The 56,974-nt window shown below is 47.0% G+C and carries 54 protein-coding genes (2 of these 54 only partly in view); 31 read left to right on the top strand and 23 right to left on the bottom strand.

From position 1 onward, the window contains the following. A protein-coding gene (locus TPRIMZ1_RS0114910) for a VWA domain-containing protein (protein WP_010261904.1) crosses the window boundary here: on the bottom strand, positions 1–173 show its 5' portion. 1,696 nt of this gene lie to the left of the window's left edge; the window shows 173 of its 1,869 coding nt (coding positions 1–173); the start codon lies at positions 171–173; its stop codon lies off the left edge, out of view. A gap of 11 nt (positions 174–184) precedes the next feature. Next, positions 185–1,003, bottom strand: a complete 819-nt coding sequence (locus tag TPRIMZ1_RS0114915; RefSeq protein ID WP_010261907.1) for a formylglycine-generating enzyme family protein — start codon at positions 1,001–1,003, stop codon at positions 185–187. A gap of 321 nt (positions 1,004–1,324) precedes the next feature. Here TPRIMZ1_RS0114915 and TPRIMZ1_RS0114920 point away from each other — a divergent pair, with 321 nt between their 5' ends. Beyond that, a complete protein-coding gene (locus tag TPRIMZ1_RS0114920; RefSeq protein WP_010261909.1) occupies positions 1,325–2,482 on the top strand; it encodes an RNA-binding domain-containing protein in 1,158 nt (385 codons plus the stop codon). A 32-nt stretch (positions 2,483–2,514) separates the two neighbouring features. Here TPRIMZ1_RS0114920 and TPRIMZ1_RS0114925 read toward each other — a convergent pair whose 3' ends face one another. After that, complete coding sequence (locus tag TPRIMZ1_RS0114925) at positions 2,515–3,951, bottom strand: monomeric [FeFe] hydrogenase (protein WP_010261912.1); 1,437 nt, start codon at positions 3,949–3,951, stop codon at positions 2,515–2,517. Positions 3,952–4,148: 197 nt separating this feature from the next. Between TPRIMZ1_RS0114925 and adhE the strand changes: the two genes are divergently transcribed. Further along, complete coding sequence (gene adhE / locus TPRIMZ1_RS0114930) at positions 4,149–6,788, top strand: bifunctional acetaldehyde-CoA/alcohol dehydrogenase (RefSeq protein ID WP_051004332.1); 2,640 nt, start codon at positions 4,149–4,151, stop codon at positions 6,786–6,788. A 188-nt stretch (positions 6,789–6,976) separates the two neighbouring features. After that, on the top strand, positions 6,977–8,149 hold the full coding sequence (locus TPRIMZ1_RS0114935; RefSeq protein ID WP_010261917.1) for a Gfo/Idh/MocA family protein: 1,173 nt from the start codon (positions 6,977–6,979) through the stop codon (positions 8,147–8,149). 40 nt (positions 8,150–8,189) lie between these two features. Here the strand turns inward: TPRIMZ1_RS0114935 and TPRIMZ1_RS0114940 are convergent, their stop codons facing one another. The 6 genes from TPRIMZ1_RS0114940 to TPRIMZ1_RS0114965 form a co-directional block, all read right to left on the bottom strand. After that, positions 8,190–9,650, bottom strand: a complete 1,461-nt coding sequence (locus TPRIMZ1_RS0114940) for an FGGY-family carbohydrate kinase (RefSeq protein WP_010261919.1) — start codon at positions 9,648–9,650, stop codon at positions 8,190–8,192. Next, positions 9,651–11,048, bottom strand: a complete 1,398-nt coding sequence (locus tag TPRIMZ1_RS0114945) for an L-fucose/L-arabinose isomerase family protein (RefSeq protein ID WP_010261921.1) — start codon at positions 11,046–11,048, stop codon at positions 9,651–9,653. 23 nt (positions 11,049–11,071) lie between these two features. Continuing rightward, a complete protein-coding gene (locus TPRIMZ1_RS0114950) occupies positions 11,072–12,604 on the bottom strand; it encodes a DUF5605 domain-containing protein (RefSeq protein ID WP_010261923.1) in 1,533 nt (510 codons plus the stop codon). Between the two features lie 12 nt (positions 12,605–12,616). Then, positions 12,617–13,453 (bottom strand): carbohydrate ABC transporter permease, encoded by an 837-nt coding sequence (locus TPRIMZ1_RS0114955; RefSeq protein ID WP_010261925.1) that lies wholly within the window; start codon positions 13,451–13,453, stop codon positions 12,617–12,619. A gap of 12 nt (positions 13,454–13,465) precedes the next feature. Beyond that, positions 13,466–14,332 (bottom strand): carbohydrate ABC transporter permease, encoded by an 867-nt coding sequence (locus TPRIMZ1_RS0114960; RefSeq protein WP_010261927.1) that lies wholly within the window; start codon positions 14,330–14,332, stop codon positions 13,466–13,468. A gap of 63 nt (positions 14,333–14,395) precedes the next feature. Further along, entirely contained in the window at positions 14,396–15,667 is a 1,272-nt protein-coding gene (locus TPRIMZ1_RS0114965) for an ABC transporter substrate-binding protein (protein WP_010261929.1), read from the bottom strand. Between the two features lie 181 nt (positions 15,668–15,848). On the opposite strand from TPRIMZ1_RS0114965, the gene TPRIMZ1_RS0114970 reads away from it, so the two are divergent. The 7 genes from TPRIMZ1_RS0114970 to TPRIMZ1_RS0115000 all read left to right on the top strand — a co-directional run bounded on the left by TPRIMZ1_RS0114970 (position 15,849) and on the right by TPRIMZ1_RS0115000 (position 22,877). Next, positions 15,849–16,658 (top strand): transketolase, encoded by an 810-nt coding sequence (locus TPRIMZ1_RS0114970; RefSeq protein ID WP_026043744.1) that lies wholly within the window; start codon positions 15,849–15,851, stop codon positions 16,656–16,658. Beyond that, positions 16,655–17,599 (top strand): transketolase family protein, encoded by a 945-nt coding sequence (locus tag TPRIMZ1_RS0114975; protein WP_010261935.1) that lies wholly within the window; start codon positions 16,655–16,657, stop codon positions 17,597–17,599. The genes TPRIMZ1_RS0114970 and TPRIMZ1_RS0114975 overlap by 4 nt, the downstream gene beginning before the upstream one ends. Before the next feature lie 25 nt (positions 17,600–17,624). Beyond that, a complete protein-coding gene (locus TPRIMZ1_RS0114980) occupies positions 17,625–18,404 on the top strand; it encodes a DeoR/GlpR family DNA-binding transcription regulator (RefSeq protein ID WP_010261939.1) in 780 nt (259 codons plus the stop codon). A 134-nt stretch (positions 18,405–18,538) separates the two neighbouring features. Then, the gene (locus tag TPRIMZ1_RS19245) at positions 18,539–19,051 is read left to right on the top strand and encodes a complex I 24 kDa subunit family protein (RefSeq protein WP_010261941.1); all 513 of its coding nucleotides are present in this window, start codon (positions 18,539–18,541) and stop codon (positions 19,049–19,051) included. Continuing rightward, on the top strand, positions 19,048–20,925 hold the full coding sequence (locus TPRIMZ1_RS0114990; RefSeq protein WP_010261943.1) for an NADH-quinone oxidoreductase subunit NuoF: 1,878 nt from the start codon (positions 19,048–19,050) through the stop codon (positions 20,923–20,925). The genes TPRIMZ1_RS19245 and TPRIMZ1_RS0114990 overlap by 4 nt, the downstream gene beginning before the upstream one ends. 1 nt (position 20,926) lies before the next feature. Next, the gene (locus tag TPRIMZ1_RS0114995; protein WP_010261946.1) at positions 20,927–22,639 is read left to right on the top strand and encodes a [FeFe] hydrogenase, group A; all 1,713 of its coding nucleotides are present in this window, start codon (positions 20,927–20,929) and stop codon (positions 22,637–22,639) included. Beyond that, positions 22,632–22,877 carry a (2Fe-2S) ferredoxin domain-containing protein gene (locus TPRIMZ1_RS0115000; protein ID WP_010261948.1) on the top strand — a complete coding sequence of 82 codons (246 nt, stop codon included), beginning with the start codon at positions 22,632–22,634 and terminating at the stop codon, positions 22,875–22,877. Before TPRIMZ1_RS0114995 ends, TPRIMZ1_RS0115000 begins: the two co-directional genes overlap by 8 nt. A 12-nt stretch (positions 22,878–22,889) precedes the next feature. On the opposite strand, the gene TPRIMZ1_RS0115005 is transcribed toward TPRIMZ1_RS0115000, so the two are convergent. From TPRIMZ1_RS0115005 to TPRIMZ1_RS0115020, 4 genes are read right to left on the bottom strand one after another with little or no spacing between them, the layout of a single operon-like run. Then, positions 22,890–23,915 carry an ABC transporter substrate-binding protein gene (locus TPRIMZ1_RS0115005; RefSeq protein WP_010261949.1) on the bottom strand — a complete coding sequence of 342 codons (1,026 nt, stop codon included), beginning with the start codon at positions 23,913–23,915 and terminating at the stop codon, positions 22,890–22,892. Next, positions 23,912–24,772, bottom strand: coding sequence for an ATP-binding cassette domain-containing protein (locus TPRIMZ1_RS0115010; protein WP_010261950.1), 861 nt, complete (start codon positions 24,770–24,772; stop codon positions 23,912–23,914). Before TPRIMZ1_RS0115010 ends, TPRIMZ1_RS0115005 begins: the two co-directional genes overlap by 4 nt. Then, positions 24,765–25,478, bottom strand: coding sequence for a GTP-binding protein (locus TPRIMZ1_RS0115015; RefSeq protein WP_010261952.1), 714 nt, complete (start codon positions 25,476–25,478; stop codon positions 24,765–24,767). Before TPRIMZ1_RS0115015 ends, TPRIMZ1_RS0115010 begins: the two co-directional genes overlap by 8 nt. After that, positions 25,475–26,014 carry a class I SAM-dependent methyltransferase gene (locus tag TPRIMZ1_RS0115020; protein ID WP_010261953.1) on the bottom strand — a complete coding sequence of 180 codons (540 nt, stop codon included), beginning with the start codon at positions 26,012–26,014 and terminating at the stop codon, positions 25,475–25,477. Before TPRIMZ1_RS0115020 ends, TPRIMZ1_RS0115015 begins: the two co-directional genes overlap by 4 nt. A 509-nt stretch (positions 26,015–26,523) precedes the next feature. Here TPRIMZ1_RS0115020 and TPRIMZ1_RS0115030 point away from each other — a divergent pair. The 5 genes from TPRIMZ1_RS0115030 to TPRIMZ1_RS19255 are packed head-to-tail and all read left to right on the top strand — an operon-like array spanning position 26,524 to position 33,377. Further along, the gene (locus tag TPRIMZ1_RS0115030; protein WP_010261955.1) at positions 26,524–28,356 is read left to right on the top strand and encodes a fibronectin type III domain-containing protein; all 1,833 of its coding nucleotides are present in this window, start codon (positions 26,524–26,526) and stop codon (positions 28,354–28,356) included. Beyond that, on the top strand, positions 28,356–30,467 hold the full coding sequence (locus TPRIMZ1_RS0115035; RefSeq protein ID WP_010261957.1) for a TonB-dependent receptor: 2,112 nt from the start codon (positions 28,356–28,358) through the stop codon (positions 30,465–30,467). The genes TPRIMZ1_RS0115030 and TPRIMZ1_RS0115035 overlap by 1 nt, the downstream gene beginning before the upstream one ends. 37 nt (positions 30,468–30,504) lie before the next feature. Beyond that, positions 30,505–31,578 carry an ABC transporter substrate-binding protein gene (locus tag TPRIMZ1_RS19880; RefSeq protein WP_010261959.1) on the top strand — a complete coding sequence of 358 codons (1,074 nt, stop codon included), beginning with the start codon at positions 30,505–30,507 and terminating at the stop codon, positions 31,576–31,578. A 9-nt stretch (positions 31,579–31,587) separates the two neighbouring features. After that, positions 31,588–32,634, top strand: a complete 1,047-nt coding sequence (locus TPRIMZ1_RS0115045; RefSeq protein ID WP_010261961.1) for a FecCD family ABC transporter permease — start codon at positions 31,588–31,590, stop codon at positions 32,632–32,634. Beyond that, positions 32,634–33,377, top strand: coding sequence for an ABC transporter ATP-binding protein (locus TPRIMZ1_RS19255; RefSeq protein WP_010261962.1), 744 nt, complete (start codon positions 32,634–32,636; stop codon positions 33,375–33,377). The genes TPRIMZ1_RS0115045 and TPRIMZ1_RS19255 overlap by 1 nt, the downstream gene beginning before the upstream one ends. On the opposite strand, the gene TPRIMZ1_RS0115055 is transcribed toward TPRIMZ1_RS19255, so the two are convergent. Beyond that, the gene (locus tag TPRIMZ1_RS0115055) at positions 33,354–34,127 is read right to left on the bottom strand and encodes a Rossmann-like domain-containing protein (RefSeq protein WP_010261964.1); all 774 of its coding nucleotides are present in this window, start codon (positions 34,125–34,127) and stop codon (positions 33,354–33,356) included. The two genes, TPRIMZ1_RS19255 and TPRIMZ1_RS0115055, sit on opposite strands and share 24 nt — an antisense overlap. 123 nt (positions 34,128–34,250) lie before the next feature. Continuing rightward, positions 34,251–34,931 carry an energy transducer TonB gene (locus tag TPRIMZ1_RS0115060; protein ID WP_010261965.1) on the bottom strand — a complete coding sequence of 227 codons (681 nt, stop codon included), beginning with the start codon at positions 34,929–34,931 and terminating at the stop codon, positions 34,251–34,253. 155 nt (positions 34,932–35,086) lie between these two features. On the opposite strand from TPRIMZ1_RS0115060, the gene TPRIMZ1_RS0115065 reads away from it, so the two are divergent. Genes TPRIMZ1_RS0115065 through TPRIMZ1_RS0115075 form a run of 3 tightly spaced genes read left to right on the top strand, consistent with a single transcriptional unit; the run spans position 35,087 to position 37,937 of the window. Then, complete coding sequence (locus TPRIMZ1_RS0115065; RefSeq protein WP_010261967.1) at positions 35,087–36,148, top strand: ABC transporter substrate-binding protein; 1,062 nt, start codon at positions 35,087–35,089, stop codon at positions 36,146–36,148. Between the two features lie 8 nt (positions 36,149–36,156). After that, entirely contained in the window at positions 36,157–37,152 is a 996-nt protein-coding gene (locus tag TPRIMZ1_RS0115070) for a FecCD family ABC transporter permease (RefSeq protein WP_010261971.1), read from the top strand. After that, positions 37,146–37,937 carry an ABC transporter ATP-binding protein gene (locus TPRIMZ1_RS0115075; RefSeq protein WP_010261972.1) on the top strand — a complete coding sequence of 264 codons (792 nt, stop codon included), beginning with the start codon at positions 37,146–37,148 and terminating at the stop codon, positions 37,935–37,937. The genes TPRIMZ1_RS0115070 and TPRIMZ1_RS0115075 overlap by 7 nt, the downstream gene beginning before the upstream one ends. On the opposite strand, the gene TPRIMZ1_RS0115080 is transcribed toward TPRIMZ1_RS0115075, so the two are convergent. Then, on the bottom strand, positions 37,926–38,828 hold the full coding sequence (locus TPRIMZ1_RS0115080; protein ID WP_010261975.1) for a LysR family transcriptional regulator: 903 nt from the start codon (positions 38,826–38,828) through the stop codon (positions 37,926–37,928). The two genes, TPRIMZ1_RS0115075 and TPRIMZ1_RS0115080, sit on opposite strands and share 12 nt — an antisense overlap. A gap of 158 nt (positions 38,829–38,986) precedes the next feature. On the opposite strand from TPRIMZ1_RS0115080, the gene TPRIMZ1_RS0115085 reads away from it, so the two are divergent. From TPRIMZ1_RS0115085 to TPRIMZ1_RS0115095, 3 genes are all read left to right on the top strand, one after another. Then, positions 38,987–39,982, top strand: coding sequence for a uroporphyrinogen decarboxylase family protein (locus TPRIMZ1_RS0115085; protein ID WP_010261978.1), 996 nt, complete (start codon positions 38,987–38,989; stop codon positions 39,980–39,982). Between the two features lie 120 nt (positions 39,983–40,102). Beyond that, entirely contained in the window at positions 40,103–40,705 is a 603-nt protein-coding gene (locus TPRIMZ1_RS0115090) for a type IV toxin-antitoxin system AbiEi family antitoxin domain-containing protein (RefSeq protein WP_010261980.1), read from the top strand. Further along, the gene (locus tag TPRIMZ1_RS0115095; protein WP_010261983.1) at positions 40,696–40,965 is read left to right on the top strand and encodes a nucleotidyl transferase AbiEii/AbiGii toxin family protein; all 270 of its coding nucleotides are present in this window, start codon (positions 40,696–40,698) and stop codon (positions 40,963–40,965) included. Before TPRIMZ1_RS0115090 ends, TPRIMZ1_RS0115095 begins: the two co-directional genes overlap by 10 nt. Before the next feature lie 24 nt (positions 40,966–40,989). Here the strand turns inward: TPRIMZ1_RS0115095 and TPRIMZ1_RS0115100 are convergent, their stop codons facing one another. Continuing rightward, positions 40,990–42,795, bottom strand: coding sequence for a KAP NTPase P-loop domain-containing protein (locus tag TPRIMZ1_RS0115100; RefSeq protein WP_010261987.1), 1,806 nt, complete (start codon positions 42,793–42,795; stop codon positions 40,990–40,992). A gap of 324 nt (positions 42,796–43,119) precedes the next feature. On the opposite strand from TPRIMZ1_RS0115100, the gene TPRIMZ1_RS0115105 reads away from it, so the two are divergent. The 4 genes from TPRIMZ1_RS0115105 (at position 43,120) to TPRIMZ1_RS0115120 (ending at position 44,800) form a co-directional block, all read left to right on the top strand. Continuing rightward, on the top strand, positions 43,120–43,443 hold the full coding sequence (locus tag TPRIMZ1_RS0115105) for a BrnT family toxin (RefSeq protein WP_010261990.1): 324 nt from the start codon (positions 43,120–43,122) through the stop codon (positions 43,441–43,443). Further along, positions 43,415–43,690, top strand: a complete 276-nt coding sequence (locus tag TPRIMZ1_RS0115110; protein ID WP_010261991.1) for a BrnA antitoxin family protein — start codon at positions 43,415–43,417, stop codon at positions 43,688–43,690. The genes TPRIMZ1_RS0115105 and TPRIMZ1_RS0115110 overlap by 29 nt, the downstream gene beginning before the upstream one ends. A gap of 356 nt (positions 43,691–44,046) precedes the next feature. After that, a complete protein-coding gene (locus TPRIMZ1_RS0115115; RefSeq protein WP_026043748.1) occupies positions 44,047–44,406 on the top strand; it encodes a hypothetical protein in 360 nt (119 codons plus the stop codon). Then, positions 44,387–44,800, top strand: a complete 414-nt coding sequence (locus TPRIMZ1_RS0115120; protein WP_157784276.1) for an NUDIX hydrolase — start codon at positions 44,387–44,389, stop codon at positions 44,798–44,800. The genes TPRIMZ1_RS0115115 and TPRIMZ1_RS0115120 overlap by 20 nt, the downstream gene beginning before the upstream one ends. Before the next feature lie 445 nt (positions 44,801–45,245). On the opposite strand, the gene TPRIMZ1_RS0115125 is transcribed toward TPRIMZ1_RS0115120, so the two are convergent. Next, entirely contained in the window at positions 45,246–45,833 is a 588-nt protein-coding gene (locus TPRIMZ1_RS0115125; RefSeq protein ID WP_157784278.1) for a helix-turn-helix domain-containing protein, read from the bottom strand. A gap of 362 nt (positions 45,834–46,195) precedes the next feature. Between TPRIMZ1_RS0115125 and TPRIMZ1_RS20905 the strand changes: the two genes are divergently transcribed. The 6 genes from TPRIMZ1_RS20905 (at position 46,196) to TPRIMZ1_RS0115160 (ending at position 53,544) form a co-directional block, all read left to right on the top strand. Further along, entirely contained in the window at positions 46,196–46,381 is a 186-nt protein-coding gene (locus tag TPRIMZ1_RS20905; protein WP_010261997.1) for a hypothetical protein, read from the top strand. A gap of 99 nt (positions 46,382–46,480) precedes the next feature. Beyond that, positions 46,481–46,705 carry a hypothetical protein gene (locus tag TPRIMZ1_RS0115135; protein WP_010261999.1) on the top strand — a complete coding sequence of 75 codons (225 nt, stop codon included), beginning with the start codon at positions 46,481–46,483 and terminating at the stop codon, positions 46,703–46,705. A gap of 116 nt (positions 46,706–46,821) precedes the next feature. Next, on the top strand, positions 46,822–49,848 hold the full coding sequence (locus tag TPRIMZ1_RS0115140) for an Eco57I restriction-modification methylase domain-containing protein (protein ID WP_010262002.1): 3,027 nt from the start codon (positions 46,822–46,824) through the stop codon (positions 49,846–49,848). Beyond that, positions 49,845–51,464, top strand: coding sequence for an N-6 DNA methylase (locus TPRIMZ1_RS0115145; RefSeq protein ID WP_010262005.1), 1,620 nt, complete (start codon positions 49,845–49,847; stop codon positions 51,462–51,464). Before TPRIMZ1_RS0115140 ends, TPRIMZ1_RS0115145 begins: the two co-directional genes overlap by 4 nt. Before the next feature lie 223 nt (positions 51,465–51,687). Next, complete coding sequence (locus TPRIMZ1_RS0115155; RefSeq protein ID WP_010262010.1) at positions 51,688–52,503, top strand: hypothetical protein; 816 nt, start codon at positions 51,688–51,690, stop codon at positions 52,501–52,503. 159 nt (positions 52,504–52,662) lie between these two features. After that, positions 52,663–53,544 (top strand): DUF6602 domain-containing protein, encoded by an 882-nt coding sequence (locus TPRIMZ1_RS0115160; protein ID WP_026043750.1) that lies wholly within the window; start codon positions 52,663–52,665, stop codon positions 53,542–53,544. A 152-nt stretch (positions 53,545–53,696) separates the two neighbouring features. Here TPRIMZ1_RS0115160 and TPRIMZ1_RS0115165 read toward each other — a convergent pair whose 3' ends face one another. The 5 genes from TPRIMZ1_RS0115165 to TPRIMZ1_RS19885 form a co-directional block, all read right to left on the bottom strand. Continuing rightward, positions 53,697–54,176 carry a hypothetical protein gene (locus tag TPRIMZ1_RS0115165; RefSeq protein WP_010262016.1) on the bottom strand — a complete coding sequence of 160 codons (480 nt, stop codon included), beginning with the start codon at positions 54,174–54,176 and terminating at the stop codon, positions 53,697–53,699. Positions 54,177–54,278: 102 nt separating this feature from the next. Continuing rightward, a complete protein-coding gene (locus TPRIMZ1_RS0115170) occupies positions 54,279–55,034 on the bottom strand; it encodes a J domain-containing protein (protein WP_010262019.1) in 756 nt (251 codons plus the stop codon). 43 nt (positions 55,035–55,077) lie between these two features. Then, positions 55,078–55,236 carry a hypothetical protein gene (locus TPRIMZ1_RS20580; protein ID WP_157784280.1) on the bottom strand — a complete coding sequence of 53 codons (159 nt, stop codon included), beginning with the start codon at positions 55,234–55,236 and terminating at the stop codon, positions 55,078–55,080. A gap of 47 nt (positions 55,237–55,283) precedes the next feature. Next, a complete protein-coding gene (locus tag TPRIMZ1_RS0115180; RefSeq protein ID WP_010262023.1) occupies positions 55,284–55,562 on the bottom strand; it encodes a hypothetical protein in 279 nt (92 codons plus the stop codon). A gap of 177 nt (positions 55,563–55,739) precedes the next feature. Beyond that, positions 55,740–56,974: part of a tetratricopeptide repeat protein coding region (locus TPRIMZ1_RS19885; protein WP_157784282.1), annotated on the bottom strand (this coding region is incomplete at its 5' end). 235 nt of the annotated region lie beyond the right edge of the window; the window shows 1,235 of its 1,470 annotated nt.

A 56,974-nucleotide genomic window follows, 5' to 3' on the forward strand; every position in this document is an offset into this window, starting at 1 on the left:
ATATACATATTATCGTTAATTTCTTCCGGCGGAACAATAATACCATTGTTTGCCTGATACCGGTTTCTGGTGTTTAAGGGAACGGCCTCCGTTAATCCTTCTGACAATAAAAAATAGGGGATACAGAAAATAAAAACACCCAGAAGCAGGCTTTTACGGATATTTGTATTCATGTCTGATATTCCTACAGGATGGATCGGACTACCCGGAAACCGATATAACTTGTTATGGTAGAATGCGCCGCGCTGGCGCGGTTGGCCGAACGCAGAAACCGCGCTTCACTGTACCAGCTTCCGCCCCGTATTACCGCATGTGAATATAAGGCGCCGTCAAGGGCGCCGGAACTGTTATTCAGATTATACTGATCCCAGCACCACTCAAATACATTCCCGTGCATATCATATAGACCCCAGGCATTTGCCTTAAAACTCATAACCGGCAGCGTTCTTGCATGGTATTGCCCTTTAGGGTTTCTGTTATAAGGATAATTTCCGTCATAATTGCCTTGGTTCACAGTAATATTATTTCCCGTGTTAAACGCAGTGGAAGTACCCGCTCTGCAGGCATATTCCCATTCAATTTCTGTGGGAAGACGATACCCGTCCGACTCATGATCCCAGATTATTTCAGTATCACGAATTGTATAGGCCGGGGTAAAACCTTCTCTGACACTGCGGGCGTTACAATAAATTATCGCATCAAACCAGCTTACATTTTCTACCGGCAGGTTTGGTCCTTTGAATCTGCTGGGATTTTTTTGTAGTACCGATTCATAATCATCCTGACTAACTTCGTGTTTGGCAATGTAAAAATCACCTACTATTACCTGGTGCTGGACTTCATCCCGCTGTCTTGAGGTTTCAGAAACAGGACTTCCCATAATAAAAGTCCCCGCCTGGATTTTAACAAAATCAATGGGGACATGATCCTGATTTGTCTGGGCCGGTGCAATAAAGGGAATGGAAAAAAGGGCAATTAAAATAATGACGACTGGCTTTTTCATCTATGTTCTCCTCAATGCAATATGCTAAAAAACATAGTAGAATTCATATCATAGCAATGGTATTCCATCAAGGTAGCTTGAAAGAGACTTACCCCGCGCTCTCCTTGGCAATTTTTGTGTTTCTTTGTATAGAAACATATGATTTATCAAGATAGTATACGATATTAACGGTATTGTCTTAATCCTGGTTATTTTTCTATGCGGCGTTGTACCGTTGTATTCATCAAAGGATAATTCGCTTATTCGCTTTATCGTTATGGATAATAGATCCGCTTGAAAGAAAGTTTTATATTATAGTATAATTTCCAAAGGAAGCCGAACATGGAAACTGCGGAACTTATAGAAATCATCGCCCGTGACGAGGACAGCAAACACCAGTTTAAGGCAAATGTCACCAATGAAGTCTCTTTAGCCCAGGAGATGATCGCCTTTTCCAATTCCGGGGGCGGCGAACTATACATTGGAGTAAACAATGACGGGACCTTTGCCGGGCTCACTAGGGAAGACCTTGGCAGGATAAACCAGCTGGTTTCAAATGCCGCCTCCCAGAATATACGGCCGCCTATCAATCCCCAAACTGAAAACATAGCGGTCTTCAGCGGCTTAGTAATGCGCATCGTTGTTGTTGATGGGTTAAGCAAGCCCTATATGGACAAAAATGGGACCATCTGGGTAAAAAGCGGTTCCGATAAACGGAAAGCCACATCCAGGGAAGAAATACAGCGAATATTTCAGGCCGGCTCTTTCGTTCACGCTGATGAAACCCCCGCAAACGGCATGACCATTGCGGATTTAGATACGGAGTATTTCAAGTCCTTCTTTAAAAAGGTTTTCAGTGATACCGCTGAACTTGAGGCCGATTCCCTCCCGGCTATATTAAAAAACATGAATCTGATGAACGGTGATATTCTCAATTTAGCAGGCGCCTTATTGTTTAGCAAAAATCCGTCTTTTAAGCTGCCCGCATTCATCGTTAAGGCCGTGTGTTTTCCCGGTAATGAGATACATGAATCGCAATATCTGGACAGCCGGGACATAGGTGGAAAATTACAGGATGTCTTTCAACAATGCATGGGATTTATGGGGGCGAATATCCGCCATGTTCAAAACGGGCAGGGGGTAAACTCCCTGGGGGTTCTCGAAATTCCGCAAATTGCCCTGGAGGAAATTCTTGTTAATGCCCTTATCCACCGGGATTATTTTATCTCAGCGCCCATACGCATTTTCGTCTTTACGAACCGTATCGAAATTATCAGCCCCGGCCATTTGCCTAATAATCTCACTATCGAGAATATTAAACGGGGGAACTCGAATATACGCAATCCCGTATTAGCATCCTTCGCCACACGAATACTACCCTATCGTGGGTTGGGAAGCGGCATTACCAGGGCCTTAAAGGAATACCCCCATATTGATTTTGAAGACGATCATGACGGAAACAGCTTTAAAGTGATAATAGCAAGAAAAAATGGGGAATGAAGAACCTTCCGCGTAATTACATTGCAAGACCCTTACCCCGCACTCTCCTCGGCAATCTTCTTCAGCTGGTTTGTTGCTATTTTTGGGTTGGCTATCACCATGGGTCCCGCCGCACAGCCTCCGGGGCAGGCCATGACCTCCAGGATATTACCGGTGTTGCGGCCTTCGGACCAGGCCTTCATCATGGCAAGGCCTTCTTTGTTGAGGCCGTTGACACATTCGGGGTGAAAGTTGGAGTCGTCCTTTAGGTTACGGCGTACCGCTTCCGCCACACCGCCGGACCAGGGGAAGCTCCGTCCGCCGGCTTTGGCGGGGTTCGGGATGGCCGCTTCTTCGGCCTGGGTTACATCTATGCCCAGGGCGAGGAAGAGGGCGCCGATTTCTTCGGCGGTGAGGACGTAATCCACCAGGGGATCGTCCAGCCCTTCCTTCCGTTTCGCCAGGCAGGGGCCGATAAAGACCCGGAGCTGATCCGGGTGTTCCCGGGCGGCGATCTCCGCGGTGTAGTGCATGGGGGTCCGGGTTTCGGAGACCCGCTTTTTCAGATCCGGAATGTGCTTACGTACCGTCTCAATGTAGGCGGGGCAGCAGGAGGTGGTCATGAAGGGTTCCCCCTTTTCCATGCGTTCGGTAAATTCCGCGGCTTCGTTCTTAGCGGTAATGTCCGCCCCCAGGGCTACCTCGTAGACATCGTCAAAGCCCGCCTGTTTCAGGGCGCCGATAAGTTTACCGATGGATCCCCGGAACTGTCCGGCCACCGCCGGGGCAAAGAGGGCGGAGATTTTCTTTCCGCGCTTTTTCGCCATGAGTACATCCAGGACCTGGGACTTATCCATCATTGCGCCAAAAGGACATTCCCGCATACAGTTGCCGCAAAAGATACATTTATTGTAATCGATCCGTTCCTTGCCGGCTTCGTTTTTGGCGATGGCCCCCACGGGACAGGCTTCTTCGCAGGGGACGGGTATTCTGATAATCGCATGGTAGGGACAGGCCTGCAGACAGATGCCGCAGTTGACGCACTTTGTCTTATCGATACCCGCATGGCCGCCGCTCATGGAAACCGCTTTTTTGGGGCAGTTGAGGAGGCAGGGCCGGGCCAGGCATCCCTGGCAGGCGTTGGTGATCAGGTACTGGGTTTTGATACAGGCGTTACAGGCTTCGTCCAGAACCGTAAGAACCGGCCCGGAAATGGCGGTCCGTTCCTGGGCTTTCTTTGCGTGAAGGCCCAGGGGCGCGCCGTCATCCTCGTAATCTTCCACGGAGAAGCCCAGCCGGGCCAGGATGCGGATCTTCAGAATGACCCGGTCATGGTATACACAGCAGCGTATGGGCTCGTAATTGGGACCCGATGTCATTTCGTAGGGGATACGATCGATGCCCTCTTCCAGTTTATCGTCTAGAAAAAGCTTAATCAGGGATACCAATAGGTCACGTTTTACCAAAAGGGTGTTATTGTTATAATGCATTTCATTTATAAGGTTATTTCAATGGTATCCTAATGTCAATGAACAATCGCGAATCGTTGACTTGATAAATTATTATAGATATATTAGTATCGAAACCGAGAAAAAGTTTCGAATGAAAAAATATGCTTTTTTTTCGTTCTATCTTGTATTATAATTTTTGTTACAAGGCAAAAAATAGCCAATTTAAGGAAGGTACCATGGCAACAACAAAACCGGAAGTGAAAAAACCCGACGAAAACGCACTGGATGCGGCTGGTCTGGAAAAGAAACTGGAACGGCTGCGGAAAGCCCAAAAGGCTTATTCGACCTTTACCCAGGAACAGGTGGACAAGATCTTCTTTGCCGCCGCCCGAGCCGCCGATAAGGCGCGGATCCCCCTTGCCAAGCAGGCGGTGGAAGAGACCGGTATGGGTATAGTGGAGGATAAGGTTATCAAGAACCACTATGCCGCTGAATATATATACAATGCCTATAAGAACGTAAAGACCTGCGGCGTATTGGAGGATGATCCCGCCTATGGGTACAAGCGGATAGCAGAGCCCGTGGGGATTATCGCTGCGGTTATTCCCACCACCAATCCTACTTCAACGGCCATATTCAAGACCCTCATCTGCCTCAAGACCCGGAACGGGATCATCATAAGCCCCCACCCCCGGGCCAAACAGAGCACCTGCGCGGCGGCTAAGATCGTGCTGGATGCGGCGGTTGCCGCGGGCGCCCCCGAGGGGATCATCGACTGGATCGACGAGCCCAGCATTGAGCTTTCCAACCAGGTGATGAAGGCGGCGGATCTGATCCTCGCCACCGGCGGACCCGGGATGGTTAAGGCGGCCTATTCTTCGGGTAAGCCCGCGGTCGGGGTCGGTTCGGGGAATACCCCGGCGATTATCGACGACAGCGCGGACATACTCCTGGCGGTAAGTTCTATCATCCATTCCAAGACCTTTGATAACGGGATGATCTGCGCCTCCGAGCAGTCCACCATCGTTCTGGACAAGATCTACGATAAGGTGAAGGCGGAATTCGCCGCCCGGGGCTGCTATTTCCTCAACCCTGCGGAAACCGAAAAGGTTCGGAAGACTATTATCGTCAACGGCGCCCTGAACGCGAAGATTGTAGGGCAGAAAGCCGCGACGATTGCTGAAATGGCGGGAGTGAAGGTTCCGGCGGCCGCGAAGATCCTCATCGGGGAAGTGACCAGCGTGGATCTGTCCGAAGAATTTGCCCACGAAAAACTTTCACCCGTATTGGCCATGTACCGGGCAAAGGACTTTACCGACGCCCTGAACAAGGCTGAACAGCTGATCCGCGACGGCGGTTACGGCCATACCTCCTCTCTGTACATAAACACTGTTACGGGTCAGGAAAAACTCAAGGAATACGAACTCCGGATGAAGACCGGCCGTATCCTGGTGAATACCCCCTCGTCCCACGGCGGTATCGGGGACCTCTACAACTTCAAGATTACGCCGTCCCTTACCTTAGGATGCGGTACCTGGGGCGGAAACTCGGTTTCCGAAAACGTTGGGGTTAAGCATCTTATCAACATTAAAACTGTGGCCGAGAGGAGGCATAACATGCTCTGGTTCAGGGCTCCTGATAAAGTATACTTGAAGAAGGGCTGCATTGGGGTTGCCCTGTCTGAATTGAAAGATGTGCTGGGCAAGAAGCGGGCTTTTATCGTAACCGATCAGTTCCTCTATGCCAACGGCTATACCAAACCGGTAACGGACAAGCTGGACGAAATGGGTATAGCCCACGAGACCTTCTTCGATGTGGCGCCGGACCCGACCCTGAGCTGCGCTAAAATAGGGGCTGCCCAGTTGAGCGCCTTCAAGCCCGATGTGATCATCGCCGTGGGCGGCGGCTCCGCCATGGACGCCGGAAAGATCATGTGGGTACTCTACGAACATCCCGATGTAGATTTTCAGGATCTGGCCATGCGCTTTGTGGATATCCGGAAGCGGGTCTATACGTTCCCCAAAATGGGAGAGAAGGCCTACTTTATCGCGGTGCCCACCTCGGCGGGAACCGGTTCGGAAGTAACCCCCTTCGCGGTCATCACCGATGATACGGTTGGCATGAAGTATCCCCTGGCGGATTACGAGCTTATGCCCGATATGGCCATTGTTGATGCGGACTTCCAGATGGACGCCCCCAAGGGGCTTACCAGCGCCTTCGGTATAGACGCGGTGACCCATGCCCTGGAAGCCTACGCTTCCGTGATGGCTACAGACTTTACCGACGGCCTTGCCATCCAGGCCCTGAAGGTGATATTCGAATACCTTCCCCGGGCTTACAATGAGGGCGCCAAGGATCCTGTGGCCCGGGAAAAGATGGCCTTTGCCGCCACCATGGCCGGGATGGCCTTTGCCAACGCCTTCCTCGGGGTCTGCCACTCCATGGCCCACAAGCTCGGCGCCTTCCATCATCTGCCCCACGGTGTCGCCAACGCCCTGATGATCAACCATGTGCTCCGGTATAACTCGGCGGAAGTGCCCCCCAAGATGGGAACCTTCCCCCAGTACGATCACCCCAAGACCCTAGCCCGGTACGCCGAAGTGGCCACCGCCCTGGGCCTCAAGGGAAAGACCGATGAGGAAAAACTGGAAGCCCTCATTGCGGCTATCGCGAAGCTCAAAGTAGATGTGGGTATTAAGAATACCATCAAGGATTACAACATTGATGAAAAGGTCTTCCTTGAAAAGCTGGACGCCATGAGCGAACAGGCCTTCGACGACCAGTGCACCGGCGCCAATCCCCGGTATCCCCTGATTGCCGAAATCAAGCAGATGTACCTCAACGCCTACTACGGTAACGAGGGCAAGGACCTGTAGGAAAAAAATTCGTTAACAGCGGCCGCAGGGTATACGCTCTGCGGCTGTTTTTTTGCTTAGTTGAAACACCCGTACCCATTGAAGCTTTGAAAAAAGGATCAGCTTGTTTTTTCTTTTTATCGGATCTAAAATAGTGTAATTCTAACAAACAAAATTAGCATAATTATCAAAAAGGGGGGTACCAATCTATGATTGAAGGCAGTGCTGATGCGCAGTCAAATGTAAAACTCCGTTATGGTATGGTTGGCGGCGGGCAGGGCGCCTTTATCGGCGATGTTCACCGGAAATCCATTGCCCTGGACGGTCTTGCGGAGATTACGGCGGGTTGTTTTTCCCGTTCCACCGAAAATACCCTTGCGACTGGCTTGGCCCTGGGGATAGCCCGGGATCGGCTCTATAACACCTATGAAGAAATGGCGGAAGAAGAGGCTAAACGGACCGATAGGATCGATTTTGCCGTGATTGTCACCCCAAATTACAGCCATTATCCGGCGGCAAAGGCCTTTTTAAGCCGGGGAATTCCCGTGGTATGCGATAAACCCCTCTGTGTTGAGGAAGCTGAAGCCCGGGAACTGGCAAATCTGGCAAAAAGCAAGAACCTTCTGTTCATGGTTAGCTATACCTATTCGGGGAACCCAACGGTAAAACACGCCCGGGAGCTTATCCGGAGGGGTGATATTGGCAAGGTTCACTTTATTAATGGCGAATATCCCCAGGAATGGCTCCTTACGGATGCGGAAAAACAGGGGAGCAAGCAGGCGGAATGGCGGACTGACCCCAAGTTAGCGGGAAAATCCAACAGCTTGGGAGATCTGGGGACCCATATCGAACATACCGTTTCCTATCTTACGGGTTTGCGGATTAAATCGGTCTGCGCCCGGATGGATAAAATTATGCCCGGCCGGATTCTGGATGATAATGCCACGGTGATGTTGGAATACGAGGGGGGCGCCAAGGGTATATACTGGACCAGCCAAGTGGCTTCCGGATATGACAATGCCCTTCGGGTCCGTATCTTTGGCTCCAAGGGGTCAATTGAATTTTTTGAGGAAGAAAGCAACTACGTGAAGGTTTCTATCTTCGGTAAGCCTACGATGGTGCTTTCCCGGGGCAGGGATCCCTTCTTCCCCCACGCCCAAAGTTTCTCCCGTATCCCCTCCGGTCATCCCGAGGGCTACTTTGAAGCGTTGGGCAATCTCTACAAGACCTATATTAAAGCCCTGATCAAACAGCGGGAAGGGAAGGCCCTTACCGAAGAGGATCTGGATTTCCCCAATGCGGAGGCGGGATTTGACGGGGTTAGATTCATCGGGAAATGTGTAGAAAGTTCCGCGAGTGGGGCGGTTTGGGTTAATTTTTAGGCTGTACTAAAAAGGAAGACAAAGAGTCACCTTAGCAATATTAGACACGGCTGCCGATTGCAAGTTGGACAGCTTCCCGCCAACCCTGGTAATGTTTTTCCCTGGATGCGGCGTCCATTTTTGGATCGTAACGCTTTCTGCCGACTTCGTTTATTATTCCGGGGCCATACAGGCCAACGGCAATACCGGCCATGAAGCCTGAACCGATGGCGGATAACTCCTCGTATTCCGGAATTGACAGCGGAATGTTGAGAATATCACTCTGAAACTGCATCAGATAGGTATCTCTGGTAGGTCCGCCATCGCCTCTCAGTTCTTTTATGGGTATTCCGGACTCCTCATGTATTGATTGGATAACATCGGCGATCTGATAGGCTATGCTTTCTTCGGCGGCCCGCACAATTTCTGCTTTACCGGTTGTACGGGTCATGCCGCAGAGAATAGCCCGGGCCTCGCTTTTCCAATGGGGCGCTCCAAGGCCGGAGAAGGCCGGCACCAGGTAACAGGTATCCTCCGGATTAGCGGAGGCCGCCAGTACGCCCGCTTCCTTTGATGAAGCTATCAGGCGGACATCATCCTTCAACCATTTAATTACTGCCCCGGTATAATTAATATTACCTTCCAGTACATAATGCACGGTTCCGTTCATTCCCCAGGCAAGGGATGTTACTACGTTTTCGCAAAACAGCGGCTTTTCTCCGATATTGACCATTACCGAAGAACCGGTACCATAGGTCGCTTTTACCATACCCTTTTCCAGACAGCCCTGACCGAAAAGAGCAGCGTGGGAATCCCCCATGACCCCCCGGATGGGCACTTTTTTTGGCAGAACGCCATCAAAATCAGTTACCCCAAAATCACTGTTACTATCGCAAACCTCGGCTAAAAAATCTACGTTTATACCAAAGTGCGTGCAAATGTCTTTATCCCAGCTTAGGCTGCGTATATTGAAAAGCTGGGTTCGGGAAGCATTTGAAAAATCGGTTTTAAAATTGCCGGTTAATGTATAGATAAGCCAACTGTCCATAGTTCCGGCGCAGAGCTTCCCGGAACCTTTGTTTGGTGTATTCTGAAGAATCCAGGCGATTTTTGCCGCAGAAAAATACGGCGAAAGCCGCAGCCCTGTTTTGGTTTTGATTTCACCGGCATGGGTACTGAGGGCATCGCAGATTGCCTCTCCCCGGGCACACTGCCACACCACGGCGTCGGCCAGGGGTTTCCCGCTTATCTTGTCCCACACCAGGGCGGTCTCCCGCTGGTTGCTTAACGCGATGCAGCAAATCTTTCCGGCGTCAACTCCCGGCATACCGGTAAGTTCCCGGACGACGGTGATGGTGTTACGGTAGATCTCTACCGGATCATGGGACACCCACCCCTGGGAAGAAATTTTCTGTTCATGGCTTTTATCCGAGCGGGCGATGATCTTTCCCTTTCCATCGATGATCAGCGCCTTGGTCCCGGAAGTACTTTGGTCTATTGCAAGAACACAGTCGGTCTCCACTTATTCTCCCCTAAGGAACGCTTTTACTTCTTCATCGTTATTATCGTAGAGATCCGGCTTAATGCCCAGATACTTACAGGCTTCGTAAAGTACCGGTGTGACATCGCCATGGATGGCAACGCAGTGATGGATATACGGCCCCTCAACAATTTTCGCTTCCAGGCGTTTCCAGTTTTTCACCTCGATCCAAAGATAGGTACCTTTTGTGTAAGGCCCGTCGATCCCCTTGGCGTTTCCAAGCAAGAGGGAATACTCCCCGTTGTCACCGTCAAAACGTGCCAGGGTCAGTTCACCGTGCTGCGCTTCGGCTGAGACTGAACCGGGATGAGAAAATGCCACGGATTTTCCAAGAGAAGGTTTTGTCCGCGCCAGGGAAATAGGCCAGGGACCGCAATGCTGCAACAGCTCGCCATTCTCGTTGTCCGGGTGCCGTACTGTCCAATCGGCGAACATGATTCGTTTTTCCCCCAGCGCCGCAGCCTGTATCAGAAGGGACGTTATGGCGCCATGAATATCGGTCTCGCAAACCACGGGGATTCCTTCATCAGTCAAGAGCGCGTTGGCGCCGCAGGGCATAATGCCGATTTCAGACTGCAGGGCGTTCCAGCATTGAATGGCCACAGCACCGCAGTTATACTTCGCCGCTAAATTTTTCATGGCGATCTTGAGGGCCGCCGTTTTTGCCGCCACACTTTCGTCGCATTTAAGTTCCATTTTTTCTTTAATGTACGAGAGCGTTTCTTTGGTTTCAGCAAGACTTTCCGCTTCGTCCATCGCTTCAACCAATTCTGTCATTGGTATGGGAGCAAGCTGGATATTAAATTTTTCCAGAAGTTCCCCTTCGTTACACATGGTGGTAAGAAAGTCGTAGGGCCTTGTAGAAATCTGGAGTATTCTGATATGTTTGAACGTTTTTACGACGTTACAAACCCTCAAAAAAATATCCATGCCCCGTTTGAATTCCGGGTCCGTAAGGCGGCAGTTGGTTAAATACGTGAAGGGGATCCTAAAGCGGCGGAGCACTTTGCCGGTAGCGAAAAGGCCGCACTGACTGTCCCTGAGCCGTATACCATCGCTGTCCGGGGCTTCGTCCCGGGGTCCCCACACCAGTACGGGCAGATTCAATTCCCGGGCCAGCTCTGCCACCGCGTATTCGGTACCAAAATTGCAGTGGGGTACAAAAATGCCGTCCACTCCGGCAGCCTTAAACTTGGCGATAATTGCGGGGATCTCGGCGGGATCATAGAGGAGCCCTTCTTTATTAATGTCATCAATATCGATAATTGATATCCCGAGTTCCGCAAGCCGGTCTTTCGTCAGGGCCCGGTATTTGATTGCGTCAGGGGCGCTGAAAATACTCCGCCGTGTAGGGGCAAAGCCCAGTTTGATTTTGTCCATAGTTTTATTCCTCCGTGATAGTTTTACAGGTTTTGTGCCTTTTTGATCCTAATCGCCATATATTCTTTGCCGGGCAAATCAACCTTGAATTTCCCTTGGTATACACCCGCCTTTACAATGGTCATTTCCCAAGTATCGATGACTTCAACCTCAAAAGATTCTATATCGTTAAAATAGAATTCTCTGAAAGAAGGCCGCATAAAACCATAATAGATAAGATAATAATCCGGAGAACTTGCATTATTCTCCGCCGTTGCTGTTACGGCATCCCAAAATAGCGGTGTGGGCTTAAGCCCGTGACCGGGAGTTTCCTTGAGGATACGAAGAAGAAATTTAAACCGTTCAGGACTTTCTCCATGAAGCTCGCCGCCGTGAGACCACCAGAGCAGGTTATTAGGATGCAGGAAAGTTTCGCCGTGACCAGCATAGCCGCCCCTGCAAGCCGCTTCCCAAAAACGGCGCACCAGTTCCTTTCCGCTTATATTTCCCCATCCATGTTGTATATTACCTTCATAGGCTATTTCATCGAGTACCACTGGTTTCCCGTACCGCTCACGCCATTCAGTGGTAAATTCGGCGGTTTTATAGAGATCCTGTCTTTGTATGCTGCAATGAGTAATCCAGGGGCGAGAATAGTCATAAAAGGGCCGACAATTATGGATGGATCTGAGATGCTTGTATGGATCCTTTTCGCAGAGCAGGGCGGCGTATCGTTCCCAGTCGGCTAGGGTCTTCTGAGGCATGAGGTCGTACTCATTAGCAAGAGACCACCACACATTGCGAAAAGCGCTGAACCGGGCGATACAGTAGTTCCAATAGAGATCATCCTCTTCGGCACTCATCATACTGAATCCCCAGCGGTCATAGGGGTGCATAATGATGAGATCCGCTTCGATGTTGAGATCCCGCAAGGCCTTAATGCAATTATCTATGTGCTGAAAATGTTCCGTATTAAAACGCTTGAAGTCCCATTTATTGCCTGGCGCTGTACCGGTATAACTCTGAAAATTCTCCTTCGTGAGAACAGAGCTATCCATGGGTTTTCCTTCATAGGGGTATGACCGGGGTTCTCCCAGATTATAGTCGTAGTGTTTGGGAAATATACAGAACCGTATCTTATTAAAGGCGCTTTTTGATAGGGTTTCCAGGGTTTTTTTTTGTAATTCAGCACTCTGTAATTCCCACACATAGCAGGTAGTCCCTATGGAGTAATAAGGATCGCCATCCTCATATGCAAAATGGAAGGTATTAGCCACCCGTACAGGTCCATGGTTCCCCTTTTGGGCTGGAAGGACAGCAAAGTCCCCAGCATAGGTTTTATCAGAAAAACTGCCGCTGATCGCAAATGTATAGTGCTCTGCAAAGGAAGGCATAAAACGGACCGTATACCTGCCATCACCGTTATAAAAACCTTCCACAGTCTTTGTTTCACCGTTACTTTTGAATACACCCCGGATTTGATAATCCGTAAAGGGGTTTTTATCCGTAAAACCGGGACAGATCACTTCTAAAACATCCCAGCGTTCCGTCTGTTTTGGATATGTAAATTCGATCATGTCGCAATCCTCCTATTTTACCGATCCGGCGACACCTTCCACAAAATATTTCTGGAAGATTAAATAAACAACTAATACCGGGATCACTGAGATAAGTACACCGGCGCAAAGTAACCCGTAGTCCGTTCCATGTTCACCGACAAAAGTCATAATGCCTACCGGAACTGTTTTTTTATTATTATCGTTAATGATGACCATCGCCAGAAGGTATTCATTCCAGGTAGCCAGAAAATCGGTAATGACCAAGGTGGCAATAGCCGGTTTTGAAATAGGCAGAATAATATGCCAAAACAGCTGTAACTTGCTGCAGCCATCTATCAATGCGGCATCATCAATTGCCTTAGGGATTGTACGGAAAAAACCCCGGAGTATCAAAATTCCATAGGAAATACCAAATCCGATATAGACATAAAAAAGGCCGAAATAGGTATTAAGTAAACCCAGTCTGCTGTATATCACATTGATAGGTACCAGGGCGACTTGGAAGGGAAGCATCATCCCAATGATAAAGAAAATGAAAATTCCGGTTTTGTGTTTTACATCCAGCCGGGTTATGGCAAAAGCTGCTAAGGCTTCCACCACAATACCAAGGGGTACCTTTAAACAGCAAATTATTAAATCGTTACGCATATAGATGAGCAGTCTGCCCTTAATCATGGCATCGGAAAAATTGCTCCAGGCAAATTTTGCCGGCAGGCTGAAAAGTCCGGTGTTATTATAAAAATCCTGTTTGCTCTTTATTGCTGTAGCTATCAAGGTATAAATAGGCGCTGCCCAAATTATTGTTATTACCAGGAGGATGACATAGAGTACAATTTTTTTCACATTTTTGACAAGCTTTGGCTGCACAATATCCTCCTTTTAGTCTTTTCTTGCGGTAAAGGTGATATACGGTACAATCACGATAAGCATAAAAAGTACCATAAGGACTGCAATGGCGGCTCCATAACCGACGTTATTGTACCGGAATGTTTGGGAATACATGTAGGTAGACATCATCTGGGTCGCATTATTGGGGCCTCCTGCGGTAAGCCCCATGATCACATCAAAAACCTTCATGGCGCCGACAATTAAATTTGCAATAACAATAACAAATGTTTCTTTCATCATGGGCATGGTGATGATAAAAAAACGGCTTAGATTAGAAGCGCCATCAATGGTAGCCGCTTCCAGCACTTCTTCGGGTACCGTCTGTAATCCTGCCAGAAAAAAAATCATCGGCAGTCCTGCGGACTGCCAAAGGGAAGCAAAAAAGATCGCGTAGATACTGGCAGTGGGACTGGATATCCAGCTTTGCTGGTAAGTACTGCCTAGTAGTTTCAATAGCTGATTAATAAAACCAAAGCTGGGATTATATATCCAGCGCCAGATAATTGCCACTGCAATGGACGCAATAACTGCGGGGAAGTAAAAAAATCCACGAAAGAAAGTACGGCCGACGAATGACTTGTTCAGCATAACCGCGAAGCCAAGGGAAACAGTCATGGTGGCAAAAAGGGATAATATAATCCAGATAAGATTATTTTTCAGAGCCATATCAAAAACGGGGTCTTTAAAGAGGGTAAAAAAATTATTCAGTCCCACAAATTCCATTTTTGCGATACCGTTCCATTTAAATAAACTGATAATTACGGAATAAAACACCGGAATTATCACTACGGAAAGGTAAATTACCCCTGCGGGTACTAAAAACAGCAAGGATGTGACACTTGATTTTTTCGCCGTCATTACGTTCCCCCGTTTTGCGGTATAAAAAGCGGACGATCGATGTCCGCTTTTTATACTTTTTTACTATTTGCTGCGATAGGCCGTAATAGCTGCCTGTATACGGGCTGCGCCGTCTTGGGGAGTTATCTGACCATTAGCAATACCGTCCTGAACCCGGAATAGTTCATCCGCAACTTCCGTCGGGAAGGCCTGGTCGGTAATGGTAAAAGTACCGTTCGTATTACTTGTTTGCATCATAATCGCCACATTGGGTTGACCTGCGGGCATTTCCGCATCCAGACGGGGCAGGGGCAGGTTATAATATTCGGCATACTTTGCAACATTTTCTTTACTGTAATAATAATCCAGGAATTTTATACAGGCCGCCAGCTTTTCGTTACTAAGATTCTTATTAAGCTGCATCATTTCAGCAAAGGCGGACATACGATTGGTCCCGCCGGAGGGGAAGGCGAAGGTACCATATTTACTTATATCCTGCTGTTCCTGGATGATAGTCCCGTCATACCATTGCCCCTGGACATCCATGGCCGCAGCACCGGAGAATACTGCCATTTGGGTATTATTAGGATCTGCGGTAACAAAACCGGCGGGAAAATAGCCCTTGTCGCAGAATTCCTTGTATTTGGTCAGGGCTTGTATCACCGCATCATTATTATGGCTGGTTTGGAAAGTGCTCATCGAATCGTGGAGCTGCGCCCCGGCATAATGTTCTATTAGCAATTCTACGAAACGCATCACATGCCAGCCGTAAAGGCCTGCAGTAGAGATGGGGGTAATACCATTCTGCTTCAATGTCGCGCATACCTGCTCAAATTGTTCAAAGGTAGTGGGAACACTCAGGTTGTACTTTTGAAATATATCCTTGCGATAATAAACGTCCAGAACATTATAAGCGGTAGGATATCCGGCCAGCTTGCCTGACAGGGTACAGAGATTCAACACCCCGGGACTAAAGGTGTTTTTCCACCCATTTTGAGCGGCATAATTGGTCAGATCGTAGACCAGATCATTTTCCGCAAAAAAACCGCCTAAACTGCCGCCCCAGTTAAACCACATATCCGGCAGGGTTTTGGAAGATGCCGCCACCTTGGTGGCATCCTTAATACCATCGGTGTCATAGTAGGCTGCGGTAACCTGGATATCGGGGTTTGCCGCATTGAATGCCTTAATAACAGCATCATAGGCTACTTGACGGGTACTCAAGGTCCAAACCGTCAATTGGGTCTTTCCACTGCCGCCGCCGGAACTTTGGCCACCGCCCCAAGCTGTTGTAAGGCTTAAAGCCGCCATCATGACCAGGGCCAAACCTGTTTTCATCGCTCTCTTTGTGTTCATCTTTTATTCTCCTCCATATAGTTATTTGAATAGAACCTATTCATTAGCTTTGAGTATACCCTCTGTCTTTTGAAATGTCAAACAAAAGAAAGGAAAAAAAAGTAAAAGAATACAATAAAAATCGTTTGACCTTTTTATTATTATGTTTTACTCTTTATTTATTCAGATTTCGAGGTTATAAATGGATAATGCAACTCTTAAAACGAAAGCAAACGAAATACGAAAAAGAACTGTAGCCATGATTACTAAAGCCCGTGGAGGGCATATGGGTTCTTCGTTATCCGAAGCGGACATTCTGGCGGTTTTATTTTTTAAGACCCTCAATTTTAGGCCTGAAAACTTGAGCGATCCGGAACGGGACCGCTTTGTTCTGAGTAAAGGGCACGCCTCTGAGGGGTATTATTCCGCTCTGGCCGAGGCGGGCTTTTTCCCTACGGCATGGCTGGACAGTTATTTGTCCCATGATTGTCCCCTCACCATACACCCGACAAACCATGTGCCGGGGATCGAAGTTTGTACCGGAGCTCTGGGACATGGTTTTCCCATCGCCGTGGGTATGGCCCTGGGGGCCAGAAAAACAGATAAAAAATCCCGGGTTTTTGTCCTTACCGGTGATGGTGAATTGGAAGAAGGTACCAACTGGGAAGCCGCTATGGCAGCTTCCTATTACAAACTTGGAAACCTCGTTTTAATTGTAGACGCCAACGGGCTCCAACTTGCAGATTCTGTGGCGAATACTATGGAAATAAACCCGCTTAAAGAAAAGTTACTTAGTTTCGGTATGGATGTCCACGAAATTGACGGTCATGATACGGCGGCCATGGCGGACCTTTTTGATTCCCTGGACTATTCGGGGAATAAGCCCCACGCGGTGATTGCCAAAACGATAAAAGGTAAGGGCGTTTCCTTTATGGAGAATCGCCCTGAATGGCATCATACCATTCCCAGCGAGGAACAGGGTATCAAGGCCCTGGAGGAATTGAAGATATGAAAGAGAATTCAGACTTAGAACTTCGGGATGCAGCGGTTAGTTCTTATATAGATATGATTAAACAGGGTGCAAATATCATGTACCTGGTGAGCGATTCGGTTAGTACCAGCAAGATAAAACCTTTTCGGGATCTGTTTCCCGAGCGCTTAATCAATGTGGGTATAGCCGAACAGAACCTTATGGGTATAGCCGCAGGTTTGGCCAACAGCGGGATTATTCCCATTACCGGAAACGCCGCACCGTTTTTGATTTCCCGTTCCAACGAACAGCTTAAGGTGGATATTTCCTATTCGAACAGTAATGTCAAAGTTACCGGATTGCATCCCGGTTTCAGCTACGGGACCGATGGAATAACCCATCATGAGGTGAATGATATTTGTTTTATCCGCGGTATGCCCAATTTTGAGATATATGTTCCCTGCGATCCCCGGGAATGTAAACAAATGTTGGAGTACGGGGTTCTTAAACGGCAGGGACCAGTCTATGCCAGTCTCAATACAGGGAAGTTTCCGGTTATTACACCGGACTCCTATACTTTTACACCCGGCCTTCCGGTTCGTTTTTCTGAAGGGAAAGACCTCACCATTATTGCCCTGGGGACTGCAGTTCATGATGCACTCAAGGCCGCCGAAAGCCTTAAGGGCCGTGTTACCTGCGATATTTTTGCTCTTACTTCCATCAGGCCCTTTTTGCCTGAGGCGCTCATCGAATCAATACGTAAAACCGGCTTGGTATTAACTGTTGAACAGCACTCCACCCACGGAGGCGCCGGGAGCCTTGTGGCGGAATTGATCGCCGAACAGGGTTTAGGCGCCCGTCTTAGGCGTCTGGGGATACCTGATGGTTCTTTTACCCGGAATTGGACAGCAGGGGATAATAAGGCTTTTTTCAGGCTGGATGCCGCCGGTATTGCCAAAACCCTGGAAGAAATGATAGTATAACTATCTGAAAAGGATGATTCATTGGATGTTTCCGGAACAAAGACGTGAAAAGATACTTGAGCTTCTTCGTGAGAACGGCAGCTGCCGGGTTCAGGAGCTAAAAAAGATTTTTCAAGTCTCGGAACCCACTATACGTCAGGATTTGGAAACAATGGAACATGCGGGGCTTATCATCCGTCAGCACGGGGGAGCCTTCATCAGTAATTATTCATCCTTTGCCGCTGATATACAGCTTGAACGGCATATCAACATGGATCGTAAAACACTTATCGGAGCCAAGGCTGCGGAATTTGTCAATTCCGGGGACAGTGTTATCCTTGATTCGGGAACCACCGTTACGGAGATGATTAATCCCCTGTTAACTAAAAAGGAACTCAAGATAGTCACCCCAGCCATCAATATAACCTTGGCTTTGGGTAAAGAGCCGACCAATACTATTGTTATGCCCGGAGGAGAATTCAAAGCTCCCACGCTTTCCCTGACCGGTGAAAAATCGGTTTCCATTTTTAGTGATCTTTATGTGGAGAAACTTTTTCTAGCCGCCGGGGGCTTCTCCCTGGAGGCGGGTCTCACGTATCCAAGTTTTGTAGATCTTCCCTTAAAACGGGCTATGATCAATTCGGCTAAAACGGTATATCTACTGGTGGATTCAAGTAAGCTGGAAAAAATTCTCTTTGCTTCTCTCGGGTGTTTGGATAAAATTGATTTTCTTATTACCGATGCAGGGATTAGTCAGGATTATGTTAAACGACTGGCGGATATTAATATAGAAACCGTTATTTGCGGCGAAACCGGGGACATTTAAATAATATAACAAGGGAAGTCTCCGGAGGTTTCCCCCCTCGATACCTCGTCATATGATTTAAATGATTGCATTATCACCCATTCTGCATTAAAATACTAAAAGCCACTGACAGGCAGAGTCGAAGAGAGGTGTCTATGGAGTTTGATTACGGTGTCATCGATGAGGTTATCGATGAATGGGGAGCCGCGCCTAATGCGATAATACCGGTTTTGCAGGGGGTACAGGAAAAGTACAACTACCTACCCCCGGAGATTTTTCCCTATATTGCGGAAAAGTTAGGGGTAAGCGAGGCCCGGATTTTTGGGGTGGCTACCTTTTTTGAAAACTTTTCCCTGGATCCGAAGGGGAAGTTTATTATTAAGGTCTGTGACGGTACGGCCTGCCATGTGCGGAAATCCCTGCCCAACCTGGAGCGGCTCCGTAAGGAACTGGGGCTTTCTGAAAAGAAGATAACCACCGGGGATCTGGGTTTTACGGTCCAGACCGTGGCCTGCCTGGGGGCGTGCAGCCTGGGGCCGGCGCTGACGGTGAATAACAAGGTATATGCCAATATGACTCCCGAAAAGGTGAGTGCCCTGCTGGCAGAGCTGAAGGCACAGCTTGCAACGGAGTCCCCCGCGCAACTTGCAAAGGGGGTGGCGGAATGAAATTAGCTACCAGAGAAGCCCTGCAAAAGGTCAGGGAAACCTACAAAAAAGCTTTGGATGCGGAAAAACGGCGGATCTTCGTGTGCGCCGGGACGGGGTGTATCGCCTCGGGCTCCATAGCGGTCTACGATAAGCTGGTTGAAATAATTAAAGAGAAAAATCTCCCCTGCTCGGTGGAGCTGAAGGAAGAACCGGGACATCCGGTGGGGCTTAAAAAAAGCGGCTGCCACGGCCTGTGCGACCAGGGGCCCCTCATCCTGGTTGAACCCGAGGGCTGGCTCTATACCAAGGTTAAACCCGAGGACGCGGGGGAAATCGTTGAGAAGACCATTTCTGCGGGTAAGCTGGTAGAACGGTTGGTGTATCAGAAGGACGGAAAGGGGATACCCCACAAGGCTGAGATACCTTTCTATAAGAAACAGACGCGGGTGGTCCTGGGGGACTGCGGTGAAATAAACGCCGAATCAATTAAGGAGTACCTTGCCATCGGGGGGTACAGCGCTTTTGAGAAGGCGCTCTTTGACATGACCCAGGAACAGATCATCGGCGAGGTGACGGAGTCTAATATCCGCGGCCGGGGGGGCGCGGGCTTCCCTACAGGGATTAAGTGGAACCAGGTGCAGCGCCAGAAGAACACCCCCAAGTACGTGGTGTGTAACGGCGACGAGGGAGATCCCGGGGCTTTTATGGACCAGAGCGTCATGGAGGGGGTACCCCACCAGATGATCGAGGGTATGCTTATCGCGGCCCGGGCTGCAGGGTGTACGGAAGGGTACATCTACGTCCGTGCGGAGTATCCCCAGGCAGTAAGCCGGCTGCGGATAGCTATAGCCCAGGCCCGGGAGTTCGGCCTGTTGGGTGATAATATCCTGGGGTCGGGGTTCAGTTTTACCTTAAAGATATTCCGGGGGGCCGGGGCCTTTGTCTGCGGTGAAGGCAGCGCCCTAACCGCGTCGATAGAAGGCAAGCGGGGAATGCCCCGGGTTAAACGGTTCCGTACCGTGGAACAGGGGCTGTTTGAAAAGCCTACCCTGCTTAATAACGTGGAAACCTTTGCCAATATCCCCCTGATCATCCGGAAGGGGGCGGCTTGGTACAAGGGCATAGGCCCTGGGGGGAGTCCGGGAACCAAGACCTTCGCCCTTACGGGGGATATCGTGAACACGGGGCTTATCGAAGTGCCCATGGGAACATCCCTGCGGGAGGTTATCTTCGACATAGGCGGGGGCATTAGGAACGGTGCGGAGTTTAAGGCGGTCCAGATAGGCGGACCCTCGGGGGGCTGCCTTACCGCGAAGGATCTGGAACTGCCCATGGACTTCGACTCCCTCAAGGCAGCGGGGGCCATTATTGGTTCCGGGGGCTTGGTGGTGATGAACTCCGGCACCTGCATGGTGGAGATAGCCCGGTTCTTCATGAACTTTACCCAGAACGAATCCTGCGGGAAGTGTATTCCCTGCCGGGAGGGAACCAAGCGTATGCTGGAAATCCTGGAACGGATCGTGGTGGGCCTGGGCAAGGAAGGGGACATAGAGCTCCTGGAGGAACTGGCGGACACCATTGCTGCTACCGCTCTCTGCGGTCTGGGAAAGACGGCGCCCTTCCCGGTTATCAGTACTATCAAAAATTTCCGCTCCGAATACGAGGCGCATATACGGGACAAACACTGTCCCGCCGGGAGCTGCCAGAAACTGAAGGTTATTACCATAGACCCCGGAGCCTGTAAGGGCTGTACGAAATGTGCGAAGGGCTGTCCCGTGGGCGCCATAAACGGTTCGCCGAAGAGTATCCACGAGATTGATCAGAGTAAGTGTATCAAGTGCGGCGCCTGCGTAAGCGCCTGTCCCTTTGGGGCAGTCAAGGAGGCAAGCTGAAATGGCTGTCAGAGAATTCATGACCATAGACGGAGTTCCCGTGGAAATTGCGGGGGAGAAAAATATTTTGGAATTGATCCGTAAGGCGGGGATAGATATGCCTGCCTTCTGTTACAATTCGGATCTGTCCGTATACGGGGCCTGCCGTATGTGCATGGTGGAGATTGATGGGGGCGGCTTGGACTCGTCCTGCTCCTCCATTCCCAAGCCGGGGATGGTGATACGGACCAACACGAAGCGGCTGCGGAATTACCGGAAGAATATTTTGGAACTGCTCCTGTCGAATCACTGCCGGGACTGTACCACCTGTGAGAAGAGCAAAAACTGCAAGCTCCAGGAACTGGCCCTGCGTTTTGACCTTGGGGATGTACGGTTTCCCAACACCAATGCGGTGCCCCGGCTGGATGAATCGTCCCTGTGTATAATCCGGGATGAAAGTAAATGTATCCTCTGCGGGGACTGTATCCGTATGTGCAACGAGGTCCAGTCGGTTGGGGCTATTGATTTTGCCGGCCGCGGCGCTAAGATGCGGGTAAGCCCGGTTTTTGGCGAGCCTATCGGGAAATCCCCCTGCGTTGGCTGCGGGCAGTGCGCCGCGGTGTGTCCCACCGGGGCCATCACCGTGAGGAACGATACCGACAAGATCTGGGCGGCCCTGGATGACCGGAACACTAAAGTTACGGTCCAGATAGCCCCGGCGGTACGGGTGGCGGTTACCAGGGAATTCGGCTTTGCCCGGCGGGAAAACGCCATCGGCCTTATCGTGGCGGCGCTGCGGCGCATGGGCTTTGATGAGATCTACGATACGGCGACCGGCGCGGACATTACGGTGCTGGAGGAGGCGAACGAATTTCTCAAGCGCGTTGAGAATGGGGAAGGCGGGGGCATGCCGCTTTTTACTTCCTGCTGTCCCGCTTGGATACAGTTTGTGGAAAAGAAATACCCCGAGCTGCTTCCCCATATATCTACCTGCCGTTCTCCCATGCAGATGTTTGCCGCGGTGATCCGGGAGGAATCCAACCTTGCAACCAGCAAGCCCCATGTCCATGTGGCGGTGATGCCCTGTACGGCCAAGAAGTTCGAAGCCGCCCGGGATGAGTTTAAGGTTAACGGGAAACCCCAGGTAGACTATGTGATCACCACCCAGGAGCTGATCAAGATGATCCGGGAATCGGGGATTATCATGACTACCCTGCAGCCTGAAGCGGTGGACATGCCCTTTGGTACCATATCCGGGGCCGGGGTTATCTTCGGCGTTTCCGGGGGCGTTACCGAAGCGGTGCTCCGCCGGGTGACCACGGACAAATCCGCGGGAACCCTCATGTCCTTGGGCTGGACCGGGGTGCGCGGCATGGAGGGTCTCAAGACCACCACCATCCCCTTTGGGGATAAGCAGCTGAAAATAGCAATAGTGAGCGGCCTCAAGAATACTGCGGACCTTATTGAGCGGATAAAATCCGGGGAGGAACACTACGACTTTGTGGAAGTTATGTCCTGCCCCGGGGGCTGTGTTTCCGGCGCCGGGCAGCCTTCGGTTGGCTGGGAGGAAAAGCTTTCCCGGGGGCAGGGACTGTACGCAGCGGATAAGCTTTGTAACGTCAAGCGATCCGAAGAGAACCCCCTGATGATAGAGCTCTACGGCGGCCTGCTTAAGGGCAAGGTGCACGAACTGCTCCACGTAGATTATCTGCACAAGGAGGCGCACCATGCTTGAGTTATGCGTTTGTATCGGAACTTCCTGCCACACCAAGGGCGCTTACAATGTGATCCAGACGTTTCAGCAGATGATCGAGGAAAAAAGCCTCCACGGGAAGGTCAACTTTAAGTCCAGCTTCTGTATGAAGGAGTGCGCCAAGCCCGGCGTGTCGGTCTCCGTGGGCGGAGACCGACACCGTGTTCCGGCGGAAGAGGCCCGGGAGTTTTTCAACACCGTGGTGGTTGGGAAGGTGTAGATTAACTACGAATCAAGAAGCGGCAACTGATAAACAGTTTTTTCGCCGTTCATCGTAGTATATGGCTTCAATTTCCTCCACCCGCGGGAGAAGTCCCTTTTCGTAGATATAGTCCCAGCCCACCCAGCGAATTTTAGCATCCCCAGGCAGGGGGTAGCGGACCGCGCTGTTCACATGGGCAAACCAGCCATCGGCCATGATCTGCCCCAGTTTGGGGCTGAAAAGCCATTCTGCGGCGGCCCTTTGGGGTTCAGTCAGGTCCTTTTTTATCAGGGCGTACATGGGGTTGAGTACCGCCCCGTCTTCGGGCCAGATAATTTCCAGGAAATCCCGCTTGGGAACTGCGTGGGCAAAAAACCAGGATATAAAATAGACACAACAGCCATCCCGGTTTCCCAGGGAGTCGGCGGCCATTTCGGGGGCCCGGCCGGCAAAGCCGATATTGCGGGCCAGGGAACGTATTCCCTCTTCACCCTGTTCTTTCCAAATCTCCAGAAGGAGGAGTTCCGTAATATCCTCCGGAGCAAAGCCGGTTCCCACGCTCCCTTCGTAAATAGGATTGGTAAGATCCGAAACAGATCTGGGCGCAGGCCGGCCATTGAGACGCCGGTGGTTCACCAGGAGCACATAGGGCATGGCCCCGAAGATGCTGAAATTTTCCCGGGGGTCCCGAAGATCCAGGTTCCGGAAAAGGGGATGTACCGGCTGGGGCAGAGGCCATTGGACAAAATATTCCTGTTTTTCCGGGGACTCCAGGAAATTCCCGGTAAAGTATTCCCCGTACCCGGATTCGGAGACCACCGCGGGAAATTTTGTCATATCCTGAATCGCACTAATATTATAGTAGATATCCACTCCGCAGCCCCCCATGGGAACCACGCCCTTAAGTTTTGGATCCCGGGACCGGTTGTATTCGGTCTCAAAATCCTTCCAGGCCGTAGAAAACCGGTCTTTGATGGGGCAGTGGACATGGCCCAGGTAATCCAGATTTTCCCGCATTGAATCGGGAACCAGTTCGATGATCGACTCTTTCTTCATAATAAACTCCTTTCTTTTACGGAAGTATTTTCCGCTATTTGCAACGAAGTTTCCCGCGCAAAAAACGATTCCATATCAAAATCCAGGGAGGCCCCTTCCCGGAGCAATTCCCGGAGGGCCAGAAATTTCTCGCTCAGCTCCCCCATGAGGGCCGCATTGTGCCGTTCAGCCGGGCTGGTTTCGATGATCCGTCGCACCCCGCCCCGGTGTATGCAAACCCGCCGTTGTCCCAGCAGGGCCAGCACCGGATCGTGGGTGGAAACCAGGACTATCTTGTCCTCATTCACCAGCAGCTCCAGAGCCCGGCTGCGGTCCACCCCGGCGTTTTCCAGCTCGTCGATGAGCACCACCGGGGAGGGGCTGAGCAAGGCAGTATCGGCGATCATCAGGGACCGGGACTGGCCGCCGGAAAGCTGGGTAATCGCCGTATCCGCCGACAGCGCTTCCCCGGTGAGCCGGTTGGCGGCGGCTACGATTCGGTCTACCAGGCCGGGGCCGGAAAAACGGTCCCCCAGGGCAGCCAAATTACGGCTTTCGGCGTGCATGAGGATAAATTCCTTCACCGTAAGGTCCATGATAAAGTTCATGTTCTGGGAAAGCTGGGCTATCAGCTTTCCTTCCAGGGAATAGCGCTGTTCCTGGCTAGGGGGTCGGTCGTCCAGGAGTAGACGCCGCCCTGTGGGGGTATCCCCCTGGGCAAGGCAGCCTATGTCCTCCAGAAAGCGGCTTTTCCCGGCGCCCGTGGGCCCCACCACGCAGAGTATGTCCCCCCGGTTCATGGTCAGGGTAAAATCTTCAGGTAAGCCATCCTTGTCGCGGCCCCCCAGGATAGTAATACGGTGTATATCCCTAGACATGGGCTTCTCCATCCGCCGGTATTTCGATTTTCCGGGCAATCATACTGTTGGTGGCGTAATCCGGGCCTATGCGGGTTTCTCCCAGGCAATAGGAACACAGGGCAGAAGGCAGGGGGAAGCGGATTTCAGAATGGTTTAGGGTGGCGATTTCCGGGGCATCCCGGAGAAAACGGGCCAACTCAAAGGCGCCCTCCCCGGTAAGGCCGTTTACAAAGAGGAAACGGGCGTTCCGGTTTGCCTCCCGGGCCCGGAACGCAAAGACCTCCCGTTCCGCCTGGGAAACCACATCCGCCTTGGTGATAATCACCATGTCGGCGAAAAGGAGCATGGGGCCGATTTTTTTAGGGGTGTTAACCCCGGAAAGACAGTCGATGACGCAGAGGGAGCGGACCCCCTTGATATGGGGGGAACAGCGGTTACAGAGCCCGGCGCTTTCGCTGAAGAGGAAGTCCAGATTGCGGGAAACTCCCCAGCTTATACAGTCCTCAATATTGGTGATGAAGTAATGGTCCGGACAAAAATTCCCCGAGATGCCCGTGAGTACCGGAATGCCCTTCTTGCGGTAGAGTTCGTCATCGGTGGTGGAGATACAGTCAAATTTAACCGCCCCCACGGTGAAGCCCTCTTTTAAAAGAACCTCCGCCGTTTTGATGGCAGCCGAAGTTTTACCCGCCGAGGGGGGCCCCGCAAAGGTTACGAGCCTCATGACCGCGCCTCCGGGGATACTGCGGGTTTGCGAAGAAGGAGCCAGTCCCCGGTATCATCGTGGACCACCCGGACATCGAAACCCAGGGTCTGTGCAACCGGGGCGTAATCATCCGGAGTGGAACCCAGGGTCGTTTTCTGCTGACGCACCCCAAAGTCATTGCCGTTCCGTTCCGACATGATGCGGTAAATTTCCGCCTTGAGGGCCGGGCTGCCGTAGCCCCCGCCCATAAGCGCCGTACCCCCCGGCGCCAGGATACGCCTGATTTCAGTCAGGCTCCGTTCCTTGTCCCAGAACCACATGGCTCCCCGGCTGATAACCAGGTTTACCGAAGCATCCGGAATAGGCATGGTGTGTACATCCGCGCAGAGGGTTGTTATACGAGCCCGATCCCTTTCTTTGATGCGCCGGGCGGCCAGTTCCAGAGCGTAGGGGTTTGAATCTAAAAGGGTGATTTCATTCGTAAATAATTCCGCCGCAGCCAAGCCCAGGTGGCCTCCGCCGCAGCCTAGGTCCACACAGCGGCCCCGGTCCACACAACTGCCCCGGTCTATCCCGGCAAGTTCCAGGAGCCGCCGGGCGATAAGTGGGTATATGGGGGCAAAAACTTCATCCGCTATGCAGTCGAATTCTAAGGCTTTGGCCTGAGAAGGTGTGGTGGCTTGGGGAATAGTATTTCCTCCTTCGATACTGCCGTGAATTATACCAGGGAAAGCCGTACTTTATCAAGATACCTTTCTGCTCAAACATGATGAAACCAAACGAAACAAGGGGAATGGTGAAATGGGCGCTGGGTTACCAATTTATAAAACCTACGGCCTGGTCAGTATTTCCGGGGAGGATCAAACTGTAACGGCTCTTTCATAACAAAACACCTATGAAACAGAATAAAATATCAAGATGAATTATTACGAAATAAACAAAACCAAATAAAACATGTAAAAAAAGGATATAACATGTTGACAATAGGTCGTTTTATTGTAATAATTTCCGATAATAGGTCTGGCTAGTATATGGTCGGAATCTATATTAATGGAGGTATTGTATGTTTTTAAAGAAAAATTGGAGTTGGGTATTCAACCTTGCACTTGCACTGAGTATCCTTATGCTTATTGCCTGTCCCATGGAAAGCGACGATGATGATATCCCTCTTCCCGCCCCGGGATCCATCCAGATAACGGCGAATGATGGAGCCCTGGTATTACAATGGACCAGGGTTGCCGCTGCTGGGGGTGTTGATCCCACCTATAAAATATTCATAAGTGAGTCCAATAATAGCTTAGAGGCAGTCGAGATATTTCCCACTGACGGCAGCGGCGGGTCGCTGGTAAAATACACCATTAGTGAGCTTGAAAATCACAAGACCTATTATATCTGGGTAAAGGCTGCATATGCAGGACTTGGGGAATCAGATTTCACCGGCGTGTATCAAGGAACACCCATTCCACCGCCGGCCAACCCCGGTACCTTGACCGTTGCACCCTATGAGGAAATGCTTGGGGTAAGCTGGGTTGCGGTAACAGACGCGTCTTTCTATGAGGTATATTACAAAGCGGGCGGGGCAGGGGAAACACCGCCTACAGATGCAACCATGGAAACCGTAGCCGAACCAACGGTGATGATTGAGGAATTAGACAATGGTACAAGTTATACGGTATGGGTTAGGGCCGGGAATACCGCCGGTAATTCCGCCGGATACGCCACCGCCGCGGGAACGCCCGTAGTTCCTACTACACCGCCGACGGCAGACAAGAAACCCGAAACCCCCACCGTTGTTCCGGGAAATGCAAAATTAACCTTGAAATGGACTCCTGTTTCCGATGTCCCCAGTTATAAATTGTACTACGGAACCACCAATGATTTCTCCCAAGCGACACCGGTTGAAAAACCTATCCTCCCAAAGGCATCGCCAGTGAGCGGTGATATTACCGGCCTCGTCAACGGCACATCCTACTATGTATGGGTCCAGTCCTGGAATTCTGCTAGTACTAAAGATAATTCACCGGTCAGCGACCCTGCGAGCGGAATTCCCCAAGCGAAAGCTGCAATTGATTACAGTAACACAACATTTAGTTTAGGCAGCGCTGGCGCCGAGTTTGTCTATGCCCAGACTCTTCCCCCCAGCGTCTTTAATCCGACCGGAAGGCCCAATTCGGACCGTATGACCCGGGTACAGGAGACCGGTTTAGGTAATCTGTTTACCGATGGCGCTGCATGGTATATCAGGGATAAATATCCTGAGCAAAACATTAGCTTTGTATTCCTCCATGGGGCCTACATAGACAATGTACTTCCGGCCGGGGATATTACCGTGGGCAGTCTTTCGGCTATAGTCCGAACGGCTGACAGGGAAGATAAATTCGTGCTCCTCTCCCTGACTGGGGCTCAGCTCAAAGCCTTCTTCGACGAGGTGGCCGATGTAGTACACAGCGGCAGGGGCGGACCTTCGAACACCGCTTTCTTCGGCAATGTTTCCAGCGAAGTACACTACACCCTCCAGTATCGTAAACCGCCGGAACTAACACAGGCGATAATCGACGGAACAGAAGCAAAATACAGCGATATGGACACTTCGCCGTATACGAGGGGGCGCATAAAAGCCGGTACCCTCAAGATAAACGGAGTGGATATTGATGATACAAAAACTTACCGTATCTGTACCACCGAGACGCTTGCCACCGGGGCATTTTTTGATACCCTGTTAGATGGTATAAATAAAGTGGTGACCGATGACATCTTCTGGCACGGAGTAGCGGAATATATCTACGATCAGGGTGCGGATCTTATTCCACTGGTTGATGGCCGTATTGTGATCGAAGGGGGAGTTCCCCTTCCATCGCCCTGGGTAGCGGGTGACTGGATTTATACTGAGGAGTGATGAATCACCCCTATCCTGCAGCAGTATTACTGCTGGCCCTTGTCTTAGCCTGGACGCCGGAACTTACCGGCGCCCAGGAAGCGGCGGCGGATACTTCGTCCGTTTCCATGGAAGCGGACGAAGCTTTGCCTGAGGACACCGAAGTATTCCGCCTGCCCGAAGCGGGGGTAAATGCCAACCAGGACACCCCCGAACTGATTACCCGGGAAGAGATGGACCGGGATGACGTCAATGATCTTTGGGAGGCGGTGCGGTACACCCCGGGGGTGATCCTTTCCGGGGGCGGCCGACGCAACGATTCTAACTTTTCGGTTCGGGGTTTTGGTTCGGACAGTGTTCCTGTCTTCGTGGACGGAATAGTCATGGCCAATCCTTACCGGGGAGAAGGGGATGGCGCCCGTTTCCTTACTGGGGATATGGAAAGCATCGAAATAGAAAAGGGGTACAGCTCGGAACTCCTGGGGGCAAATACCCTGGGGGGAGCGGTGCTTCTCCGTACCGCGAAACCCAAAAAACCCTTTGAAGCTTCCCTTAAAACCAGCTTTGATTTTGACAGCATCCTGCATTATGCGGACGCAACCCATGTGGTAAGCGCCGGAACTAAGCTGGAGTATTTTTACGCCAAGGCGGTATTCCAATACCGGGATGTGGATCATTACAGGCTTCCTGAAGATTTTGAGCCCACAACGGACAACCCCCAGGAAAAGGGGGACCGGCTCTGGTCCGATTCCGACGATTTAAAGCTTACCCTTATGGCGGGGACAACCCCCATACCGGATCTTGATATTTGGCTTGCCTATGTGTATCAGGACTCGGATAAGGGGCTTTCTCCTCCGGATACCAATCTTCGGGATTACGCTATCTGGGAATGGCCGGTATGGAAGCGGCACAGCGTTTCTCTCAACAGCATCTTTGCTGCCGGTCCCCTCTCCTTCAGTGCCCTGGCGTACTTTGATAAATACGATAACCGTCTGGATGAATACTATACCTTGAAGGCTTGGCAGCGGGGTATCCATGCACCCCATTCGGATTACGATGAATATTCCACCGGCGGCCGTCTTACAGGAACATGGGAAATAAATAGCTGGAACACCCTTCAGGGAGCGCTTACGTATAAAAAAGAAGATCACCTAGGACTGCGGGGCAGTTACAAGAATGAGGATGATCTGACCGAGGAGATGCATGTTAATGAAGATACCTGGTCGGTGGGTATGGAGCACGCGATAAACCCCTGGGATCCCCTGACGGTGAAAGCCGGGTTCGGATTTGACGCACTCATCCCCAATGAATACTGGAATGAAGAAAATGAATACTTAAAACTTCTGGATGCCAGTTATTTTATTGTTAAGACCCAAGATAAGTTTCTCTATACCTGGCAGGCCGGGGCTTTTTATAAGATCACCGGGGATCACGAACTACGACTGACCTATGCCCGGAAAAATCACTTTCCCAATATGTCCCAGCGCTATTCAACCCGGTTCGGATCGGCCATGCCAAATCCAAACCTGGGACCGGAAATCGCCAATCACTTTGAGCTGGGTTACCGGGGGTATTTCGGCGGCATCGGAGACTTCATTTACGCCCTTACCGTGAATGCCGCCCTGTACTACAGTGTTATTACCGGAAAAATTGTAACCGTTGGATGGCCGAACCCGCATCACCCCAGCGCATCCGTGGATATTTCCCGAAACCTGGATTCAACTGCTTTCTGGGGGTTCGAGTTGGCCCCTGAAATAAGTTTAAAAAAATTCCTGAGTACCGGCATGAGCTTCTCATGGAACCAGAACACCATCAATCACAGCCAAGCCGGCATTAAGGTCCTGCCCTATTACCCGGAAATTACCTTGAACGGGTATATGGTGATCAAACCCCTGGAAGTGCTTTCGATTATTCCCCGGGTAGAATATACGGGTTCCCGTTTTGCCAACACCGAGGGATTTGAAAAACTGGAGGCCTATTTCCTCGCCCACCTCAAGGTAAGCTATGACTTTGGTAAATATATTACCGCCTCCGTAGGGGTGGAAAATATTTTTGACAAATACTACGAAATCAGGCAATATGCTCCGATGGCAGGACGGAGCTTTAATATCTCTCTAACTGCCCGTTACTAGAAAGTTAGTCCATTGATCAAACCATAGGAGGAATTATATGGAAAAAGTGTCTATCCCAAATCCGGGATTATTCAAACGAACAATTGCGCTGTTTTTTGCATTATTTTTCTTGGCCGCAGCCGCATACGCTTCTCCCGCCGCAGAAAGCAAGGGATTAGCCGAAACGGGCCGGGACTCCGGTATATTTGCCCCAACAGAGAAAATATACGGTCCTAATTTTACCGATAACTTTATTCTCTACATTATGGATCCCGACCGGCTTGCGGGGTGGAGCGGCAGGCTCATGGATCACGAAAAACGGTATATCCCCGAACAATATCAGCAGCTGCCGGTATTCGGCGGCTGGTGGGGCGGCGGGATTCCCGATAGGGAACTCCTGTTACGGGAGGGGGTAAAAAGGGCTCTGATAACCAGCCCAAACCCGGAAATCGTGGATTCACGGGCGGCGGATTTGGAACAGCTCGGTATCAGGATACTGAGCCTCAAGGCTGCCGAACTGAAGGACTATATCACGGTACTGCGCGATCTGGGCCGTGAGATGGGTATACCGGAACGGGGGGAAGAGCTGGCCCGTTACGGCGAGGATGCCCTGGCGAAGGTTACCGCCTGGACAAGCGGTCTTAGTGAGTCTGAGAAACCACGGGTTTACATTGCCCATGGGCCGGTCGGCCTTGCAACCATGCAGGCCCGGGATCTGCTTGAACTTGCGGGGGGCAGAAACGCTATCGATTTTGGTGGTCTGCAATCCTGGCCTACCATGACCTTTGAACAGGTTATGGAGCTTGACCCCGATGTGATCCTGGTGTCGAACCCTGATGGGGCAAGAAATGTCAGCGCCGATCCGAAATGGAAAACCCTCAGGGCCTACAAGGAAGGCAGACTGTATATCGTACCCCTGGGGCCCTTCGGCTGGATGCATATGCCTGAGGTGACCCGTTTTATCGGCGCCCAGTGGCTTGCGTGGAAACTACACCCTGACCGGTGTGACCTGGACATACGGGCTGAAACCAAACGTTTTACGGATCTGTTCATGCACACCAATCTTACCGAAGCCCAGATAGACGATATACTGTCCTCGGGGCTGTCCGGAAACATGGTAAAGGAAAACTGACGGCAGGGTATGAATATCATTAAAAAATACCCCCTGCCTATTATGTCCGCAGTTCTGACAGCATTGGTGTTGGTTAGTTTTGTGGTTGGGCGGTATCATGTTACCCTGGGAGAAATACTTCAAACCGCGGTTATCGAAATTATGAATAGGTTCTTTACGCTGTTTAATATAGGCAGCGTTACGGAACTGAGCGACAGGCAGCGGGAGATACTGTTTCTGATGGGGGATATCCGTCTGCCCCGCATACTGGCAGCGGTACTGGTCGGCGCGGCCCTCGCTTCTTCGGGGGCGGTGTATCAGGCCATGTTTGTAAACCCCCTTGTCTCACCGGGAATACTGGGGGTGCTTGCGGGGGCGTCCTTTGGAGCTGCCCTGGGGATCGTGATCATACGATCCTGGCTTGCCACCCAGATTCTGGCTTTTGTCTTTGCCTGCGTAGCAGTTGCCCTGTCGATACTCCTTTCATTGTTCTTTCCCCGATCATCCCTGCTGGTCCTTATCCTGGGGGGTATGATATCAAGCGCCTTTTTTACGGCCCTGTCATCATTGTTAAAATACATTGCGGATCCCACGAATCAGCTTCCGGCCCTGGTCTACTGGCTTATGGGAACCTTTGCAAATGTAAATAACCGGGATCTGATACGGGTTGGGCCCATCCTGCTTATCTCGATAGTTATCCTCTGCGCCCGGGGCAAACTGTTGAATGCCCTGAGTCTTGGGGACGAAGAAGCGATGGCGCTTGGTATTTCGGTAAAACGCAAACGGATTGAACTGATAGCCCTTTCCACCCTGGCCAGCGCCTGTACCGTAGCTATCGCCGGTACCATAGGATGGATAGGCCTGGTGGTACCCCACATGGTACGTTTTGTCGTGGGGCCGGATAACCGCCGGCTGCTCCCTTTGACGGCCGTATCCGGCGCATGTTATATGCTCTTTACGGATATGCTGGTACGGGCCGCCTTTACGGTGGAAATCCCCATAGGGATCGTTACTTCCCTGGTAAGCCTGCCCATCTTTGTCTATGCCCTGTATCAAAACAAAGGGAGGTGGAGTTAATGATAACCGTACAAAACCTTTCTTTCAGCTATCTGAAAAACAAGCCGATCATTGAGGACATATCCTTTACCGCCGGTAAGGGGGAGATCATCAATATCCTGGGGCCCAACGGCTGCGGAAAAACTACGCTTCTAAAAATCATGCTGGGGTTTATGCCTACGGCGAGGAATATGATTTCCATCGACGGCACAGACATTAGGGATATAAACCGCTCTCGGATGGCAAAAATTTTTTCCTATGTACCCCAACTGCATCTTGGGGTGTTTTCTTACCCCGTGCTTGATGTGGTACTTATGGGCAGGGTGAGCATGAGTCCCTGGTATAAATACAATGATGAAGATTATCGTATCGCCCATGAGGCGCTTGAAAAGATGGGGTTAACAGAATACTCCCAGCGTTTATACCTGCACCTTTCAGGTGGTGAGCGCCAACTCGTACTGATTGCCCGGGCGCTTGCCCAGGGGGCACAGTATTTTATTATGGATGAACCGGTATCGGGGCTTGATTATGGAAACCAGTTTCTCCTTTTGCAGGTAATACGGGATCTTGCGGAGCAGGGACAGTCCATCATTCTTACCACCCATCATCCCGAACACGCCTTGTTTCTGGGAGGCCGGGCGCTGTTGATCAAGCATGGCCGGGTTATGGCGGATGGCCCCACCCGGGAAGTTATCAATACCGATAGTATCTGTGCGCTTTACAATATGCCCAGGGAACTTTTAAAGGATATTTGGCCGAACTAAACTTACCCGTCGTCCCGCGTCAAAGATAACCCCCTCCCTTTTTCCGGTAATCACCTCCCGGCATAAATCCGGGTCAGTTATCACCAGGCCCTGGAGGTCCCGTACCCCGAAGTCAAAGAGCAGGGGCGAAAGGGACGTTGTCGGGCCTGCCAGGATCATCCCCTGACGGCGGGAAAGTTCCAGAAGCCGGGGCAGGGTCTTATTGACCAGGGTAACCCCGGTGGCAAAGACAAAATCCTGGAGGGGAATGATGAATTCACAGGCTGAATCGGGATAATCCCCGGGACCGGGCCGTTTTTCCAGGATAGACAGCTCGCAAATCGGCCCCAGGGTTTGCTCCAGGTGCATGAAATGGCCGACCACCACAACTTTTTTGCCTACTACCCGATCTTTCCAGGCATCAAAGGCGTTAATATCATCTTCAGCAAGGGCCAGGGCGACCTTTTCATGCTCCGGGGAGTTCCAGTACGCGTTAATTGCCGCCACACCCAGGCTTGCTTCGGCAAGATTCCAGGATTTAGCCGCCACCGCCAGGTCCCGCAGGGCCATGCCCTGGCAGGAATTGGGAAGGGCCCGGGGGCGGGTTTCGCTATTCACCGTATGGCTGAGGTTCATAGCCAGCCCGACCCGGCTCCCGGAGCGGACATAGGCCCAGTGTTCCCCCGTAATTGTCTCATCGACAATAAATTCCGGGGGTATTGCCTGTATCAGGGCATCGTAGAGTGCCCAGGGATTTGTATTTTCCGCCATTTTATGTACCTTCCTAAACCCATTAGTTCATGGAAGAATAGCTTACACGAAATAACTAAACAAGTAAATACAATGCATAACAAGATAAAACCAAATATTATTTCGAGCTAATCTAGCCATATATTAGTGCAGCCGGAACGCCACGGGTATAACCAGCCGGGCTGGAGCCGGGGGCTGCCGAAAGGGGGCGGCGGCGTAGATGGTTGCCTCTGCGGCGCTATCAAGAAGCTCCGAACCGCTGCTTACAATTACCGTAACCCCGCTTACCCTGCCGTCTTCGTGGATGGTAAAGGCTAGTTCCGCCGTCCCCTGGATGCCGGCACGCCGCGCTTGGGATGGGTACACCAGCTTATCCCGGATGCGGCGTTGGATATAACTGTAGTTGCGGTCAACATAGGCTGCGATTTGGGCGGAAATTTCTCCGGAGGGGGAACCGGCGGACTGAAAAGTCGGGGCGGCCGCAGCATAGCTTGGCTGGGGTGTGATAAACGCCGTAAGAATAGGTTTGTCTTCCAGGGGGATAAAATTTTCCGCAGGAGAATTGGCGGAAAACTCCACAACCGATTCTTCAATAGACTCTTCAATCAAAGGCGCCGGGGGTATTTCCGGCGCGGGCGGCGGCGCTTCCGGAAGGGTGGGTTCCACAAGGACAAGATTAACCAAGGAAAAGGGCTCCGCAGACTGTTTCTGCTTCAATACCGGGGAAACCTGCATGGAAAATACCGAAAAGACGAAAAAAATCAGCCCATGAATGACCAAGGAGGCACAGATCATCAGGGACAACATGTTTCGGTTTCTTTTCATGGAAAGACCATTTTACTCTCCAGGGAGACCGCCGTCAATGATAGATATCAACAAGGACCAACTCAACCAAACAATACCGGTTAATTTGTCATTGACAGTCAGGTTTTGGCCGATATAATAGGTTTATGAAATACAATGCTAGTCAATATCGCTCTATGCTTTGTGGTATACTGCTCCTCGGGTTCAGCCTTCAACTGAACGCTGCGCCCCGGAAGGATGTCGCGATAACCCAGCCATCAAGGACCGTATCCTTTACGGACTCCAGCGGGAGAACCCTGGAGATTCCGGCGAATATCACCAGAGTTTCCCCCTCGGGCAGCCTGGCCCAGATGTTCCTCCTGGCAATTGCGCCGGATCTGATCTGTACGGTTTCATCGGCCTATTCTCCGGCCCAGGCGGAGTTCGTGCCGGATTACCTCATGAACCTGCCTGTGGTGGGTCAGTTCTACGGGTCCCGGGATCTCAACCCCGAGGAAATTGCCCGGATAGGGCCGGACCTGATTATCGATATCGGTGAGCCAAAGGATACCATTGCCCAGGATATGGACGACATTACCCAGTCCATTGCTATTCCTGCCATCCATATTACCGCTACCCTCAGAACCACCCCCCAGGCGTTCCGTACCCTGGGCCGACTCCTTGGTAGGGAGGAACAGGGGGAAAAACTTGCCCTTTTTTGCGAGAAAGCCCTTGCCCAGGTTGAGGATGTGGTGACCAAGGCGGGGAATAATAAAAAAGAGGTACTCTACTGCCTGGGGCCCGGGGGGATTAATGTGCTTGCCGCCGGGTCATTTCATACGGAAATTCTGGACTGGATCGCCAATAATAAGGCGGTGGTAGATAATCCCAGCTCCCGGGGGAGTGGTAACGAAACCAATTTGGAACAGATACTGCTCTGGGATCCCGAGTTGATCATCTTTGGTCCGGACAGTGTATACCCTTCTGTTGGGACGGACCCCACCTGGAAGCAACTCCGGGCTATCCGTACCGGGGCCTACTACGAAGTTCCCCAGGGGCCCTATAACTGGATGGGTAGCCCACCGTCCATAAACCGTTACATGGGTATGCTTTGGCTGGGGAAAATTCTTTACCCCCAATACGCCCAATACGACCTGTACACCGAAACTGCGGAATACTACCGGCTGTTTTATGGCCGGGAACTTAGCCGGGAACGGTATGAGCTGCTGACGGCAAACAGTATCGGTCCGGGCAAATAGGCCGCCGTATGGGAAAGGCCGGAAGATTTTCCGCCATCGCCATCTTGGCTTTTCTTCTGGCCGGGACGGTGCTGGTATCCCTGTCTCTGGGCCGCTACCCCATACCCCTGGGCGCCCTGATCACCCGGCTCCTGGGCGGCGCCTTCGCCACACCCCAGATGGAGGCGATCTTTTTCAATGTGCGGCTTCCCCGGATCCTGCTGGCCTGTCTGGTGGGGTGTTCCCTCGCTGCGGCGGGGGCCAGCTACCAGGGGGTGTTTCAGAACCCCCTGGCTGCCCCGGATATTCTGGGAGCCTCAAGCGGTGCAGCCACCGGGGCCACTCTGGCAATACTGATGCGCCTTCCCGGCCCTATGATTACGGTTTTCGCTTTTCTCACCAGCCTCATCACCATAGGACTGGTAATGTTCATTGGAAACCGGGCCCGGGGCAGGAAAATTGTGGGGCTCATCCTGGCCGGACTGATGGTATCGTCCCTGAACAGCGCCGGTATATCCTTTATGAAACTGGCGGCGGATCCCTATAATGTGCTGCCGGAAATTGTCTATTGGCTCATGGGTTCCCTGGCAAAAACAAAGCCTGCGGATGTAGGCTTTGTGTTCATTCCCATGCTCCTGGGGCTGGTCCCCCTGTTTATCTTCCGGTGGCGGATCAACCTCCTCACCCTGGGTGAAGATGAGGCCCAGTCCATGGGGGTCAATATCAAGCGGACCCGGGTCCTGGTGATTGTATGCTCCACCCTGATCACCGCCGCCGCAGTTTCTGTGAGCGGCATCATAGGCTGGGCGGGGCTGGTGATCCCCCATCTGACCCGGCGTTTCGTGGGCAACGATTACCAGCATCTCATGCCCGCGTCCATGCTCTTCGGCGCCCTGTTCCTCCTGCTCATCGACAATATCTCCCGCAACCTTTTTGCCACCGAGGTCCCCTTAGGGATACTTACCTCTCTGGTGGGAGCGCCCTTTTTCCTCTGGCTCATCACCCGGAAGGGGGATCTATGGTAAACCCGGAAACGCCGCTGGAAGTACGGGACCTTAACTTTTCCTACGGAAACAATCCGGTGTTACGGGATGTCAGCTTTACCATGGGCGCAGGGGTACTCCTGGGCCTGCTGGGTCCCAATGGCGCAGGGAAAAGCACCCTGTTCCGTTGTATTCTGGGTCTGGAAAAAAGTCATACCGGAACCGTATTTCTGGACGGCCGGGATATACAAACCCTGAACCCCGCCGCCCTGGCAAAACGTATCGCCTATGTCCCCCAAACCCATGCTCCCTCGTTTAACTATTCCGCCCTGGATATGGTGCTCATGGGAACCGCCGCCCAGGGCAAGGAATGGGCCATACCGAACACCCGGCAGCGGGCAACGGCAGATGAAGCCCTGGAGCGGATGGGGATGTCAAAATTCCGGGACCGGGGATTCCGCCAGCTTTCGGGGGGTGAACAACAATTGATCCTCATCGCCCGGGCTCTGGCCCAGGATGCCCGGCTCCTGGTGATGGACGAACCCACCGCCAACCTGGACTACGGCAACCAGATCCGGGTCCTTCTGCAGATTCAGGAACTTAGCCGCCAGGGCTACAGTATTATTATCAGCACCCACAACCCGGATCACGCCTTTTTGTTTACCGACCAGGTCCTGGCGCTGCACAACAACCAAATCGCCGCATCGGGCCCCCCGGGAGATGTCCTGACGGCGGAACTCATCACCCGGCTCTATGGAGTTCAGGTAACCATACGCCGGGACGACCGTGGGGTACCAAGCTGTTTACCGGTAATATCACATGGGTAAAGACGGCCGGATACCCAGCGCTATTTTTGTGTACTTAATAAATTCTTCCTCGGCGCTGCTGATAAAAGCAAGTTTATTTACCACAAGATTGTATTCCCAGTAGAATTCCATGTCCTCAATATCAATAAAGACAAGATCGGGAAAACAATGGATGCCGTCCGCCCATAGGCATACATAATGTCCCGTATCGCAGAGCTCTCCTATGAGCTGCTTTTCTCCGCCATTTAAAAAAATATCTATCGTTGCGCCGTTTTGTTCACAAATTTCCCTGATGCTATTCTGGGGATATAAATTGTGATCCAGGCTTATTATATTTTCATTTTTTAATTCATGCAGTTTAATTGATCTGCGGTTTACAAAGGGGTGATTCCTGCTGACAAGCAGTTTAATTTTTCTTTGTTCGTGGTAAACCGAATCAAATTGATTGGCGTCAAAGGGTACGCAGGTAAAACCAAGGTGGAGTTTATTTTCAAGCATGGTTGATAAAGCGGTGTCATCCGAATAATTTCTGATGCTCAGCCGGACCAGGGGATTCTGGATCGTAAAATTTCTGATAAAATTCACCGGGAATACGTTGCTGATCCCGTAGGGTATGCCAAGGGACACATTGGAAACAACCTTTTCCTTAAGCTGGGTTGCGGTTTCGATAACATGATCATATTGATTTAAATAGGAGCGTACGCTTAGACGCAGAATGTGAGCGGCCTCGGTCAGCTCAATGCCCTGGGGGGACCGGTAAAACAGGGGGACTTCGAGATCCTCTTCCAGCTGTTTGATGGATTTACTTAAACCCTGCTGCGAAATAAAAAGTTTTTTTGCCGCCATGGAAAAACTTTTTTCTTCGCAGAGCCCTAAAAAGTTCAAAAGTTGTTTGTGATTTACCTCCGCCATAAGGCGCCTCCTGGTTCCCGAATATGCGCAGTATACCCCAATTTGCAATAAATTGCTACAACTTTAGGTTGTACCCATAAAAAACATTCTGTTTTACGGAATTGAATAAGTATGGTACTAATAAGAAAGTATAAGAATGTTCATTTAGGAGGCGCACCATGTTATCAATCCGTCAGAATTTTTTGGAAACAATCCACGGCGGCAAACCGGACCGGTTTGTTAATCAGTATGAATTTATCGATATACTCTTCGGTCTCGATCCAATTTCCCGCAACAACCCATCCCCAACGGCTCCCGGGCAGGAGACAAAGAACAGTTGGGGCGTTACCGTGGCCTGGAGAGAGGGCCAGCCTGGGGCGTTCCCCGTGCATGACGCTGAACACAAGGTGGTAAAGGATATTAGAAAGTGGAAGGAAGTTGTTAAGACGACGCCGCGGCTGGAATTTCCCGAGGCGGATTGGGCCGATGCGATTAAGGCGGCACAGGCGGTTGATCGCAAAGAAAAGTATTGCGCGGCGCCCTACTTTACCGGTGTTTTCGAGATGCTCCATTACCTTATGGGGGTGGATGAATGTCTGATAGATCTCTACGAAGAGCCGGAGCTGATACATGAACTGGTCGATTTCATTACCGAATATGAATTGAAGTACGCCGAGCAATGGTGTAAATATGTAAAGCCCGACGCCCTTTTCCACCACGATGACTGGGGAACGCAGATTTCCTCATTCATGTCCCCGGATATGTTCAGGGAATTTTTCCTGCCTTCGTATAAAAAAATCTACTCCTACTGGAAGAGCCACGGCGTTGAAATTATCGTTCACCACAGCGATTCCTATGCGGCAAACCTGGTTCCCCAAATGATCGAAATGGGCATTGATGTATGGCAGGGCTGTACCACCCAAAACGATGTTCCGGCGCTGGTCAAGCAATACGGCCCCAAGATTAGCTTTATGGGGGACATCAATAACGGTGTGCTGGACAAGGCGGATTGGACCCCCGCTGAGGTAAGGCGGGATGTGGAACGGACCTGCCGTGAAAACGGCAAACTGTACTTTATACCCTGTATGGTTCATGGCCTTGGGTTCAGCATTTTCCCCGGGGTCTACGAGGAAGTAAGCAAGGAAATTGACCGGATGAGCAAGGAGATGTTTTAAGGGGTGGTATGCCACCTTACGGGTCTATTTCGAGTTGACAGAGGGTTATAGTTCCTTCTATAGTTATTACAGAAATATGCCGCTATATTATACGATAAGCGGTTATATTCTGATAAAACTATGAGATCTATAGAGCAACTAAAAGCCCTGGCGGCATCGCAAAACGGCATTATCCGAGCCTCGGATATTGCATCCCTCAAGATTGATTATCGCCTTTTGCAAAAATGGATTCGGTCCGGGGCGATCGAGAAAATCAAACAAGGGTATTACGGCCTGACCGAAGATATGGAAAATAGGAGTGAAGCTGCCCTAATCGCCGAACTTTTTCCCGATGGGGTGATCTGTATGTATTCAGCCCTTTTTTATTACCGGTATTCTGACCGAACCCCCCTGAATTGGGATATTGCCATCAATAAGAACGCATCCAAAGCCCGGTTCCATCTGGACTATCCTTATATCCAGCCTTATTATCTTGAAGCAACCCAGCTTGAGTATGGCGTTACTACCGCAGATTACCAGGATTGTGCATTACAGATTTTTGACCGGGACCGGCTCATCTGCGAGTGTCTACGGTACGAAAACAAGATGGACCGGGAGATTTTCAATAAGGCGGTTCAGGGATATATTGGGGATGCTAAAAGGAGCATCTCCACACTCCTCGAATATGCCAAACGGCGGCGGATTCTGAAGAAAGTGAAAGACAGGATAGGGATATGGCTATAAAAGACAAAGGCGCCGCAGTACTCGCCGGATTAAAAAACAAAGCAAAAGCAACCGGGGAACCCTTTCAGCTTTACCTCCAATTATTTTGCCAGGAAGAATTCCTACGAAAGCTTTCTATGTCCCCCTATGCGGATAATTTAATCCTGAAAGGCGGGTTATTCATTTATGAAATAACCCATTTTGAGAGCCGTGCCACCATTGATATTGATTTCCTTTTGCAACAATTATCCAATGATATTGAAAAAATTAAGTCGAAATGAATTTATCCAGGGTTCTATTTGGTTTTAGAACTTTGCAATGACCTTGTCTAGGGAAACAAGTAAATCGTCCAGTCGTCTTTTGTGTAAGCCCTCAGGCGTACTATTGCAAAGATTCTGAAGATATGTTTGTATCTGCTGTAAATAGGAGATTTGGTTTTGGTATGCTTCTTTTGTATTACTGATGCCAGACATCTCATCGAATATTTTTTCAAACCACCATATTCCACCATTGTTCAGGGCGCCGAACCGGTCAAGGTTTCCTGTTTTAACAATGCCCTCAAATAATTTCTGTCTATTGCACTTTAAGTATAATTGTATAAATCGTCTATCCTCCTTCTCGTTAGCCGCCTCAAACAGCTCCGCAAATCCGGCTTGGCTTCTTGTGAAGCTTTGAACAAATCCCTTTTCTCTCACCTTGTATTCCAATTCTTCGATAAGAGTCATATTTTCTTTTCGTTGGGGCCTAGGATAGGTATCCGGGATAATGACATCCATTGCTGCATTCATATTTGCTCCCTCTTTATCCAAAGCAATATTAAAACCGATCCTCAGTACACTTTCCATTTCCGAAAGAGATTTTTTCGTATAATATCTCCCGTTATATAAGGTTGAAAGTATCCGGTAAATATCAAAATAAAAATAAGAAGGATATGATCCATCACGACAATAATTTAATAATACATCTATATTTTTATCCAATTCATCCTCTTCCATGGCTTTATAATTTTTGACAAATTCAATGGCGATATAATTATCATTTGCAGCAGCTTGCGCATTAAAACCAAAATGATTTCTTAATATCAATTGTATATTAACCGCATTGAAAACTCCACTGATAATATAGTCAGCTAAACCATCGTCATAGAAAAAATATTTTTCAAGGGGGGAAAGTCCATACCGTGTACTAAAATCTAATAAATATGAATTTTTTTCCAATGAGTTAAGTATTTTAATATCCCGATAATCCTTAAGATATTTCTTTATTTCCCGCTCCATGCCGCGTTTATATTCAATTGAGAGGAGCAGAGCTGTACAGAACAATCCATCAATAATTTCATTGTGATGTTTTATTTCTGCAATTTCATTATATATTACCTCAAAGATATCACAGAAAAAAAGAAAGGTACGCAAATTAACATGGTCTGCTTGTCGGAGTGCATCTGCAATAAGATCATACTTACTTTCGATAAATTTTTCGTAGTGATCGTTTTCTATATTTATGGACTTCAAACAGCCTGCGAATTGTTCCCGAAGATCAGCTTCAAAAACATAGGCATATCTGATGTATTTTTCTTTTATTTTCCGGTATTGTTTGATTCGTATCTTAGCCTCGTTGGTGATAAAAATCACCCGCGCCCCCTTGGCTATAAATATATTATATAACATGCCGAAAAGATCCTGAATATTTACATGTTTTGATAACCGTTCAAGATCATCCATAAAAATAATCGTATTATTAAAGGATTCAGAATTTATTCTGTTTAGTTTAAATTGATACTGGAATTGGTTGATTGTTTTTATATATTTATCAATATCGAATACTTCTGTTGATTTCCCAAATTGGAGTATTTTTTTTATTCCCTTGCTGGCTATGTTTTCTGTTTTACCGAACAATAGATACTTATCTATCAGTTTAATTATTAAATTCTCGGTAGTATCAATCCCATTCATAGATTCATAGAGTACTATTTTGTCGGTCGCTTTTAATTCCGGAATGAGAATGTTGTTAATAAAATATGTTTTACCGCTGCCCCATTCGCCGGTAAGTAGTATGGCATAATCAGTTCTTTCTTTATTTATGTAAGTAAGAATTGCGTTTTTCGTAAACATATCAAATTCCAATCCTTGTATCTGAGACTTGGGTGTTCTTGAGAAATAAACCCGGTTTACTGGAAAGCACCAAAACCTCCTAGTATCAAGGAACAACTTCAGTATTGGAACCTAAGAGGGCGATTATTGATTTTAGCAATAATATGGAAGAAACTACCATTTTCCCGGCTCCCTTGAATAGGTGGTATGCCCTATAGTGGCCTCCAGGAGCGGTATGCCTGTCGCCCTGTGGAGCCCAATGTGTGGGGTTTGCCGAGGAGGGAAAAGAGTAGATTTGGGGTTGATTTTTGGCAAATTTGTGTATACATTATTGTAGGGTATCGAATGGGTAAAACGGTCATCAGTACGGATGGGCTCTTTGAGTGGGATGATGATAAGAGTAAGATTAATAAGGAACTACATGGTTTATATTTCGCTGAAATATTGCCCGCTTTTGATGATCCCTATATCCTTGAATTATATGATGAAACCCATTCAACTGTTGAAGAAACCCGGTATAGGGGTTTAGCAGAGTTGCAGGATTTTATTATTCTGTACCTGTCATATACAGAACCGGGTAGTGGCCGGACAAGGATCATTTCAGTACGACCTGCTGAACCCGCTGAGGAGAGAATGTATTATGAATGGCGTAAAAACTTTAACACTTGAACGGATTGCCGAAATAAAGGCATTTAAGAATACTGATTTTTCTGATTGTCCGGTATTAACCGAGGAAGAACTGAAGAAGATGAAGCCGAGGCACCCAGAGTATTTCAGGCCGGTTAAGAAGGCGGTTCAGATTCGTTTAGATGCCGATGTTTTGGCTTGGTTCAAAGCTTATGGGAAAGGGTACCAAAGTCGGATTAATGCGGCGCTTCGGGATGTCATGTTACAGACCACGGAAAGACATGAATAGGATAAAAATTGGCGGGCGGATGTAGAAGTTTCCGAACTTTTTAAGACAGAACCATTTAGTAAAGAGAGGGGCCGTCCGTTTGGTTTAGCGGAAATGCACTAAGAGGCGGTATTAAAACACTTGTAACATCTAATAATTTTGTTTTTCGATCTTGAATGTTTAGGGAACTGTAGATTTCCGACTTCTTTACGGCCAAAAAAGGCCTCCTTTGCTCTGGTTAAGGGCAAAAATCTCCTTTCCCTCGACTTTTCTAGTATAACCTTGATAGAAGGGGCAAGGCAAGGATGGGAACCCCTTAAAATTGAGGGCTCAACCGTGATATTATTGTCATACATAGGACAATTTTTAGGGGAAATATGAATACCGAAATTATAAACGCAACAAAAAATATCTATGGTGGGGTGATTGTAGAGCCCACGGATCTGCCAGAAATCCCTGATGAGTTTGCTGCCCGGCTTGAGTACAGCCTCAGGGTTTGGGCTTCCGAGGGGGCAAAGGTTGTATGGCTTTCCACTGCGCGCTCACAGGCTGCATTGATACCTATAGCGGTGGCTCTTGGCTTTGTTTTTCATCATGCCTTGGAAGATAGTCTGCAAATGACTTACACCCTTATACCGGGTTCCACTATTCCCCCCTTCGCGACCCATTATGTAGGGGCGGGAGGTGTCGTTTTGCGGGAGGATGGGGGGGCTCCTTGTGGTATCCGAAAAGTATAAACAGCGACCCGGACGGCATCTCAAATTGCCTGGCGGTGCACTCCTCGCTGGGGAACATATCAGCACGGCGGTTATCCGTGAGGTAAAAGAGGAAACAGGTGTTGACGCAAAGTTTGAGTCCATTGTTTGCCTGCGCCATTGGCACGGGTATCGTTACGGTAAATCGGATATTTATTTTGTCTGCCGCCTTTCAGCCCTTTCCACGGAGATCACTATGGACTCAGGCGAAATTTCCGAGTGCCTGTGGATACCCCTTGAAGATTTTCTTGCCGATCCCGAAGTCCACTCCTTTAATAAACTTGTGGTTCGGGCAGCTACTAGTTCTGCACCGGGATTTTCAGAAAAGTTTATTTCAGAATACAAGAGCGATACCTACGAACTCCTGGTAAATTGATAATTAACGGGGCGGAGGCATTAGCAGCGTCTTTTCCGCCTGGAAAAGACGCTGTCCCTTGCGGGCTAAAGCCGGAGTAGGAACCGTGGTTCAAACCCGCTAAAGCAAAAAAGGGCCGTCCTTATGGACGGCCTAAACGCTCCCCCGCGCGGGTTTGAACCACGGACCCAGTGGTTAACAGTCTCAGGGAAAGCCCATCGTTTAGAACTATCAAAAAACGTCTAACTGCTTATAATATAAAGACTTATCTAATACAAGCCTCGCCTAAGACAGTATCATTTACTGTCAACAAAGTCAAGATTTTGTTGACAGTTTTGTTGACAGTAAGGTACTTAAATGGGTTTGCCGGGGAGAGGAAAGAGTAGATTTGGGGTTGATTTTTGGCAAAATGCACTAAGAGGCGGTACACCTTGGGGCCCCTTAATTTGTATCTTTTTATCTCCCACTATTTTGTTCCTGTTTTTTTAATCACGGCAACTTTCCTCCTCTGAAGAGTATGGTCCATTTCCGGCGAAGCTTTTTTTTCATCTCTCATTTTATCACCTATTTCTTTTAGTAGATCTATAAGGGGCTCAGGATCTGATTCTTCTTCTTCAATGGACTCAATATCTGGTTCCTCTTCATCAATGGGCTCAACGGTTTTCCCCGGCACATAGCTATTAGGGGACAAAATACTTGCAACTGTGAGGATAAAATTTTCCCAACTTTCTCCCTTAAAAATATTGTCATCTATGATGATTTTCTTTGAGGACTTTAGAGCCTCATGAATAAAGGTAAATTTTTTACCCTCTTTTAGTCCAAAATATTCAGCATACTTAATGACAAGTTCAAGAGACATCCCATTAGGGTTATTTTCATATTGCGAAAGCCGTGCTTGTTTCCCCTTTTCCAAGCCTTCCTTGGTTTTAGTTACCATGCCTAGATCTAAAGCCATTTTTTCCATTGTAACGCCTTTTTCTCTGCGTAGTACATCACATTGCTTTTTAAAAACCGAATATTGGAACCTAGATAATTTCCCTTTTTTATTCTTCATAATTTATATTATATAAAGTATTTACAATAATGTATAGATATAAGAAATGATTTATAAAAATTACTGAATAATCTTTAAAAACTGTAAATCCATAACATACATTTAGAATCATTTTATGGCATTCGATAAGGATAAATGATACTATGTTAAAATATTCCTATACTATATTAAAATATAATTATATAATATTACCTTTATTGAATATTTTATAAATCGTGTCAACTATATGTAACTGATCCCCTCTTATATGGTGATGGAAACTCCCTTCACACCTTTTTTACGAGTATAGCTCTGATCCTTCGATTATTAAGCCTTACCACCGCGAAAACCTCTGGGCCGCCTATTGTCGCCGGGGAGACTCCATGATAGACGAACACATACACAATGGTGATGCCGTTGTATACCATCCCGGCCAAACCGAAGGTAATGGTATCTATGTCCTGTCCCTGGACATCGCCCTACGGGTCAAGCGCGTGTCCTTTGACGACCTGCCCCGAGATCAGTCTCCCTCATCAGCGCTAACGCCGCTTATCCCCTCCGGCAAATAACCGGGGAGGAACTGGAAAATCTGCGGATTGGGGGGCGTGTAGTTACTTGCGTGTATAAGGTTTGAGGGTATAATATAGCCATAAATAAAGGAAATTTTTATGCCTGAACCAGCGAAAAGAGACCACAAAGCCCCGAAGTTTCTCGAAATTTCCATTAAGGACAGCGATGGCAAGGTCTGGACCACCCTATACGCCCAGGCTAAAGACTTTTCCACCGGTTCGGTTGGCTACTATGCCTCCGAAAAAACCACCAACCCGGAAAGCGGGGAGCGGTATCAATGTGGACTGTCTTTTACGCTGATTGGGTCTAAGCCAGGGAAATAAGACTAAGTGTTAAGTACAATAATCGGTGATATCGTGGGTTCTCGCATTAGATGGCATATTATAAAGAAAAAGGGTTCCATTTATCTGTTCGGTCAGGAAGTCCAGGGGGAATCTCTATGCCAGATTTTATAACACAAATCAAAAAAATTGGAATTCTTGTTGAAACATATGAGTCACATTACGAACAGTATCATCGCTCAACTTATAACGAGACAGAAGTTCGTGTGGATTTTGTGAACCCTTTGTTTCAAGCTCTAGGATGGGATGTCCTTAATGAGAGGAGATTACCACAGCACCTCCGAGAAGTCAAGCATGAAGCAAATGTCGTTGTAGAAGAAGCTGGCGAGAGTCGAAAGAAACGCCCTGATTATTGTTTTCGTGCTGGAACAGAATCGTGTTTTTTTTTGGAAACAAAAAAACCTGCCGTGGATATAAAAACAGCGACTGAACCTGCATTTCAGTTGAGACGCTATGGGTGGAGTGGAAATCTGTCCGTCTCAATCCTTACGAACTTCACGGATTTACTGATTTATGATTGCTCAATTCGTCCTCTTGAAAATGACCCTGCGAACAAAGCGCTAGTTGCCCATTATCATTACACTGACTACGCTGATAAGTTCGAGGAGATATTCTCTCTAATTTCTAAGGATGCTGTAGTGTCAGGCATATTTGCTGACAGATTTTCAAATATTAATTCATCACTGATGAAAGAGCCCTTTGATGATTATTTTTTGAATCAAATACGGCGTTGGCGTAATGTTCTAAGCCAAGACCTCCTAATTAACAACAGCTATTTGAACACAGAAGAACTGAATATATTTGTACAGAAAATTCTAAACCGCATCGTATTCTTGCGTATATGTGAAGATCGCAGTTTTGAACAATTCGAGGCACTCAAAGCAATCACTACTTATCCTCAGTTAAAAGAATTGTTTATTATTGCCGATCGAAAATACGACTCAGGCTTGTTTGATTTAATTGACGAGCAGACTCTAATTATATCAGATAATGTTATCGTAGATATTTTCAGGGACCTTTATTACCCGAATGGTTCATATGAATTCAGTGTGGTAGATCCTTATATCATAGGTCAAATATATGAAATCTTCCTTATTGAAACCATCACCATAACCGAAGATGGGTCTATTAGTTGTGAGGAAAAACCAGAAGCTGTGGATTCTCAGGGTACGGTCAACACTCCAAAGAACATTGCAGATTTTATTGTTGAAGAAACTCTTTTGCAGCTATTTTATGGCAAGACACCAGACGAAATATCAAGCTATCATATCGCCGATATTTGTTGTGGCTCTGGAAATTTTCTGGTGTCGGCTTTTGAGTATATTGTTAACCATTATATTGAGTATTACAAAAGTGTTTCGCTAGATGATTATTTGCATCGTGGATTTCTTCTGCCTACCGCAGATGTGCAGACTTTTAATCTGTCTTATGCCATCAAGCGTCAGATACTTATAAATAATATCTTCGGTGTCGATATAGATGCTCTTGCTACTGAAGTCACGAAGCTGAGTCTTTTGCTTAAATTGCTCGAAAATGTTTCAGTTGATGAACTTGATGAATATATATTAGCAAGCAGGCAGAAAGCTCTACCAGATTTAAGTGAAAACATCAAAAATGGCAATAGTCTGATTGATAGTACATACACTGAATTTAATAGCGCAATTCTTGAAGATATGAGTTTATTGGCAAAAATCAAAATGTTCGATTGGGATCATGAATTTAAACACACAACATTTGACGCAATTATTGGTAATCCGCCATATATTCGCGTTCAAAAAATGGTTCACTATTCTCCAGAAGAGTATCGATATTACAAAGCTGATGCTTCAGTATATGAAACAGCTTCAGCAGAATTGCTAGATAAATATTATTTATTCATTGAACGTGCCCTTTCATTATTATCCAACAAGGGCTTTCTTGGATATATTGTCCCGCATAGATTCATGAATACGAAATCTGGTGTAACGCTACGCAAATGGCTTTCCGAACGTAAAGTAATCAAGAAGGTTGCGCATTTCGGAACCCATCAAGTATTTCCCGGACGATCGACTTACACATGTGTTATAATATTAACGGTTGGGGGACAAGAAACATTCGAAATTGGATTTGTTGATAATTGGAGTAAATTTCTTTTTGATCATACGACAATATACGATACATATAAATCATCAGTCCTAAGTACAGCTCCGTGGACTTTCATACCGGGATCGATTAAAGCTGCTTTGAAAAAGGTCTCGCAGCACTGTGTCAGGCTAGATGCCTTAACTGAGATATTTGTCGGTGTTCAAACTAGTGCTGATACAACCTATATCATCCATCAAGTTCGGGAAGATAATAAATATGTGTATTTTACAGACAAGGATGATCGCCCGCAAAAGGTAGAAAAGCAAATACTGAAAAAAAGCATCTATGATTGCAAAATCAAGAAGTATGAGAGTATTTGTCATAACACTTATATTATTTTTCCATACAAGGCTATTAATGGAAAACCTGTATTATATACGATTGGCGAAATGATAGCGCAATTTCCATGTGCATACCACTATCTATACTTATATAAAGATGAGCTTGCAGTAAGGAATATGCCTAACCGAACAGAATCTAATTGGTATGCATATGGTCGCAGTCAAAGCATCCAACGTTTTTTTAGTGGAGAACATTTGATTTGGCCAGTCTTATCAACCGACTCTAATTATGTATTTGATGATGAGGTAATCACTTTCACCGGAGGTGGTAACGGACCATATTATGGACTTCTGATTCGCCCAGATACGCAGATGTCCATTTTTTACATTCAGGCACTATTGAACTTTTGGCTGATGGAATACATTGTAAAAGCAAGTGCAAGTACTTTTAGAGGTGACTACTATTCGCATGGTAAGCAGTTTGTTGCTTCTTTACCAATATATAAAATTGATTTTAGCAATCCAAATGAGGCAAGATCTCATGCAGAAATCGTACAAGATGTTCGCGGTATCATGGAACTGTCCAAAAAGAAAAATGTAGCTAAAACCAAAGCAGAAAAAAGCATGCTTGACAGAGCTGTCATCACTAGAGCAAATAGAATAGAAAGCGTCATTAATTCCTTTTATGAAGTTACAAATGATGCACAGGTGAATTTATGAAACCTGTTGAAGTATACGACAAACTGCGCGGTGGCTATTATACCCCGAAAGTGATAACAAAATTTATAACAGAATGGGCTATTAGATCTTCAACGGATACTGTACTGGAGCCAAGCTGTGGTGACGGTAGTTTTTTAGAAGACATTTGCAGTAGATTAGCTGAACTGGGGTGTTCTAAAAAGTCCATATTGACCCAAACTATAGGGATTGAACTTGATTCTTCAGAAGCACGGAAAGCAGCGAAATATCCTGCTACTGTTATCAACGGAGATTATTTTACATATTATCATAAACATAATTCACTCTATGATGTTGTTGCTGGGAACCCCCCATTCATTAGATATCAAAATTTTAATGAAAAGTATAGAAAGATTGCTTTTGAACTCATGCAAAAGCATGGGTTTCATCCAAATAGGCTTACAAATATTTGGCTGCCTTTTTTATTATTATCGTGCAAAGCATTAACTGATAAAGGGCGTATTGGTATGGTGATACCTGCGGAACTCTTTCAGGTAGATTATGCTGCTGAAGCAAGAAGTTTCATTAGTGAGTATTTTGATAGTCTTATTCTTATAACATTTAAACAGCTTATCTTTGATGACATACAACAAGAAGTCGTACTTTTGCTAGGTGAAAGAAAATCTAAACAGAAAGGTATTCGAGTAATAGAACTACAGGGCATAGAAGATTTGATTCAAGGAGTGACTACTCTTGATACTTTTGAAGTAAAAGAGTTAGATCATAGTTCTGAGAAATGGATCAAATATTATCTTTCCAATAATGAGTTGTGTCTATTAAAAAAGCTGGCTAATGATCCTCGCTTAAGTCTAACCACAGATCTTTTTGAAGTTAATGTCGGGCTAGTGAGTGGTGAGAATGACTTTTTTGTTATTGGCAAAGAAATTGTTGATCGTTTTAACCTATATAAACATGTTATACCTATTGTCAGTAAAGCGGAACAGGTTAGTGGTTTGCTATTCTCAAATAATAGCTTAGACGAGATTACAAATAGAAACAAAAGAGTTTTCTTATTCAATCCTAATGATAAGCCTTTTGATGAGCTATCAAAAGAAGAACAGACCTATATCAAATATGGCGAAAAGTCTGGGTTTCACAGAAACTACAAGTGTCGCATTAGAAAGCGGTGGTATATTGTTCCAAAGACTTGGTTGCCAGAAGCTTTTCTAATACGTCAGGCTAATCTTTTTACAAAAATTATTCTTAATGAGACAGATGCACTTGTAACCGATACACTTCATAAAATTAGATTTTTAGATAATGTTGATGGTCGATTAGTGGCAGCGGCGTTTATGAATACGCTTACTTTATCCTTGTCTGAGACTATCGGTCGAAGTTATGGAGGAGGCGTCCTAACATTCGAACCAGGAGAAATAAGAAAACTGCGAATCCCAATGATTGGAGCTGAAAAACTTGATTTTTCTAAGGTTGACTCTTGGTTACGCAACGGTGAAATCGATCAGATATTAACATATACCGATGATGTACTATTACGTAATGGGTTAGGTCTTAAAATAAAGGAAATTAAAACATTACATGACATTTGGTTAAAACTACGAGATAGAAGGATCGCTAGGAAGATGAAGCGTGATTTATAATGGAGTTATGAAACGTGACTTATGGAATATGGAATATTTCAACAATGAAAGTTTCTAGTGTTAAATTTGATTCGCTATTCGTGTTTTTTGTTATTAGTGACTATACCAAAAATCGAAAAGCTTTTAATGAATGGATGGAATCGATAAAATCAATATACGATTATAATGTATGGTATTACGATATTGATAGGATAATAATAAAACAATCAAATAAGGAAAAAGCATGAAAAAGACAATTTTATTATTTATAATGATCGCAGTTGTATTGTATCCTATCATATATATGATATTTATATATGATGGACCTTTTACAACCGGATTTCCTGAATTAACTAAATCTGATTGGTTAAATTTTTTTGGAACGTATATAAGCGCCATCGCTACAATGCTTATCGGATTGATAGCATTATATCAAAATAAAGTATTTAAAGATGAAAATAGAAAAATGCAGGAAGAATTATTTAAAATGCAAAAAGCATTATTGGCAATAGAATCATTTGAAAATATTCCCCAAATAAAATATTTATTAACGGAAGATAGTATAAAAATAAATAGGGTTGAATATATTCATTTGTTAGATACAAAAGAAACCCAAATAAATGGTAATAACAATAAAAAAATAATTATCAAGTCGAACATTAAAAATATTGGGAAGTCATATATTGATCAAATAATATTTAATAGAATGGTAATAATAGGTCATTTTGAGAATGAGAATAAAATATTATTTGATGCTAAACCGTATCATACGGGGGATACGTATCTTTGTATTAATGATGAAAAATACATAATATTACAACTTAATAATAATTTTGTAAGTGGTAATCCTGAGCTTCTGAGTATTTTACTACTGCTGACATTAAAAAATGGAAATGATGAGTTATGGACATTACATCATTATGCTTATTTTTTATTAAAACGAAATGAAATAAGTTATGACGGCTTGCATTTAACACTAATGAGATTAAATAATATAAATAGTTTTGGTAAAAAAATAGAAGAAAAATTAAATGATAAAAAAAGTGGAAATGACATATAGTGAAGCTTCTGAAAAAACCTTTATAACAGAGATACTGCCATGATATAAATTCATATTATTACACGATACAAGTATGTAGATAAAAGACAAGGCTTGATAAAATACGATATATTAATTATCATAAAATATGGACTTAAAACTATAGGATTAGGGGATAATATGGCTAGTGATATTTACAGGACTATATTGCAAAGAGATTTAGAGACTTTTGTAAAGACATTCTCGGAAGATGCGCCAAAACTGTTTAAGACTGAAAGCGGAAAACTGTTTCACCCAGGTGAATATGGCCATTATCGAGAAAAAGTAACTAAGAGAATATTACGTGCGATGCTTCGCCCAAACGTAAGCATTTCTGATGGTTTTGTTATTACAAAAAATAATGAAATTAGTACTCAATGCGATATTATCATATATAATTCAAATCTAACCCCTATCATATCAGAAAACTACGCTAATATGTTTCCGGTAGAGGAGGTAGTTGCTGTTGGCGAAGTGAAATCCAATCTAACTAGGAGTGAATTTATTGAAGCATTACTGAAACTTGCGGAAATAAAAAAGATGCAAAATGACCGCATAAATCCTATAGAAAATAAATATTTCGATTGGGAAGAATATTCTCATATGATAACATTTTTAATTTGTAACAGGGTTGATTTTGATATAAAAAAAATTAAATATGAGGATATTTATAAAAATATTGAACGTAAATATTGGCATAATACAGTATTGAATATTGAGCAAGCAGAGATGTTATATGCTCTTGATTTTAACCAAGCAAGTAAGGAATATAAGGAATTTTTAGTTAAAAAAAATTATATTTTGGAAGAATTAGTTGCTTACTCTTATCCAGTTCATATTAGAAAAAATTTTGGTATTGTAAAAACCAGACAAAATTATATTTTCATAAACGAAAAAGATCCATTTTGGCATATACTTCAATTTTTCGTACATATTTCCAAAGGTGTCAATTTTGCGTGGAAATATGAATATGACTTTGTTGAGTACTTAGGTTTAAATACACGCCCTATTTTTTCATCCTAATAATTACCTGTAGGTAAGAAACTTTATTCCTTTGCACGCTTATCAATGATGGGTACAACGCATGTGTCAAGAAAATCCTCAACATCTTAATTTTTGGGTTATGACCGAAACCACTTTGGCATAATTAAATTGAGTTAATAGACAGACTCTAATTAGAACTCTTTATAATCCGTAGGAATTGGTATCTGACCAGGTATGGCAAAACGGATTACATCTACTCCAAGGAAGGTCTTGCCTTGATCGACAAATACAAGAGGTAAAAGCTCTTCGAAGGGACCGATACGACTGGTTATTGTCGAACTATTTTCCCAACTAAGATCAATGTAATAACGCTCGATGTTATCGACATAGACCCGGTAACTAGAATCGGAATAACTGAGGGTAGCCTCTTTAACGGTTATGGTCCCTCCGGTATAACTAGGCTGAAGTTTTACCCACTCGGTAAGTAAACCATAAATTCTGAATCTAAAACGGACACGATACTCTTGTTTAAGAGAAAGATCGACAAGATAGTTAGAAGCAACTACGTTGCGCGGTCCCTGAAAAATTAATAAAAGAAAGCTGTAGCCCTCCGCGAAAGCGGCTACGCTAATCAAAAAAAATAAGATGCCTGCCAGAAACTTTTTTCGCATTACTTACCTCCTTATGCGAAACATATTCATTTTAACCATTAGCCCATAAAATTCATGTCTAATCTGATATTCCACCATTTAAATATAAAGTTGTATTTCCAATTATTTCTTTATTATTGTATATTTATTCCCCTTTTTATCGTAAAATTCTCCAACTTCTTCTGTTCCTAGCCCAAATAATGCCAAAGGAGCAAATATTCTCAGTAACCCGATAAGAACCCCATTTATGTCCCCCCTTGTTAAATATCCAAAACTTTTTACATACCAATTAATAACAAAACCAAGAAATTTACCGTGTATAAAAGCATTTACACCGTTAGGAACACTATTATTTATTATTATACAAATTATACACCATAATATGAGTACCGTCAAAAGTGCAATTATTACCCAAAATATTCCTTTTATAAGAATTCTTAGCAATCCTCCAAGAATAGGTATATTTCTTATATAACTCGGAATCTGTCCGATATAATAGATTATCTTCTCTGAGATTTTTGGTTTTAAGAGATTGCCAGAATAAAAATTTTGTTTTATATGATGTTTTTTTTGTTTACCTATACGGCTCTTTGTTTTTACTTGCTGTCCAGTGGTATTAATTGTTTTCTGTATATTTGCTTGTTGTTTTTTTCCACTGTCTTGCTGCTCTTTTTTTCCCTGCCCCTGTAATATTTTCTGGTATTCATCGTAATGGTTCATTATGTTATTATAGGCATCAACAATTTCTTTTGTTTCTGCTTCTGTATCATTTTTATAACCATTGATATGTAGAGATTCTATTTTTTGCTTGTATGCGTGTTTTATTTCAATAATAGTAGCCGTGGGTGAAATTTCTAATATATTAAAATATTTTTCCATGATGTAAATTCATCCCCCTTTCTCGTAAATGAATAAACTTGAATTATTTGCCAACCACCATTGCAAACCCGACGATGACAATAGCTATCAATATTAATAGTCCCTTAAAAGACCTTCTGCCGGTAGGATAGTGTGTCATTTTCCATATCTGGTTTCCTAACAAAACTACTGCTGCCACTGTGATAACCGCAACAATTTCCACAATATATCCTCCTTATAAATGTGTAATAAAAATCGTCTTTAATATATTTATTCATCTTCGTTTCCAGGCATTTCAAATTCATCATCAGTTTGTTCTTCACTATAAAATTTGTTTTGGCATGTGGCAGAACAAAAATCAGTAGTATCTACAACACCAGCAGTTCCAATATTATTTTCATCAATTTTCCAACCAGCCATTTTCGCTGCTCTAATAAAGCCATCCCGGTTTTCCACTGAGCCATTTTGATGAAACCGCCAGTCTGTAAATATTTCACCGCAATTATCACAAATAAATTGATACAAAGCACTACCATTTACTTCAAACATATATAACCCCCAAAATACTCTATATCTTTAAAATGTTATTGTCAATGCTTAGTATATTTTCGGTATTCTTGCGTATAACTCCATTAATATAAATTGGATAGGTCTAGACTTGTGTTTTGCTCCCTCGCCGGGCTATAACTAAAAACGGGGGGAAGATATACCCAAGCAGTAATTATTTTATGAAGAAAGTTGTTTAGCCATAGCATAATCTGCGGCAGCCAATGATTGGGCGCCTTTTGCCTTGTAGACATTTCCACGGTTATTATAAGCATCTGTATAATCAGGCTTTAGCCTGATGGCCTCGGTAAAGTCCGCTATGGCATGGTCATAGTCCTGCTTGTAGCCATACGCACCCCCACGGTTATTATAAGCATCTGTATAATCAGGCTTTAGCCTGATAGCCTCGGTATAGTCCGCTATGGCATGGTCGTAGTCCTGTTTGTAGCCATACGCAATTCCACGATTAAAATAAGTACCCGCATAATTGGGATCGAGCCTGATAGCCTCGGTATAGTCCGCTATGGCATGATCGTAGTCCTGCTTTTTATTATACGTAACCGCACGGTTAGAATAAGCACTTGTATAATCAGGCTTAAGCCTGATAGCCTCGGTAAAGTCCGCTATGGCATGGTCGTAGTCCTGCTTGTAGCCATACACAATTCCACGGACAACATGAGTATTCGCATAATTGGGATCAAGTCTGATTGCCATGGTATAGTCCGCTATGGCATGGTCATAGTCCTGCTTTCCCTCATACGCATTTCCACGATTGAAATAAGTACCCGCATAATTGGGATCGAGCTTGATAGCCTCGGTATAGTCCGCTATGGCATGGTCATAGTCCTGTTTTCTTTCATACACAACCCCACGGGCAACATAAGCATTCACATAATTGGGATTGATCCTGATTGCTTCAGAAATTTCATTTAAGGCAGTGTCCCAATTTTTGTGGTTGTATGCGGCTTCACCTCGAGCATAATGAATCTTAGCATCATTAACAAAAAGTTCTGACAGGGGGATGAGTTTGGGGTTACTATTTTCTCCTTGAATTTTTGAAAATACTATCTTCATATAAAGACAGCCTCGGCCATTTGTTAAGGGAACTCCCTCGTTCCTGATCCGTAATAATTTACCATCCTCTATCCCGGAAGGAATTTTTACCTTAATGGGTTTTCCGTCAAGGGTGTTTACACTGACCTCTGCTCCAAGTTTTGCCTGGGAAACAGAAATCGGGACTGCAAAGAATAAGTCCTGATCCTGACGCTCAAAATATTCGTGGGCCTTGACCTGAATAAAGATAAAGAGATCCCCAGTTTGGCCCCCATTAGTACCTGCGTCTCCTTGCCCAGATATAACCATCTGCTTGCCATTTTCTGTCCCTGGAGGGATGGTGACTATGATTTTCTGTCGGT

The organism is Treponema primitia ZAS-1 (assembly GCF_000297095.1).
GTDB lineage: Bacteria > Spirochaetota > Spirochaetia > Treponematales > Breznakiellaceae > Termitinema > Termitinema primitia_A.

What these genes read in the sequence shown, in the direction of transcription:
- TPRIMZ1_RS0114915 (WP_010261907.1), bottom strand. Translation starts at nt 1,003, where the DNA reads ATGAAAAAGCCAGTCGTCATTATTTTAATTGCCCTTTTTTCCATTCCC.
- TPRIMZ1_RS0114920 (WP_010261909.1), top strand. Translation starts at nt 1,325, where the DNA reads ATGGAAACTGCGGAACTTATAGAAATCATCGCCCGTGACGAGGACAGC.
- TPRIMZ1_RS0114925 (WP_010261912.1), bottom strand. Translation starts at nt 3,951, where the DNA reads ATGCATTATAACAATAACACCCTTTTGGTAAAACGTGACCTATTGGTA.
- adhE (WP_051004332.1), top strand. Translation starts at nt 4,149, where the DNA reads ATGGCAACAACAAAACCGGAAGTGAAAAAACCCGACGAAAACGCACTG.
- TPRIMZ1_RS0114935 (WP_010261917.1), top strand. Translation starts at nt 6,977, where the DNA reads ATGATTGAAGGCAGTGCTGATGCGCAGTCAAATGTAAAACTCCGTTAT.
- TPRIMZ1_RS0114945 (WP_010261921.1), bottom strand. Translation starts at nt 11,048, where the DNA reads ATGGACAAAATCAAACTGGGCTTTGCCCCTACACGGCGGAGTATTTTC.
- TPRIMZ1_RS0114950 (WP_010261923.1), bottom strand. Translation starts at nt 12,604, where the DNA reads ATGATCGAATTTACATATCCAAAACAGACGGAACGCTGGGATGTTTTA.
- TPRIMZ1_RS0114960 (WP_010261927.1), bottom strand. Translation starts at nt 14,332, where the DNA reads ATGACGGCGAAAAAATCAAGTGTCACATCCTTGCTGTTTTTAGTACCC.
- TPRIMZ1_RS0114965 (WP_010261929.1), bottom strand. Translation starts at nt 15,667, where the DNA reads ATGAACACAAAGAGAGCGATGAAAACAGGTTTGGCCCTGGTCATGATG.
- TPRIMZ1_RS0114970 (WP_026043744.1), top strand. Translation starts at nt 15,849, where the DNA reads ATGGATAATGCAACTCTTAAAACGAAAGCAAACGAAATACGAAAAAGA.
- TPRIMZ1_RS0114975 (WP_010261935.1), top strand. Translation starts at nt 16,655, where the DNA reads ATGAAAGAGAATTCAGACTTAGAACTTCGGGATGCAGCGGTTAGTTCT.
- TPRIMZ1_RS0114980 (WP_010261939.1), top strand. Translation starts at nt 17,625, where the DNA reads ATGTTTCCGGAACAAAGACGTGAAAAGATACTTGAGCTTCTTCGTGAG.
- TPRIMZ1_RS19245 (WP_010261941.1), top strand. Translation starts at nt 18,539, where the DNA reads ATGGAGTTTGATTACGGTGTCATCGATGAGGTTATCGATGAATGGGGA.
- TPRIMZ1_RS0114990 (WP_010261943.1), top strand. Translation starts at nt 19,048, where the DNA reads ATGAAATTAGCTACCAGAGAAGCCCTGCAAAAGGTCAGGGAAACCTAC.
- TPRIMZ1_RS0114995 (WP_010261946.1), top strand. Translation starts at nt 20,927, where the DNA reads ATGGCTGTCAGAGAATTCATGACCATAGACGGAGTTCCCGTGGAAATT.
- TPRIMZ1_RS0115000 (WP_010261948.1), top strand. Translation starts at nt 22,632, where the DNA reads ATGCTTGAGTTATGCGTTTGTATCGGAACTTCCTGCCACACCAAGGGC.
- TPRIMZ1_RS0115005 (WP_010261949.1), bottom strand. Translation starts at nt 23,915, where the DNA reads ATGAAGAAAGAGTCGATCATCGAACTGGTTCCCGATTCAATGCGGGAA.
- TPRIMZ1_RS0115010 (WP_010261950.1), bottom strand. Translation starts at nt 24,772, where the DNA reads ATGTCTAGGGATATACACCGTATTACTATCCTGGGGGGCCGCGACAAG.
- TPRIMZ1_RS0115015 (WP_010261952.1), bottom strand. Translation starts at nt 25,478, where the DNA reads ATGAGGCTCGTAACCTTTGCGGGGCCCCCCTCGGCGGGTAAAACTTCG.
- TPRIMZ1_RS0115030 (WP_010261955.1), top strand. Translation starts at nt 26,524, where the DNA reads ATGTTTTTAAAGAAAAATTGGAGTTGGGTATTCAACCTTGCACTTGCA.
- TPRIMZ1_RS0115035 (WP_010261957.1), top strand. Translation starts at nt 28,356, where the DNA reads ATGAATCACCCCTATCCTGCAGCAGTATTACTGCTGGCCCTTGTCTTA.
- TPRIMZ1_RS19880 (WP_010261959.1), top strand. Translation starts at nt 30,505, where the DNA reads ATGGAAAAAGTGTCTATCCCAAATCCGGGATTATTCAAACGAACAATT.
- TPRIMZ1_RS0115045 (WP_010261961.1), top strand. Translation starts at nt 31,588, where the DNA reads ATGAATATCATTAAAAAATACCCCCTGCCTATTATGTCCGCAGTTCTG.
- TPRIMZ1_RS19255 (WP_010261962.1), top strand. Translation starts at nt 32,634, where the DNA reads ATGATAACCGTACAAAACCTTTCTTTCAGCTATCTGAAAAACAAGCCG.
- TPRIMZ1_RS0115055 (WP_010261964.1), bottom strand. Translation starts at nt 34,127, where the DNA reads ATGGCGGAAAATACAAATCCCTGGGCACTCTACGATGCCCTGATACAG.
- TPRIMZ1_RS0115060 (WP_010261965.1), bottom strand. Translation starts at nt 34,931, where the DNA reads ATGAAAAGAAACCGAAACATGTTGTCCCTGATGATCTGTGCCTCCTTG.
- TPRIMZ1_RS0115065 (WP_010261967.1), top strand. Translation starts at nt 35,087, where the DNA reads ATGCTTTGTGGTATACTGCTCCTCGGGTTCAGCCTTCAACTGAACGCT.
- TPRIMZ1_RS0115070 (WP_010261971.1), top strand. Translation starts at nt 36,157, where the DNA reads ATGGGAAAGGCCGGAAGATTTTCCGCCATCGCCATCTTGGCTTTTCTT.
- TPRIMZ1_RS0115075 (WP_010261972.1), top strand. Translation starts at nt 37,146, where the DNA reads ATGGTAAACCCGGAAACGCCGCTGGAAGTACGGGACCTTAACTTTTCC.
- TPRIMZ1_RS0115080 (WP_010261975.1), bottom strand. Translation starts at nt 38,828, where the DNA reads ATGGCGGAGGTAAATCACAAACAACTTTTGAACTTTTTAGGGCTCTGC.
- TPRIMZ1_RS0115085 (WP_010261978.1), top strand. Translation starts at nt 38,987, where the DNA reads ATGTTATCAATCCGTCAGAATTTTTTGGAAACAATCCACGGCGGCAAA.
- TPRIMZ1_RS0115090 (WP_010261980.1), top strand. Translation starts at nt 40,103, where the DNA reads ATGAGATCTATAGAGCAACTAAAAGCCCTGGCGGCATCGCAAAACGGC.
- TPRIMZ1_RS0115095 (WP_010261983.1), top strand. Translation starts at nt 40,696, where the DNA reads ATGGCTATAAAAGACAAAGGCGCCGCAGTACTCGCCGGATTAAAAAAC.
- TPRIMZ1_RS0115100 (WP_010261987.1), bottom strand. Translation starts at nt 42,795, where the DNA reads ATGTTTACGAAAAACGCAATTCTTACTTACATAAATAAAGAAAGAACT.
- TPRIMZ1_RS0115105 (WP_010261990.1), top strand. Translation starts at nt 43,120, where the DNA reads ATGGGTAAAACGGTCATCAGTACGGATGGGCTCTTTGAGTGGGATGAT.
- TPRIMZ1_RS0115110 (WP_010261991.1), top strand. Translation starts at nt 43,415, where the DNA reads ATGAATGGCGTAAAAACTTTAACACTTGAACGGATTGCCGAAATAAAG.
- TPRIMZ1_RS0115115 (WP_026043748.1), top strand. Translation starts at nt 44,047, where the DNA reads ATGAATACCGAAATTATAAACGCAACAAAAAATATCTATGGTGGGGTG.
- TPRIMZ1_RS0115125 (WP_157784278.1), bottom strand. Translation starts at nt 45,833, where the DNA reads ATGAAGAATAAAAAAGGGAAATTATCTAGGTTCCAATATTCGGTTTTT.
- TPRIMZ1_RS20905 (WP_010261997.1), top strand. Translation starts at nt 46,196, where the DNA reads ATGATAGACGAACACATACACAATGGTGATGCCGTTGTATACCATCCC.
- TPRIMZ1_RS0115135 (WP_010261999.1), top strand. Translation starts at nt 46,481, where the DNA reads ATGCCTGAACCAGCGAAAAGAGACCACAAAGCCCCGAAGTTTCTCGAA.
- TPRIMZ1_RS0115140 (WP_010262002.1), top strand. Translation starts at nt 46,822, where the DNA reads ATGCCAGATTTTATAACACAAATCAAAAAAATTGGAATTCTTGTTGAA.
- TPRIMZ1_RS0115145 (WP_010262005.1), top strand. Translation starts at nt 49,845, where the DNA reads ATGAAACCTGTTGAAGTATACGACAAACTGCGCGGTGGCTATTATACC.
- TPRIMZ1_RS0115155 (WP_010262010.1), top strand. Translation starts at nt 51,688, where the DNA reads ATGAAAAAGACAATTTTATTATTTATAATGATCGCAGTTGTATTGTAT.
- TPRIMZ1_RS0115160 (WP_026043750.1), top strand. Translation starts at nt 52,663, where the DNA reads ATGGCTAGTGATATTTACAGGACTATATTGCAAAGAGATTTAGAGACT.
- TPRIMZ1_RS0115165 (WP_010262016.1), bottom strand. Translation starts at nt 54,176, where the DNA reads ATGCGAAAAAAGTTTCTGGCAGGCATCTTATTTTTTTTGATTAGCGTA.
- TPRIMZ1_RS0115170 (WP_010262019.1), bottom strand. Translation starts at nt 55,034, where the DNA reads ATGGAAAAATATTTTAATATATTAGAAATTTCACCCACGGCTACTATT.
- TPRIMZ1_RS0115180 (WP_010262023.1), bottom strand. Translation starts at nt 55,562, where the DNA reads ATGTTTGAAGTAAATGGTAGTGCTTTGTATCAATTTATTTGTGATAAT.